This is a genomic window from Streptomyces sp. ISL-87 (assembly GCF_018614095.1).
GTDB lineage: Bacteria > Actinomycetota > Actinomycetes > Streptomycetales > Streptomycetaceae > Streptomyces.
On record NZ_JAGGOY010000068.1, the window covers coordinates 1 to 46,594 of the forward strand.

At 69.0% G+C, this 46,594-nt stretch carries 47 protein-coding genes and 4 pseudogenes; 24 read left to right on the forward strand and 27 right to left on the reverse strand.

The window, feature by feature from the left end:
• Positions 1-628 precede the first annotated feature (628 nt).
• Positions 629-3,286 carry a DEAD/DEAH box helicase gene (locus J7I97_RS24925; protein ID WP_214938621.1) on the forward strand — a complete coding sequence of 886 codons (2,658 nt, stop codon included), beginning with the start codon at positions 629-631 and terminating at the stop codon, positions 3,284-3,286.
• A gap of 132 nt (positions 3,287-3,418) precedes the next feature.
• Here J7I97_RS24925 and J7I97_RS24930 read toward each other — a convergent pair whose 3' ends face one another.
• Positions 3,419-4,372, reverse strand: coding sequence for a hypothetical protein (locus J7I97_RS24930; RefSeq protein WP_214938623.1), 954 nt, complete (start codon positions 4,370-4,372; stop codon positions 3,419-3,421).
• A gap of 457 nt (positions 4,373-4,829) precedes the next feature.
• On the opposite strand from J7I97_RS24930, the gene J7I97_RS24935 reads away from it, so the two are divergent.
• Both J7I97_RS24935 and J7I97_RS24940 read left to right on the forward strand, forming a co-directional pair.
• Complete coding sequence (locus tag J7I97_RS24935; protein WP_251059145.1) at positions 4,830-6,014, forward strand: ISAs1 family transposase; 1,185 nt, start codon at positions 4,830-4,832, stop codon at positions 6,012-6,014.
• Positions 6,015-6,389: 375 nt separating this feature from the next.
• A complete protein-coding gene (locus tag J7I97_RS24940; RefSeq protein WP_214938627.1) occupies positions 6,390-8,723 on the forward strand; it encodes a hypothetical protein in 2,334 nt (777 codons plus the stop codon).
• A gap of 337 nt (positions 8,724-9,060) precedes the next feature.
• Here the strand turns inward: J7I97_RS24940 and J7I97_RS24945 are convergent, their stop codons facing one another.
• The 3 genes and pseudogenes from J7I97_RS24945 to J7I97_RS24955 form a co-directional block, all read right to left on the reverse strand.
• Positions 9,061-9,306, reverse strand: a complete 246-nt coding sequence (locus J7I97_RS24945) for a hypothetical protein (protein ID WP_214938629.1) — start codon at positions 9,304-9,306, stop codon at positions 9,061-9,063.
• An 8-nt stretch (positions 9,307-9,314) separates the two neighbouring features.
• On the reverse strand, positions 9,315-9,473 hold the full coding sequence (locus J7I97_RS24950) for a hypothetical protein (protein ID WP_214938631.1): 159 nt from the start codon (positions 9,471-9,473) through the stop codon (positions 9,315-9,317).
• A 137-nt stretch (positions 9,474-9,610) separates the two neighbouring features.
• Positions 9,611-9,813 (reverse strand): annotated as a pseudogene (locus J7I97_RS24955) (XRE family transcriptional regulator); the annotation flags it as partial.
• A 1,064-nt stretch (positions 9,814-10,877) separates the two neighbouring features.
• On the opposite strand from J7I97_RS24955, the gene J7I97_RS24960 reads away from it, so the two are divergent.
• The 3 genes from J7I97_RS24960 (at position 10,878) to J7I97_RS24970 (ending at position 12,221) form a co-directional block, all read left to right on the forward strand.
• A complete protein-coding gene (locus tag J7I97_RS24960; RefSeq protein WP_214938633.1) occupies positions 10,878-11,327 on the forward strand; it encodes a hypothetical protein in 450 nt (149 codons plus the stop codon).
• Entirely contained in the window at positions 11,327-11,803 is a 477-nt protein-coding gene (locus J7I97_RS24965; RefSeq protein ID WP_214938635.1) for a hypothetical protein, read from the forward strand. The genes J7I97_RS24960 and J7I97_RS24965 overlap by 1 nt, the downstream gene beginning before the upstream one ends.
• A gap of 226 nt (positions 11,804-12,029) precedes the next feature.
• Positions 12,030-12,221 (forward strand): hypothetical protein, encoded by a 192-nt coding sequence (locus J7I97_RS24970; protein WP_251059146.1) that lies wholly within the window; start codon positions 12,030-12,032, stop codon positions 12,219-12,221.
• A 56-nt stretch (positions 12,222-12,277) separates the two neighbouring features.
• Here J7I97_RS24970 and J7I97_RS24975 read toward each other — a convergent pair whose 3' ends face one another.
• The 8 genes from J7I97_RS24975 to J7I97_RS25010 all read right to left on the reverse strand — a co-directional run bounded on the left by J7I97_RS24975 (position 12,278) and on the right by J7I97_RS25010 (position 19,685).
• Complete coding sequence (locus J7I97_RS24975) at positions 12,278-12,616, reverse strand: hypothetical protein (RefSeq protein WP_214938639.1); 339 nt, start codon at positions 12,614-12,616, stop codon at positions 12,278-12,280.
• Positions 12,617-12,631: 15 nt separating this feature from the next.
• Positions 12,632-12,778, reverse strand: coding sequence for a hypothetical protein (locus J7I97_RS24980; RefSeq protein ID WP_214938640.1), 147 nt, complete (start codon positions 12,776-12,778; stop codon positions 12,632-12,634).
• 249 nt (positions 12,779-13,027) lie between these two features.
• Positions 13,028-13,609: a hypothetical protein gene (locus J7I97_RS24985; protein WP_214938642.1), complete on the reverse strand. Its 582-nt coding sequence runs from the start codon at positions 13,607-13,609 to the stop codon at positions 13,028-13,030.
• A 619-nt stretch (positions 13,610-14,228) separates the two neighbouring features.
• Positions 14,229-14,984 carry a hypothetical protein gene (locus J7I97_RS24990; protein ID WP_214938644.1) on the reverse strand — a complete coding sequence of 252 codons (756 nt, stop codon included), beginning with the start codon at positions 14,982-14,984 and terminating at the stop codon, positions 14,229-14,231.
• On the reverse strand, positions 14,981-15,655 hold the full coding sequence (locus J7I97_RS24995; protein WP_214938647.1) for a hypothetical protein: 675 nt from the start codon (positions 15,653-15,655) through the stop codon (positions 14,981-14,983). Before J7I97_RS24995 ends, J7I97_RS24990 begins: the two co-directional genes overlap by 4 nt.
• Before the next feature lie 489 nt (positions 15,656-16,144).
• Positions 16,145-18,133, reverse strand: a complete 1,989-nt coding sequence (locus J7I97_RS25000) for a hypothetical protein (RefSeq protein ID WP_214938649.1) — start codon at positions 18,131-18,133, stop codon at positions 16,145-16,147.
• 341 nt (positions 18,134-18,474) lie between these two features.
• Entirely contained in the window at positions 18,475-18,771 is a 297-nt protein-coding gene (locus J7I97_RS39645; protein ID WP_308378370.1) for a helix-turn-helix transcriptional regulator, read from the reverse strand.
• Between the two features lie 74 nt (positions 18,772-18,845).
• Entirely contained in the window at positions 18,846-19,685 is an 840-nt protein-coding gene (locus J7I97_RS25010; protein WP_214938653.1) for a GntR family transcriptional regulator, read from the reverse strand.
• Positions 19,686-20,267: 582 nt separating this feature from the next.
• On the opposite strand from J7I97_RS25010, the gene J7I97_RS25015 reads away from it, so the two are divergent.
• The 12 genes from J7I97_RS25015 (at position 20,268) to J7I97_RS25065 (ending at position 26,413) form a co-directional block, all read left to right on the forward strand.
• Entirely contained in the window at positions 20,268-20,528 is a 261-nt protein-coding gene (locus J7I97_RS25015) for a WhiB family transcriptional regulator (protein ID WP_308378365.1), read from the forward strand.
• Positions 20,525-21,211 (forward strand): hypothetical protein, encoded by a 687-nt coding sequence (locus tag J7I97_RS25020; RefSeq protein WP_214938655.1) that lies wholly within the window; start codon positions 20,525-20,527, stop codon positions 21,209-21,211. Before J7I97_RS25015 ends, J7I97_RS25020 begins: the two co-directional genes overlap by 4 nt.
• On the forward strand, positions 21,208-21,663 hold the full coding sequence (locus J7I97_RS25025; RefSeq protein WP_214938657.1) for a hypothetical protein: 456 nt from the start codon (positions 21,208-21,210) through the stop codon (positions 21,661-21,663). The genes J7I97_RS25020 and J7I97_RS25025 overlap by 4 nt, the downstream gene beginning before the upstream one ends.
• A 6-nt stretch (positions 21,664-21,669) precedes the next feature.
• Positions 21,670-22,740 (forward strand): hypothetical protein, encoded by a 1,071-nt coding sequence (locus J7I97_RS25030; RefSeq protein WP_214938659.1) that lies wholly within the window; start codon positions 21,670-21,672, stop codon positions 22,738-22,740.
• A 202-nt stretch (positions 22,741-22,942) separates the two neighbouring features.
• Entirely contained in the window at positions 22,943-23,107 is a 165-nt protein-coding gene (locus J7I97_RS25035; RefSeq protein WP_214938661.1) for a hypothetical protein, read from the forward strand.
• Complete coding sequence (locus J7I97_RS39650) at positions 23,107-23,241, forward strand: hypothetical protein (RefSeq protein ID WP_285443901.1); 135 nt, start codon at positions 23,107-23,109, stop codon at positions 23,239-23,241. Before J7I97_RS25035 ends, J7I97_RS39650 begins: the two co-directional genes overlap by 1 nt.
• A 28-nt stretch (positions 23,242-23,269) precedes the next feature.
• Positions 23,270-23,440 carry a hypothetical protein gene (locus J7I97_RS25040; protein ID WP_214938664.1) on the forward strand — a complete coding sequence of 57 codons (171 nt, stop codon included), beginning with the start codon at positions 23,270-23,272 and terminating at the stop codon, positions 23,438-23,440.
• 124 nt (positions 23,441-23,564) lie between these two features.
• On the forward strand, positions 23,565-25,070 hold the full coding sequence (locus J7I97_RS25045; RefSeq protein WP_214938665.1) for a DUF2637 domain-containing protein: 1,506 nt from the start codon (positions 23,565-23,567) through the stop codon (positions 25,068-25,070).
• A 25-nt stretch (positions 25,071-25,095) separates the two neighbouring features.
• The gene (locus tag J7I97_RS25050; RefSeq protein WP_214938667.1) at positions 25,096-25,266 is read left to right on the forward strand and encodes a hypothetical protein; all 171 of its coding nucleotides are present in this window, start codon (positions 25,096-25,098) and stop codon (positions 25,264-25,266) included.
• Between the two features lie 40 nt (positions 25,267-25,306).
• Positions 25,307-25,501, forward strand: a complete 195-nt coding sequence (locus tag J7I97_RS25055) for a hypothetical protein (protein ID WP_214938669.1) — start codon at positions 25,307-25,309, stop codon at positions 25,499-25,501.
• Positions 25,501-25,734 (forward strand): hypothetical protein, encoded by a 234-nt coding sequence (locus J7I97_RS25060; protein ID WP_214938671.1) that lies wholly within the window; start codon positions 25,501-25,503, stop codon positions 25,732-25,734. Before J7I97_RS25055 ends, J7I97_RS25060 begins: the two co-directional genes overlap by 1 nt.
• 121 nt (positions 25,735-25,855) lie before the next feature.
• Positions 25,856-26,413, forward strand: coding sequence for an XRE family transcriptional regulator (locus J7I97_RS25065; protein WP_214938674.1), 558 nt, complete (start codon positions 25,856-25,858; stop codon positions 26,411-26,413).
• A gap of 186 nt (positions 26,414-26,599) precedes the next feature.
• Here J7I97_RS25065 and J7I97_RS39995 read toward each other — a convergent pair.
• Together J7I97_RS39995 and J7I97_RS25070 are read right to left on the reverse strand one after the other, a co-directional pair.
• Positions 26,600-26,701 (reverse strand): annotated as a pseudogene (locus J7I97_RS39995) (transposase); the annotation flags it as partial.
• Between the two features lie 116 nt (positions 26,702-26,817).
• Positions 26,818-27,165 (reverse strand): DUF6300 family protein, encoded by a 348-nt coding sequence (locus tag J7I97_RS25070; protein ID WP_214938676.1) that lies wholly within the window; start codon positions 27,163-27,165, stop codon positions 26,818-26,820.
• 204 nt (positions 27,166-27,369) lie between these two features.
• On the opposite strand from J7I97_RS25070, the pseudogene J7I97_RS25075 reads away from it, so the two are divergent.
• The 5 genes and pseudogenes from J7I97_RS25075 to J7I97_RS25095 all read left to right on the forward strand — a co-directional run.
• Positions 27,370-28,112, forward strand: a pseudogene (locus J7I97_RS25075) (transposase); the annotation flags it as partial.
• Positions 28,113-28,676: 564 nt separating this feature from the next.
• A complete protein-coding gene (locus tag J7I97_RS25080) occupies positions 28,677-29,834 on the forward strand; it encodes a ParA family protein (RefSeq protein ID WP_214938678.1) in 1,158 nt (385 codons plus the stop codon).
• Positions 29,831-30,883, forward strand: a complete 1,053-nt coding sequence (locus tag J7I97_RS25085; protein WP_214938680.1) for a ParB/RepB/Spo0J family partition protein — start codon at positions 29,831-29,833, stop codon at positions 30,881-30,883. Before J7I97_RS25080 ends, J7I97_RS25085 begins: the two co-directional genes overlap by 4 nt.
• A gap of 149 nt (positions 30,884-31,032) precedes the next feature.
• Positions 31,033-32,673: a DUF2637 domain-containing protein gene (locus tag J7I97_RS25090; RefSeq protein WP_214938704.1), complete on the forward strand. Its 1,641-nt coding sequence runs from the start codon at positions 31,033-31,035 to the stop codon at positions 32,671-32,673.
• A gap of 868 nt (positions 32,674-33,541) precedes the next feature.
• A complete protein-coding gene (locus tag J7I97_RS25095) occupies positions 33,542-33,850 on the forward strand; it encodes a hypothetical protein (RefSeq protein WP_214938682.1) in 309 nt (102 codons plus the stop codon).
• Positions 33,851-33,928: 78 nt separating this feature from the next.
• Here J7I97_RS25095 and J7I97_RS25100 read toward each other — a convergent pair whose 3' ends face one another.
• The 11 genes from J7I97_RS25100 to J7I97_RS40000 form a co-directional block, all read right to left on the reverse strand.
• Positions 33,929-37,267, reverse strand: coding sequence for a LysM peptidoglycan-binding domain-containing protein (locus J7I97_RS25100; protein WP_214938684.1), 3,339 nt, complete (start codon positions 37,265-37,267; stop codon positions 33,929-33,931).
• Positions 37,268-37,291: 24 nt separating this feature from the next.
• A complete protein-coding gene (locus J7I97_RS25105; protein ID WP_214938686.1) occupies positions 37,292-37,705 on the reverse strand; it encodes a pilus assembly protein TadG-related protein in 414 nt (137 codons plus the stop codon).
• Positions 37,706-37,791: 86 nt separating this feature from the next.
• Complete coding sequence (locus J7I97_RS25110; RefSeq protein ID WP_214938689.1) at positions 37,792-38,256, reverse strand: TadE/TadG family type IV pilus assembly protein; 465 nt, start codon at positions 38,254-38,256, stop codon at positions 37,792-37,794.
• Positions 38,253-38,606, reverse strand: a complete 354-nt coding sequence (locus J7I97_RS25115; protein ID WP_374195511.1) for a TadE family protein — start codon at positions 38,604-38,606, stop codon at positions 38,253-38,255. Before J7I97_RS25115 ends, J7I97_RS25110 begins: the two co-directional genes overlap by 4 nt.
• Before the next feature lie 268 nt (positions 38,607-38,874).
• Complete coding sequence (locus J7I97_RS25120; RefSeq protein ID WP_214938693.1) at positions 38,875-39,075, reverse strand: hypothetical protein; 201 nt, start codon at positions 39,073-39,075, stop codon at positions 38,875-38,877.
• 22 nt (positions 39,076-39,097) lie between these two features.
• Positions 39,098-39,979, reverse strand: a complete 882-nt coding sequence (locus J7I97_RS25125; RefSeq protein WP_214938695.1) for a type II secretion system F family protein — start codon at positions 39,977-39,979, stop codon at positions 39,098-39,100.
• Positions 39,976-40,908, reverse strand: coding sequence for a type II secretion system F family protein (locus J7I97_RS25130; RefSeq protein ID WP_308378366.1), 933 nt, complete (start codon positions 40,906-40,908; stop codon positions 39,976-39,978). Before J7I97_RS25130 ends, J7I97_RS25125 begins: the two co-directional genes overlap by 4 nt.
• On the reverse strand, positions 40,905-42,302 hold the full coding sequence (locus tag J7I97_RS25135; protein WP_374195510.1) for a CpaF family protein: 1,398 nt from the start codon (positions 42,300-42,302) through the stop codon (positions 40,905-40,907). Before J7I97_RS25135 ends, J7I97_RS25130 begins: the two co-directional genes overlap by 4 nt.
• Before the next feature lie 178 nt (positions 42,303-42,480).
• The gene (locus J7I97_RS25140) at positions 42,481-43,302 is read right to left on the reverse strand and encodes a hypothetical protein (RefSeq protein ID WP_214938697.1); all 822 of its coding nucleotides are present in this window, start codon (positions 43,300-43,302) and stop codon (positions 42,481-42,483) included.
• Positions 43,302-44,027 carry an SAF domain-containing protein gene (locus tag J7I97_RS25145; RefSeq protein WP_308378367.1) on the reverse strand — a complete coding sequence of 242 codons (726 nt, stop codon included), beginning with the start codon at positions 44,025-44,027 and terminating at the stop codon, positions 43,302-43,304. The genes J7I97_RS25140 and J7I97_RS25145 overlap by 1 nt, the downstream gene beginning before the upstream one ends.
• Before the next feature lie 63 nt (positions 44,028-44,090).
• Positions 44,091-44,354, reverse strand: coding sequence for a hypothetical protein (locus J7I97_RS40000; RefSeq protein WP_308378368.1), 264 nt, complete (start codon positions 44,352-44,354; stop codon positions 44,091-44,093).
• 10 nt (positions 44,355-44,364) lie between these two features.
• Here J7I97_RS40000 and J7I97_RS40005 point away from each other — a divergent pair, with 10 nt between their 5' ends.
• A complete protein-coding gene (locus J7I97_RS40005) occupies positions 44,365-44,655 on the forward strand; it encodes a hypothetical protein (protein WP_308378369.1) in 291 nt (96 codons plus the stop codon).
• A gap of 310 nt (positions 44,656-44,965) precedes the next feature.
• On the opposite strand, the gene J7I97_RS25155 is transcribed toward J7I97_RS40005, so the two are convergent.
• Together J7I97_RS25155 and J7I97_RS25160 are read right to left on the reverse strand one after the other, a co-directional pair.
• On the reverse strand, positions 44,966-45,562 hold the full coding sequence (locus tag J7I97_RS25155; protein WP_214938700.1) for a hypothetical protein: 597 nt from the start codon (positions 45,560-45,562) through the stop codon (positions 44,966-44,968).
• 701 nt (positions 45,563-46,263) lie between these two features.
• Positions 46,264-46,594 (reverse strand): annotated as a pseudogene (locus J7I97_RS25160) (hypothetical protein); the annotation flags it as partial.

Here is a 46,594-nt window from a genome sequence, read left to right on the forward strand (position 1 = left end):
AGCGGGTACCAGAGCGCTGCGCGCTCTGGAGCGGAGGCCCGGCGCTGCGCGCCGGGTGGACCGGCCCTTCGGGCCGGCTGTCCTCCGCTTCGCTACGGACTGGGCCCTCGCTTCGCGAGGGAGGTCAACCCTTCCGCTGCGCTCCAGGTTTGACCCTGGGTCATGGGCCGTGCTTTGCACGGCCCATGAAGCCTTCCCGCTGCGCTCCAGGGTTCTGGCCTGCGTAGCAGCCAGAACAGGGCCCGGTCGCTTCGCTCCCCGGCCCGATGCCCGCTGCGCGGGCGGCTGGCAGTAGAGGGGTGCCGGGGCGGTCGGTTCTTCACTGCGGGGCTGACTGCCCCGGGACCTTGTCTCTTCCAGTCCGGTTACCTGTCTCCACGCTCATTCTCCCCACCCCCTGGGAGGGTGAAACGGGGCAGCGACGCGTGTGCTTCATTCTATACTGGATAGGCTAGTTACAGGGGCCGGAGCCCTGCTCCACTGCAGCTACACGACTCTATCCGGGAGATCGTGCTCGGTAGAGCAGTATCGGCGGCCGTGCTCATCGAGTGTGGCCGTAGCGGGATGGCCTCGTGCGGAGTTCTCGTCGGAACCACTCGTGTGGGTGGTTGGAAGGATGGGGTTGGGCATGGTCCGGATGGAGTTGCGGCCGCATCAGCGCGAGGCCGTGGACGCAGTACTCAAGGCCCTGGAAGACCCATCCTCAGGTCTGCTTCCGCAGGCGGGACTACGCACTCAGGTGGTCATGGCTACCGGCTCGGGCAAGACCCTGGTGGCGGCGAGGAGCGCAGCGGAGCTGCGCGCGCGCCGGGTGCTGGTGTTGGTTCCGTCTCTGGATCTGCTGGCCCAGACCGAGGCCGCCTGGCGGGTGGGTGGACGTGCGGGTGCAGTGCTGGGGGTGTCTTCGCTGCGTGAGTCGGAGGCCGGTTTCGCGAACACCACCGTCCCGGAGGAGCTCGTGCGCTGGACCGCGCACTTGGAGCAGGTCACTGTCTTCTCCACGTACGCCTCCCTCGGTCTGGGCACCCTTGAGCGTGCGCACCAGGCTGGCCTGCCCGCCTGGGATCTCATCGTGGTGGACGAGGCGCACCGTACGTCGGGGCGGGTCGGAAAGCCGTGGGCCGTGGTTCACGACAATGCCAGGATCCCGGCTGCGCGGCGGCTGTACATGACCGCCACCCCGCGGTTGTGGCAGGCCGGCGAGGAGCCGGGATGCGGGGATCTGGTGGCCTCCATGGAGGACAACGAGAACGGACTGTTCGGTGCGCGCTGCTACACCTTGACCCTGTCCGAGGCCATCGACCGGCACATCGTCGCCCCGTATCAGGTCGTGTGCCTGGACATCACCGACGCCGCTTTCCAAACCGCGAAGCTCCTCGGCGCCGAGCAGCGCTCGGACAAGGTCCGCGGCACGCGCATGGCGGCCCTGCAGACCGCCGTGGTGAAGGCCGCTGCGTCGGAGGGCTTCACGCGCACCTTGGTCTTCCACCATCAGGTCAAGGAAGCCGAGGCCTTCGCCACGGGGCTGCCCGACATCGCCGAACAACTCCACGTCCTGGACCCCGAGCTCTACCCCCGGGCCGTGTGGGCTGACTGGCTCTGCGGAGAACATTCGCCGGCCTATCGGCGCCGCGTCCTGGACGACTTCGCCGTCGGCACCGCCGCCGACGGCACCAAGGCCGACAAGAGCTTCCTCGGATCTGTACGCGTCCTCGGCGAAGGCGTCGACACCAAAGAGTGCGACAGCGTGTTCTGGGCCGATCTGCGCGGCTCCATGCCCGACCTCGTCCAAGCCGTCGGACGGGCGCTACGCATGAAGCCGGGCGAGGGCAAGGTCGCCTCGCTGGTCGTACCGGTCCTGCTCGGGCCCGGTGAGACCCCGGACGACATGCTCACCTCCCGCGCGTACGGGGGCCTGGCCAAGCTGCTGGAAGCCCTCCGCGCGCACGACACCCGGATCGTGGAGACCCTGGCCGAGCCTCAGGCGCCAAGCCGCTACACCCCGCTCGCCCAGGCGGAGATGCCTGCCGAGTGGCAGCCGGACACCGAGGGCATCAGCGGACCCGCCCACGCGCTCTTGAAGTTCTCCACCCACCGCAACCCCGCCAAGCTCGCCACGTTCATCAAACTCCGTGTACTCGAACCAGAGAAGACGCACTGGCTCCGCGGACTCGAAGCCGCCATGCTCTACCGCCAAGAACACGGTGCCCTCCGCGTCCCCTTCACCTACAAGGCCCCCCAGCCCGGCGAAACCCACGCCCCGGACAACACCCAGCCGAAACCGGCCGCTACCGAGGCGGAACTGCGCGTACTGGAACAAGCCGTCGCCGACGAGGACCAGGCCGCAGTGGACACGGCCCTCCTCGACGCAGCCCAAGGCGCCCACGAACACCCGGTGCACTGGCCGGCGACGCTCGCAGGCTTCCCTCTCGGGCAATGGATCGCCGACGCCCGCCGCAGCAACGCAGGGGGCCGACTGTCCGACGAGCGGGTCAAAATGCTGGACGAGCTCGGCATGGTCTGGTCCGAGCGCGATGTCGCCTGGGAAGAAGGACTCACCGCCGCCCGCGGCTGGTCCGCCCAACACGGTCACCTCCTCGCCCCCGTCAGCGCCGTCTGGCAAGGACATCCCGTCGGGGTCTGGCTCAAGAACGCCCGCGCCTCAGCCCGCCGCACCGCCGAAAGCGAACAACGCCAAGCCGAAGGCCTTGAACCGCTGCCCCTTGCCTGGTCGATGCCCGAAGAACGCCGGGCGCAGCTGGAAGACATCGACCCCGCCTGGTGCCCCGCCTGGCCCGTCGCCTGGCAACGCGCCTTCACCCTCCTGCGGCGTCACATCGAAGCCAGCGGGCAGGTGCCCCAAGCGCCACGCGAGATCCTCATCCAGGGCGAAGACCTCGGACAATGGGTCCGCGCGCAACGCTGGGGCTGGCACGACCTCGAAGCAGGACAGCAATGGCTCCTCAAAGCCGTCCTCGGCCTCGAACCCGCCAGCGCGCGAGAGAAAGCGCAGGCGGCGGGACGGATGAGCCAGGCCGACAAATGGACCCTCAACCTCACCGCAGCCACCCAGTACCACCAGCGCCAAGGACACCTCAACGTGCCACGCAAGCACGTCGAACCAGTGCCGGTCGACGACGGCGGCCTGCCCGCCAGCGATACACCCCAGCGGCAGATCCGTGAAGTGAAACTGGGGGCATTCGTCAGCAACGCCCGCAACAGGAAGGCATCACTCACCACCGAACGGATCGCGCAACTCGACGCCATCGCGATGAGGTGGACCTAGCAGCCGACGTTTTCTCCGCGCCGGTTGCAACCGACACCGACATCGATGGGGAAGCCCTCCGCCCCGCGGACCGCTGTCAGATCCGACGGATTGCCAGGACCCGCCGAGGTCCTCGCAATCCGTCGGGACCCGTCAGTCCAACGGCAGCTGTCCGGTGATTGAAGAGTTCTTCCGGGGCTTGCGGAGCGGGGGGCGGAGCATCAGCAGGTCCATGAAGCGCTTCGGCGGGGGGTACCCACTGGACTTCTCCGTCAGGAACACACTCAGCAGGAGGGACCGTGCGGCGACGGTGGTGGCGTCGGCCACGATTCCCGCGGCGGCGATCTGTTCCGCGAGCCCGTTCAGGTCCCGCTCGTAGCCTGCATAGATCCGGCGGCCAGCCTGCTCAACCGCGTCGATGGCCTGGCTGGTGGCCCAGCGGACGATGCGCTGGTGCTCTTGCAGCTGGTCGTCGTCGGCGTCTGCTGGTGGCGGGTAGGCGGTGGCGGCGATGTCGTGGTGGTGAGACCGCTTGGCAGCGGAGCGGAACTCCGGGTTGCCGGCCAGTTCGGCCGCAATCCGATCGACCTCCGCCGCCGCCCGCGCCTGCGCATCCTCTGCCCGAGCGCCCTGAGAGGCTCGATTGAGGGCCGTGAACTGCGCCCAATCTTCTTCGAGCTCGGTGTGCCAGGGAGCGACCTCGCACCAGTAGTGCGCCACGCCCTCAGCGACGAAGCACAGGAACACGCCGGTGAACTGCCCGTCGCGAGTCAGCGCAGTGCGACGGATCCGCTCCAACTCCCGCCGGGCATCAGCACTCAGCTGCTCCTCCACACCATCGCCATCCGAGTCGTCATCTTCAAGGACGGCGAACTCGGCCGCCTCGAAGGCTTCGCTGAGGAGGTAAAGGATCCGGGCCCCGCACGTTCGGGCGAGGTCACAGAAGGCCGCGGCGTTGACCTCGTCACCCTCAAGACGTACACGCAGACCCGCCGGCTCGGGCAGAGCAGGAAGCAAAGTCAGCCCCGCCTCCCCCGCCCACACCGGAACCTGTTCGATGAGTTTCTCCAGCTCAACGGCCCTCTTTCGCTGCACCGGAACAGACATAGACGACTCCTTCCACCGCCCCGACACCCCGTGTGACGAGAAGCGTGCAGAGAGTAGAGAGAGGGTCTGACAGTCCACCCCGGTTATAAAGCGGCCAGGAGCCCGGCGGGTACCACCACAGGCCTCACCCCGTCCCCCGGCCGCCCCTCGGCCGAGGGCCGAATCCGCGCCACAGACCGGCCCCACACGCCTACCTGACACACAATCAGGCGCGCGCTGGAAATTCAGCACGTCGCTGGATTCACCACTCCTCAGGCAGACCCGCATCCCGGCAGGTCAGGGTCATTGCGTGAAGGCGGTCGGTCCGGTTCGCCGGTCTCGTGTGTGACGTGGCGTCATGTCCCAGCTTGGTGCGAGAAGAGCCCGGGAAGCAGAGCAGGCACGGCGCTGGTGATCATGTGGTTGTCGAGACCCATGAGAACCGAGCGAGACCGTGCCTGCCCGAACATCATCGCCCATGCCCGCAGGGCTGGGACAACTGACCCTTCCGAACGCCCGGACCACCGAGGAGGACGCCGCTGACCTGCGGCGCTTCCTGGATCTGGTGCCCGATCCCCGCGGACGGAAGGGGCGGCGGTATCCGGCGCACGCGCTGCTCTGTGCGGCCGCGGCGGCGGTCTTGACCGGTGCCCGCTCGCTCATCGCGATCAGTGAATGGATCACAGATGCGCCGCAGCACGTCCTGGGACTCCTCGGCTTTCCGGCCGACCCGCTCACCGGCCTCCGGGCGGTGCCGCACGCCGCTACTGTCCGCCGCCTGCTCCAGCACGTCGACGGCGACGCGCTGGACGGGGCCATCGGCGCATACCTGCAGGCCAGAACCCCACCACCGGCGCCAGCTGAACCACCCTCGAAGCGGCCGGCCCTGCGGGCCATCGCCGTCGACGGCAAGACCGTGCGAGGCTCGCGCGCCCAGACCGCGACCGCGATCCAGCTGCTGGCCGCGATGGACCACCACGGCGTAGTCCTGGCCCAGCGGCAGATCGCCTCCAAGAGCAACGAAATACCCGCCTTCCAGCCTCTGTTGGACACGATTGATTTGGAGAGCACCGTGCTGACCGGTGACGCCCTGCACACCCAGCACAGCCACGGCGCCTACCTCATCGAGCGCGGAGCCCACTACCTGGCCGTCATCAAGAAGAACCACCCCGGCCTGTATGCACAGGTCAGGAAGCTGCCTTGGGCCGAGATCCCGCTGGACCACCACACCCGCGACCGGGCTCACCACCGCGATGAGATCCGCCGTCTCAAGGTCGCCGCGTTCCGCCACATCGACTACCCCGGCGCCCGCCAGGCGATCCAAGTCGTGCGATGGCGCCGCGACCTCGCCACCGGGAAGCTGACGATCGAGCGCGTCTACCTGATCACCAGCCTGGATGTCTTCGACGCCACCCCGGCCGAGCTCGCCGCCTGGATCAGGGGCCACTGGGGCATCGAGAATCTCCTGCACCACGTACGTGACCGGACCTTCCGCGAGGACGACTCCAAGGTCCGCACCGGGACCCTGCCCCGCACCATGGCCAGCCTGCGCAACCTCGCCATCAGCCTCTTCCGCCAGAACGGCGAGACCAACATCGCCGCCGCCCTCCGACGCACCAGCCGCGACTACCTCCGACCACTGTCGGCTCTCGGCCTCACGTGATCAACCCGGACAGATCCCGATCATGCAATGACCCTGCCCGGCAGGTACCGGTCGCTTCACCGGCCGTCTTCACATCCGCGAAGGCCCCAGAAGGCGCCTGAGGCTTTCCCACGTCGGGCAGCCCACAGCCCTTCGTCGCGGCGGCCCGCTCGGCTGCACGGGTCACGATTGACGTATGAGTGGATCCGGGTGATCGTGGAATTACGGACGCGGTTGGCTCACTCTAGGAGTCACGCGCGATTTTGCCGCGATCAGCCAGTAGTTGATCAATAGATCACTGAAATACTGGCGTACGTGATCTCCCGCTCACGGTCTTCAATAGACCCCTAAGGCAACTATCGCAATAGAGGTCCCCATCATGGGGGTGCTAAGACTATGCCTGACAGTGCCAAGCATATTGTGGTATCCGGCGACCTGCTCACCGACTGGGTTATTGAGCGCCATGAAGGAAGCGGCCAGCGGCGAGGCACGGGAGTGAAATGGCAGACTCGCGAGCAGTCCCTTAGGGCGACCGAGATAAAGGGCGGAACTTGCCTCCTGGCAGCTCTTATCGAAAAGCTCATTGTTAAGGGGTTTGAAAAACCTGCAACACATAGCGGGATCGAAAGGTTACCTTTCGGTGAAAATGAGCGACTGAGTCACTACTATGTGACTCTAGGAAAATTCCCTCTCGACGAGGAAGAAGCTAAAAAGGAAGGCTCGGCCGTCAAACATACGCGTTGGCGAGTTGACGAGAAGCTTGGCATCACTAAGTGGGGACAGAAATGTCCGGATGGCCATGCAGGCTGCAAAGTAGAGCCTGATCACGCAGATGCTTCCATAGTTGTACTAGTGGACTCAGGGCTAGGATACAACAAGGTCAGTGAACACTGGCCAAGCGCCATAGCAGGAGATGGTAACAAACCCTGGGTTCTCCTCAAGCTTGGTGGTGAGAGGATCCTCTACAATCTGCGTGAAGAATTGTGGGGCAAGCTGGCACCCCATAAGGACAAGCTCATAGTTGTGACGACTGCCGATGACTTGAGACGCAATACCGGAGTCAAGATTAGCCAAGGCGTCTCTTGGGAGCGCATAGCAGGCGACTGTACAACAGTACTTGCAGGCATTCCCGCTCTGACCGCCTGTCGCTATGTGGTTGTCTCCTTTGGCCCGGAAGGCGCACTGCTATTCGACCGGGACGCGGCTGCGCCGGGTAAAGATGACGAAGCCGCATCCAGCCGTATGAGCAAATACACATTGCTCTTCGACCCTGCCAGAACGGAGCGGTCGGCAGACTTCTGGGGCCACGGTCACATGTGGGGCTACACGTCGACTCTTACGGCTTCCATCGCTCACATGTTCATGAGTGAATTCAATGAGATACAAGAGTCGAACGAATCGCGACGCCAGGTTGAGAACGGCATTAAGTCCAGCCTCGTAGCAATGCATAAGCTCTATGAGTGTGGATTCGGCACCGTCCCCGAAGTGTCGGCCGAGAGACGAGGCCAGGTTGCCGTCGCCGCTGAACCAGGCCACGAGGCAGAGGCCGATAGTGCAGCAAATCAATGGATTGATCGGGAAGGGCTAGCCTTTCCCATCAAACCGGTCACTGACATAATAAAGAATCACCTTCAAAAAGAAGGATGGATTCGAGGAAACCCGGCTGAACCCGTCAGGGTAGCCATAGATCCGTCGGAGCCATTCCATCTATGGTCGATACTTTCCGACATGCACAAGAATCACCTCCATCAACTTGCGCGCAATATCGTACTTCAGGGAGTGGATGAAGCTCTGAGTGATGTACCTCGCGCCAAATATGGAAGCCTGACCACTGTTGATCGGCAAGAGATTGAGAGCTTTGAATCCGTCAGGGCGCTGGTAATGGACTACGCAGAAAAAGGAGGCACAAGGGCGCTTCCGCAGCCAAAGGAAAAGGTCCCCGAACCTCTGTCAATAGCGGTATTCGGGGCGCCAGGATCAGGCAAGTCGACCGCCGTGAGAGAGGTCATTCACTCACTCAAGATGCCAGCGACAGAATTCGCTTTCAATGAATTCAACCTATCTCAGTTTCGCGACACGAAAGACATGGAAGACTCGCTCCATCTCGTGCGCGACGATCGCCTTAAGGGCAAGATACCGCTGGTCCTCTGGGATGAATTTGACACCTACTTTGAGAGGGAGCTCGGGTGGCTGCGATACTTCCTGTCGCCGATGCAGGACGGGACATTTCAACAAGGGCAAGCCTTGCATCCGATAGGCCGTTCTATATTTGTCTTCGCCGGAGGGATATCGAAAAGTCTGCATGACTTCCAGAGGCAGGGCCACTTTATTGAGGCCAAAGGGCCCGACTTCGTAAGCAGAGTCCGGGGCACCATGGAGCTCAAGGGCATTGATAAAATTCCGGGGGACGATCTCTATGTCATCAGGCGCGCCGTTCTGCTTCGGTCAATACTAGAGAAAGAGACATCACTATTTGATCATCCTGCCCCGACGTTCGTGACAGATGACGCTAAGGGCGTCGAGGTAATAGACCCTGGAGTCCTGAACGCATTTCTTGAGATCTCAAAATTCAGTCATGGCGTGCGCTCAATGAAGGCAATAGTCACTACCAGTTCACTGTCCGGGGAATATTACTTCGGGAGGTCAAATCTTCCCGCCGAGACTCAGCTGAATCTTCACGTGGAAGCGGAAGACTTCTACGACAAGATGAGATCCGGTCCGGATTCGTGAGTCGATCGGGCAACCGGGCCGAAGCAGATATCCCGACGGCCATAAAGCCAGCTTCGGTGGCTAGCCCGTCGTGCCAGCCAGGCACCACGCCCTTCGACGGTCAGGGTGGGCGCACCGGCCGGGGCCTCAGCGCTATCGACGGCATGGCATGCACCGGCGCTCCTGCCCGGGCGGGTGTGCGTCCGGCCGTGGCGGACGGCCCCGTGCGCGGAGTCGGCCGCGTCGCGTACGTGGGCCGGCCACGACTGCGTCGCTGCAGTCGCGGTCGCCGGTAAGAGGGTGTTGTGTCCGGGACGGCTTCGCCGAGGGCTGGGTCGCAGCAGGTCCGTCGGGTGGGTCACTGCCCGGCGTGGAGCACCTCGCCGTGGTCCTTTGTCCAGGTGCGCAAGCGGCGCCGGATGCCATCCGTCTCGGCGCACAAGGTGATGGTCACGTCGTCCGAGCCGTGCGTCCCGATGAAGCCGCGGAACCGCTTCACCGCAGACGCCTCGGCCTCCCAGGTCCCCTCGACCTTCGGTCCCCCGGGGGTGAAGGTCATCGACACGTGGAAGCGGACCGCCGGCTGCGGGGGTGTGCTGACCATGGTGTGGTCTACCGGCCGTGGGTGGTCTCGAAGATCTCTACGGCCGTGGCTCCGGACTTCACGAGATCCTGCTGCCGCTGCTCGGCGGAGGTCCGGTCGTAGTGCACGGCCGAGGTCTTCTCCTGGCCGTCGAGGACCCATCTCACCTTGAAGCTCACCATGGCCATCGCCGGACCTCCGTCACGCTGCTGAGCGGCCGCCGCGAGAGCGCGGAGCCTGCTGACTGATGCCAGCTTCTCAGCCACCACCGACAATCCCGCGGACGGATCCGGACTGGTGTCAGTCCAGGGTCACGCGCAGGATCGGCCAACTCCGGCCGGGGACTTTTGATCTCGTCCTTCACGTACCGCTCGACGGTGCCCGGCTGATACCCAGGAGCTCCGCGACGGTCTTCGCGCTCTTCTCCTGCTTGACCAGGTACCGCATCTGCGCGCCCGCGCTCTTCGGGATCGGGCGGGTGAAATGAGCCTGACCGGCCCGCTCAAGGCTGTCCCCGACGATGCCCATGCCGCCCCCTCTGGATCAGTCCCACAGGCGCGGGACAGCTTTCATGGTCTCAGTGGCGGCACAAGCCCTTGTGCTGGCGGAAGGTACCGAGCCGCAGACACAGTCCTCGTGGCCCTCGTCGACCCCAGCCACAGAACGGAAGCCCCACCGTCCGGCAGGTACAGGACTGCGTGCGGAGGTGCATGAGCAACGCGGCCGCCAGGCCGTGGTGCGGAATCACCCACCGGTCCCCGCCACTCCCTTGTTGGCTTGTCCGTCACGGTCGGCACCACCCGAGACGCAGCTAACGCTGTTGCTGTCCCCCTCCCGCAGACGAACCAGAGACCCGCACGCGAAGCCAGCTCAGCCAAACGAGGCAGATACCCGCACGTGAAACCAGCCGCGCCACAGAGGGGTTGCGGGGTTCTTAGAGGGGAACAGCCACGATTTGCCTGGTCAGGCGGCTGTGACGCGCGAGATACGTCAGTACAGCACTGACGTATCTACCTGCGATACGTCAGTAGTTGTCGACGTATCTAGGCCTGTTGGTGGCAGTAGTGCAACACAACTGGGCGTCAGATCGCTGTCCTGCCAGCGGGTTTGGTAGCAAAAATGCAACACACGCGGCTTGGAAGGGTCCTGCTGCCTTCGGTGGGTGAGTTTCCGCGGCTCCCGGTGAGCGGATCGTTTGCTTCGTGATCCATTCGTGACGCCAGCGGGGTCGAAGTGGTGAGCAGTTCGGTGATGCAGCCGGGGTTACCTCTGAGCAAGGGATACGCCGGTGCTGCACTGCCGTATCTCCAAGAAGCGTTGCAGTACCGGCACGGTGAGCGTGGCAGTAATGCAACAGTCCACTACCCTGCTCACTGCGAACCAGGACCATGAGGGGCCAGCGAATGCCAGACGCGTACGACTCCGCAGTTCCGATTCCGCCTCCGCGGCCCAAGAAGCGTCGGCGGCCCCTGCCTTCTCCTTCACCCAGCGGTGGCGTTCCGCGCGCAGAGCAGGTGAAACTTCCACCGGGACACGCTGCGCAGATCTACCCTCTGGCAACGTCCAAAGGGTTCATCGGCGGCTCATACAGCATGGACTCCCTCGCCTTCATGCTCTGGGCCGCCCGGCGTTACCAGGACCCCGAGCACCGGTTCATCCTCGTCGTCCTGGTTGCCCTGATCGGCCTTCAGGAGGTGGGCGGGCACATCGAGCGCACCCAGGAACAGATCGGCGACGAGATCGGCGGCTACAGCCGCACACACATTTCGTGGGCCCTCGCCGTCCTCCAGGACGACGGAGTCGTGCGCCGAGTGCGGCGCGGTGTTTACCAGCTCGTGCCCTCGGGAGCTCTGCGCGGAGGCATTAAGCCGCTGCCGGAGGGGCAGCGTAGGCTCCCCGGGAGTACACCCGAGCGGGTCCAGCAACTGGACCTGTTGCAGGAGATCCTGGCGGACCCCAAGGCCCCCGAGGCGTTCAAGGCCATGGCGGAAGTGGACGCAACACTGCCGGCGGGACCCCGGCAGAAGCGAAAGGGGAAGTGATGACTGTCGCAGCCTCGGCGGCCGCCTCGCGGTGGCCCCATCAGGAGTACCAGCTGATCTCCGTCCAGGGCCTCAGCTACATCCCCCGCCTGCCTCCCACGGCGTACGCAATCCTGCTGTACATGCTCACCCAGCAGCAGCCCGGCGGCCTTGTACGGGCTACCCACGGCGAGCTCGCCACCGGCCTGGCCCTCGACCGCGGCGTCATCAGCCGCGCCATGCCCTACCTCGTAGCGGCCCGCCTCGTCTACGTCGCAGGCCGCGGCCGGCTTCAACTCCACCCCATGCTCGCCGCCTACCCCACGGCGCAGGACCGCACCGCCGCCCTGGCAGCGCTGGCACCGGAGGACCGGCTCAACGTCGGCCACTTCGAGGAGGAGTACGAGCGGCGCCTGGCCCGATATCAGGAAGACAAGGCCCGCAGGAAGGCCGAGCAGCGCAAGGCGCCCCCACGCGGCCACCTGCGCAGCGTCTGATCGAGCCTACGCATCCCTGATGTGACGGTGAGATCCTCGGCCGCGCCTCGGCCCGAACGACGTCTGGAGTTCCTGCGCCGGGCCGGGCTCGACCCCGACGACGTCGCCCCCCTACGGCGAAGGCCTCATCGAATGGGGCGGCGGCGGCCCCGCCGTATGGCACCCGGACATGCTGTGAGCGCAGCCGTGCGGGCCGCCACCGGTGACGTGGCACGGAGGCCGGGCGTTGTTCCCGGAAGTCACCGAAAACCGGCTGAAGCTGCTGAGCGAGGGCGAGGCCCGAGCCGTCATGGTCCTGCTCGGCATCCTCGGCGACGAGACCCGCTCCGAGGAGATCCGCCAGGCCGCCGGAGAGCTGCGGTTCCGCCTGGGCTCGCGCCTCGCCGCCCCTGCGGACTCCTACCGGCCCGTGCCGTAGCAGGCCCCGGAGACGGCGAGGTCGGCCGCCATCAGACGGTGGGCGAGCCGGTGTAGTCATGGCGCTGGTAGCCGCGTCCGTCGCCATGCCAGTCCAAGAACAAGCACCCGCGAGGGCGCCCGGGCCCGCCGGTGGCTGATCGTCGGCGTGCGATAGCGCCCGTGGCGCTTGCTGCTCGACGTGCTGTCCTCCAACTGGTCTTCCAACGCGGTGAAATCGCGCTCGATCACCACGGGGTCGGTGCCTTCCCGGGACTGCTTGATCTGCAACCGCAGCTTGGCCCCGTCGAAGATCTCCGTGTCGTCCACGGGGTAGAACGCGGGGCCGTCCCACTGCACCTCGGCGTAGGCGTAGACGGTGCGCCCGGACCGGGCCGCGCACGTGCTCACCTTCACGTCCCAGTTGTCGGGTCACGGCCCGTCATAGCTGTTGTCATCGATGGCCTTCGTGCTGCTGGAGCACTTGTAGGCCGGCGTGGCCGTGGCCGAGGGGGCGGCCACGGCCGCCACCGCGACCAGGGCCAGCACCACCACGGCAGTGTTCTTAATCGTGTTCATGGCCGGTCAATGGCGTCGGGGCCGGCGGCGACACGGCCAGCCCCCGAATCCGCCCCGACGGGGGATGGCTCCGCCACACGTGCGCAAACGTGCGGTGCGACGAGCCCGTGACCTCCGCATCGCCGTCTTCCTCCGCCTTGCAGCTGCACGCACCAGACCCCGCTCACGGTGCCGACCACGGCTGCCGAGCGCACATGGCGCGGTACGGGCGCCCGTTGTGGGGTTACCGGCCACGGGCGCCTCCTTCGGCTACTGTGGCGGGACCGCCCACTCGGCGGGCTCGGGCAGGATGCTGCTGGTGTACAGAACCCGTTCGGGCCGCTGCTTGCCGGGCACGGCGAACACGGTCTTGCCGCGCAGGCAGTCGCCGTTCCGGATGTCGGCCTCGAACGGGTACTCGGGGCGCGGGAAGTCGTCGTAGGTGCTGGAGCTCGGTTCGACGCGGGCGCCGTCGGCGTAGGCCAGGGCCCAGGGAGTACGGGTGACGCCTACGGTGCCCTTCGTGCTGCACACCTTGATCTCGACGGCGGCCCAGACGTAGCCGCTCGTCTTGTACTCCTCATCGGCGCTGGTGTGCGCGCGGACATCGTGCTCGTACCCGAGGACGGTCACGGTCGCCGCGGAGCCAGCCTTGGGGTTGGATGAGCTGATCGTCGTGCCGAACGTGAGCGGCGCCGCGGGCGGCGTCGCCAACGGTGACGGGACGGCGCTGCTGGGAGCCGAGGACGTTACGGCCGGCGCTGGTTGGCCGGTGCTCTGGCTGTCGCAGGCTGTCGCGGTGAGCAGCAAGGCGGCTGTGGCCGCTCCTGCGATGGTGGTGCGGGCGTGCATGTGTCCCCCCAGGAGTGTCTCTGAGGGTGCATCATGCGACGTCCTGGGCCCCTGCGACGGGGTGCGTTACCGGTCCGTGACGCTCACGTGATGGTGAGCGTCACGGACCGGCGGATGACCAGCTCATCGTTGGCGGGTCGATCTCCGCCCAGACATGCCAGGTGCCGCGGGTAAGGGCGGTGGTGCCGTCACTGGCATGCACACGCCCCGGTGAGGCCGTCCACGCGCACGAGGAGGCGCAGGGTGCCGACGCGGCTCACCGGGTGACCGCGCTGATACCTGGGGATCTGCAGGGGGCAGCCCGTATCGGGGTCGGATTACCGACCCGGCCCCCGGTGATGTGGCCGCGGCCGCGCTCCGCCGCGTCCTGGACGAACTCAGCGGGCGTGGGGCGGGAAGGTCACCCGGAGGCCGAACGGCGGCTGCCGCTTCATGAGGTGGGCGGTTGCCTGCCGGTGATGATCAGCAAAGACCGATATATCTGACAGGCTGTCACTGACAACCCCCACTGACACGAAACCGGCACTTCGCACCGAGGCCAACCCTCAACGAGGACCAGGAGCAGGGCGTCTCCGCAGGCTGAACCCGCCGCCTCACGCGCGCCGGCAGTCCGGCCGGGCTACGTCAGCCCGCGCCGTCGTCGCCACCAGCCTAGTTGCGCCCCACTGATGGCGCTGGCGGTGCCGCCGGACCCGGCGTAGGCCACCGGGGCGGTGACGGTCACGTTCGCGTTGTCACCAGCCGTGATTTGGATGCTCTGTACGGCCTGGTGCACTTGCTCGGGCGTGGGCGCATGCGACCCGTTGGGCATGGTGGATCGGAGTTCCGCAACAAACTGGGTCAGGCGGGTCCGAACCTGGTCGAGGATGCCCTGCACCGAGGAGGGCGGGACCCCCCAGTACAGCTCGTCGATGACAACTCTGTGCTTGCGATACTGCTCTGACCTGGTCATGAACGTCCGGAGCTCAGCGGCACCTGGAAGGCTGATCTTCACCACGTCACCAGGACGGGCACGGGCAACCAGGTCTTCGAGCTCGCCCACCCCATTGGTGATGGTCAGCTCCTCGGTGATCGCGCCTCGGGCGAACTCCGGAAGGTGCAGCGCGCTGATGGTCTCACCGCCACGCGCCCAGAACGGGGATCGGGAATCGACCCGGATCGGCGCAAACGTCCGACGGTAGTCCGGCAGAGCGTCGGGAGCCCGCACGTAGCCCCGCAACTCGTGCCCCGCCCACTCCTTCAGCGGCTCGGAGGAAGCGTGCCCGCCGATGATGAGGGCGTGGCGCAGTAGCCCGGCGAGCGGCGCCGAGTCGTCGAGGACGCCTCGCTCCAGCCGGTCCAGCGGCTGGAGTTCCCGGCGGGCCGACCAGATCACTTGAAGATGGCGTAGATGGCGGCGGCGGCTCCGATGAAGCCTGCGATGGTTCCCCAGCTCGTCCAACTGCGGTACCAGGGTCGGGGCGCCGGGGCGGCCTGGGCAGACTGCGGCGGCTGAGGTATGCCAGCAGTAGCGGTCCCGCCCGCGGCGGCGTACGCGTGCGGAGCGGTCACTTGGACCGGCGAGTTGTTCCCGGTGGTCACTTTGAAGGACTGCCCGGCTGGCGGGTCCTGTGGTGCGGGCAGGTGGCCGCTCTGGCTCATGACGTTCATCAGCTCCTCGTATCGTTCGAGCACAGCATCGCGCGCCCGGGACAGGTCACTCAACGCCTCGTAGTAGCGGGTGGGGTCGGCGCGCTTCCACTCCGGCGGAACCTCGGTGTACCGAGGAGGCCCGTTGATATCCGGGGCGAAGGTGCCGGCGAACTCCTCAAGAAGCCTGTCGAGCGCTTCCAGCAGGCCCTCGTGGGCCTCGGCGAGCTCCGGGGCGGTGAAACGCACACGGTCCCGCCTCAAGGTGGCCAGGGCGTTATCGACACCGTGCGGGAGCACAACGGACACCCGGTGCAGAGGAAGCCGTTGGGACAGCGTGGTAAGCCAGGAGGCATCCGCCGGAATCGCTTCGAGTATCCGACCGGCCTTGGCCCGGTCGGACTCGGCTGCCGTCATCGCGCTCCCCTCCCCGCGGGCCACACCGACGAAGGCCTTGAACGCCCGCCTGCGGCCCTGCCGTAATGCCCGAACGCTACGGGGTCAGGCAAGGGCCTCTGCGGCTGCACCAGGAGATGTGGGGCGGCCCGGTGGTACTGCCCCCGGAATCCTGGGCACCGGGCCTCACCCACGCACGCCATATCGGGCCGGGCTGCACCGACCCTAGCCGCAGCCCTACCGTGCTCCGCCTGTCGGCCGCCTGCTCATCGGGGCCGCACCAGCGGACCGGAACCGGCGGCCCCGCTCCCAGCTGAATCGACGTCACCCCCGCACCTGCCGCACCCAAGGCCACAGACAGCCGCCTGAGCCTCTGTCAGCGGCATCTGCAACCAAGGGGGGCCGGGGTGCTACGCACGGCCCCGTACGGGGCGCCTGTGGCCCGTACGGGGGGTGGTCCGGGCATGGTTCCGCCAGGCACCCCGCGAGGATGCCAGGCGGGCGGCGGGGCTACTGGCCGAGCGCGGCCAGCTTCGCCTGCGCCTGCTGCTCGCGCCAGGCTCGGAACTCCGCGCTCGGCATCGACGCCAGTTGCTCCCACGGGATCCCCTCGGGAGCCTCGTCCTCGTCGGGCCCGTCGAAGTCGGGTTCCTCGTGAACCAGCTGCTGCTCGGAGTCCGACGCAGGCTCACCAGCCGGGGCCGGGTTCCGCTCCCGCCACGCGGTCATGTGCTGCTGCACCTGGTGGTCGAGCATCGCGCCGAATACCCCGCTGCGGCCTAGCAGCATCCGGAACCGGAACTCCTCGGCCGCCTCCGCGTCCGCCCAACTCGTCACCGACGCCTCGGCGGCCTCGCGCCCGGCCTCATCCGCCCGGAGCCGCTCCTCCGCCTCCGCAGCAGCGCGAGCAGCCTCCCGCCGATCCCTGGCCCGCATCTGACAGGCCGTGCAGTCCCCACCACCGATGATCACGCCGTCCTCGCACCCCGGGTCCGGGCAGTCCTGCTGAAGGATCGCCGCGGCGAGCCACGAACTCCTGTTGATGATCCGGTCGCAGCCCTCCAAGTTCTCCGGGCTGCGACGAGCGGCCTTGCACCCGGACGCAGTGCACCGGTCACAACCCCGGTAGTCGGCCGCGGAACGAACATCGGCATGCTCGCCATGCCACCGGCGATTGATCCGGGCAATCACCTGCTCCGGCGACCGGCGAGGGATGCCGGCCCCCTCGGTCCCGACCAACAGGTCGTTGATAGCGCGGTGCAGACCCGAGTAGAGCGCCGTCCCCGGCCGAGCAACCGCCACCGGCACTGCCGCCCTCACCATGTCGAACCCGGGCGGAGTCTGACGGGGCTTCGTCTTGCGGATAGCCGGCCGGGGAGACGTCTTGCGCTGGGGAGGGAGATGCGGTTCGGACGCGGCGGAGCCGCCACCGGCCTCACCGCTTTCACCAGCCGCGCCTGCGCTGACGCCCGCACGCGCGAAACCACCCGCACCTTGGCCTACGGCGTCAGCCACCCCCTTCTCTTGCTCACTTCTAATGACCTTCTTGTAATGGCGTCCACCTGGTGCGGCTACCCCCATCCGGCTCCCGCGGCCACCCCCGTCCACCTGGTGCGGCCACCCCCATCCAGCTGGTGCGGCCACCCCCTCCTCCAGGCCGTTTTCCCGGGCGTGCTCCTCCTCGGCTGCCCGCATCCGGGACAGCGCTCGCTGCGCCCACCACTTCGCATCCATGAGCGTGTACGCCGAGGCCGCCCGCCCACCGTTCTCTGAGTCGTAGCGTTCCGTGATGAGCAGCAGCCCGTCATCGACCATGGCCGACAGGTTCGACGCGACAGTGCTGCGGCCGAGTCCCGTGCAGGAGCACAGCTCCTTGTACGTCGGCGGACGGTTGTTGCTGGTCCGCGTCTTGCCATGTACGAACGTGGCGACAGCCGCGTACACCGACTTGTAGTTCGGAGAAAGGTCACCACGGGCCACGGTCGGAGCATCCAGCTTGATGAAATCGAACCCGGGATCGCGGTAGACACGGGGGACATGCGGGCCGGAGGAGCGCGGCGGCCAGGGCTGGCCGGCGGCAAGAGCTTCAGTGCGCGCCGCCGCCCGTTCCAGAGTCCGGCGGGCCCACTGCTCTCGGTCGGTCAGGTGGTAGACGGACGCGTCCGGGGCCCCGTCGGCGGAGGACTGCGGGGCGATCAGCAGCAACTCGCGCGTCACCAGCTCCTTAGTGCCCCTGTCCACCGTGTCCACGGAACGTCCGATCCGCGCGGCGATGGACGTCCGGTACGGCAGCAGCGCCCGGCGGGCCTCCTCAGAGAAACCGGCCGCGGCCTCGGGGGCAAGGGTGGTGTGGTCATCGACGTTGGCGAACGTGGCGAGGGCCATGTACACCGCCTTCACGGCGGGGGCACACGTGCCGTCGCGGGCGGTGCGGACGTCGAACTCGATGTAATCCAGCCCGATCGACACATCGGCTGGACGGAACACGGAAGACGTCATCGCGCGCCCCCAGCGTGGACCAGGCCGAGGTGCAGGGCAGAGACGTGCCAGCGGTCTTGAGCGCAGTAGAAGCGGAAAACGTGCAGGTTAAGCACGGAAGAAATCCCCTTTATCGGGGAGTCGAGGACGGCGATGTGACCAGACAGGGCCCCGCGGATGGTGGCCGATGGATGGCAGGCCGCATATCCTGGGTATCGGTGACCACGCGGGCCTATGGCCCACGGGCATCACCCCCGGCGAGGTCACCTCACCGGACACACGACTCGGAACTGTGAGAGGTACGCGAGTCGATTGCTGTATGGAGGCCGTTCCTGTTGGCGCAGGGGCGGCCTCAAGCGCTCTTACGGCTCCCTAGAGGTCGGTGTCGTGACTTCGGGGTACCGCTGGGCCAGGCCATGAAGGAGCCGGCTATACGCCGTGCGACGCGGCCCGTTGCGAGGCTCTACAGCACCGGACTCCCACCGGAGGACGGCCAGGGGTTGCACGCCGATCGCCTCTGCCACCTGCTCTTGGGTCAGGCCCGCCGCGCGACGGAGTGGAGCACGGACCGGCACAGGCATCAGTGGCGCATGCCCATGTAGCAACACATCGACTGATGCCACCGGGTCATGAGTAGTCGTCATCCTCTTCACCTCCATCAAACTGATAGCTGAAACATACCTTGTGGAACTGGATCGCAGGCGTTGTGCCCTCGTGTCGGGCTAGCTGCCATTCAGCTTTCAGTTGGGGCTTGGTAGTAGTCGCCCGTCGCCGGCTGCACCGGCCACTGGGCAGACGCGCCCCGGGGCAAGGGGTAGCCGACAGCGAAGAGCGCAGCAGACATCCGGATGTCCTGGACTTCCGCAACTCGGGCTTGCTGGTCCCCCACTGCGGCGAGGCCCGTGATGCGGAGGGCCCGCAGCAGTGGAACCCCCGTCAGGGGCATGCGTAGGGCGTCGGCCTCCTCGGGGGACGGCATGCGGGCAGAAATCTCCTCTCGCCATTCAAGGGGCTCCCCCGCCCACTCCTCCAACCGGTCGTACATGCCGCCGAGGCCAGTCCCTCCAGAGAGTTGGGGCAGCTCTTGAGTCACCCATGGGCTCAGCCAGCTATCGGCTAGCTGCCGGTGTGTCTCCACGTCGGGGTCACCGATGATCCGTCGGCGGACTGTCAGACGGGTACTCGACGGAACCTCCAGGATGTCGGCGACATCGGCAGGCACCAGCAGCGTAATGACCTTGGTCGTCTCGCCGTCAGGGTGAGGCAAGGGGCGCCAGTGCTGCGCTTCGGGGCCGCTGTAGTAACCGAGTTCGTCCCGTTCGATCTGACGCGTCCGCACGGTCAAGCGCAGCCGGTCCGGGTGTTCACGCACATAGGTGCCAGCACGTCGGCGGGACTCGATAAGGCCTTCCCGTACCAGCATTCCGTACGCCTTGCGGACGGTGATGTCGCTGCACGCGTACTGCTCCGCGACGTCGCGCATCAAAGGCAGAGCCGAACCCGGCGGGAACTCCACCCCTGCCGTGATGCGTTCGCGCAGGTCGCGGGCGATTTCCTCATACCTAGCCACCATCGTCCGTTCCCTCCGCTGACCACCCCGACGAGGTTTAGCGTATACGCCAACCTTGAAAGTCTCACCACTAGCGTATACGTTATCTCATGTCAGCCAGAACGGCCCCTGGTTGGAGCCAGGGGCCGTTGTGTGCCTCCCGCATTGGAGTGCGAGGAGCACGGATGTCCGGCGTTGGAGCGTCGGACGGCTGTCGGACCTGCCCATATGTGTGTGGATGAGGGGACCGACTCTCGTGATGGTTGCAGAAATGGGGCGCTGGTGGCGCCCCCGCCGGGGCACGTGCCCCGCGGCGGCGGTACGGACGCGGACGGTCTTTCCGTCCCGGCACTGCACCGCCGGATTTGCTGAGATCCCCCAGGCGGCGCCGGAGGCGCTGGGCCTGGGCGGGGATGAACTGCGGGTTAGGGCGTGGCTGGTGGCCCGGCTGGACGGTGTGGCGTGAGCGCGCCGGGCGGGGTGCCCCCGCTGCCGGCGGGTTGGGTCGCGGCGCGTCCGGCGGACTGGCTGGACCGCCTTTGGGAGTACGAGGACCTGGCTCCCGCTCCGGCGGTGCGTCGGGATCGGTCGGGGGATGCGGCCTGCGTGGGTGTGGACCCCCAGCTGTTCTACCCGGCGCCGTGGGAGATGACGACCGGGGCGGCTGTGCCCTCGGAGGCGGAGCGGGAGGCGCTGGCGTACTGCGGCCGGTGCCCGGTCCGTGACTGGTGCCTGGAGCGGGACCTGATCGACTCCTCCACCCCCTCGAAGGTGCTCGGGGTGCGCGGGGGGCTGCGTCAGGGTGACCGGCGGGCGCTGCACGTGAAGGTATTCGGCAAGCGTGCGAAGAACGGGGCGCAGCGGTGAGCGCCAGCTCCGCCGGCACCCCGGCCACGAAGGCGGCCCGCCGGGCGCGCCGTCGCCGCACCGCTGCTGCTCCCGCTGCTCCGGCGGCGGCCCCGGTCGCCAAAGGCACGGCCCGCGCCACGATTCAGGCGGTGACCGGTCGTCTCGGCCGTGCGCAGATCACTGCCGGGATCACCTCGGCCGCCACCGCTCTCGTGCCCCAGGACAGCAAGGGGCGCCGCTGGCTCGCCTACAACGGGTCGGCCGCCGCAGCCGGCCACGGTGCGCTCTGGCTCGCCACCGGCAACCCCATGGGCGCTGAGCCGCTCATGGCGGCGGCCGTCCACTCCGTCCCGAACTGCGGTGCGTTCGCCGTCACCTGCGCCGTGGCGTACGGCGGCTGGAAGGTCGGCGGCATCCTTCGCGGCCTGCTCGGCCCTGCCGCGCGCCCCGCCGCCGCCCTCGGCGCCGCCTGGTGGGGCCAGGGCACCGCGCCGCTGATCACGGACGTGATGGCGGCGACCGAGCCGTGGTCCTCGATGCTCCTCCCGCTCATCGCGGCCGGGGCCCTGGCCGGCATCTGCTGGTGGGCCCTCGACTCCCGCTCCGCCGCATGGCGCGCCCCGGTCCGCTGGGCCGCCCGAATCCCCCTCGCCACGCTCGCCCTGGGCGTCGGCCTCTACGCCCCCGGAGGCACCCTGTGACCGCCCACCAGATCGCCGCAGACGTCACCCTCGCCGCCGAGACCGGCTTCGCCGGGCCGATGACGTTGTCCGGCCTGACCCTGGTTGCCGGGTCGGTCCTGCTGTTCGGGCTGCGCGGCTCCGACACGGTCAAGATCGACAACAAGAGGAAGGCCACCGGCTGGGGGATCGGGTTCTCGACCCTCGCCGTGGCGGCCGGGGGCACGCTCGCTGACGCAGTCCAGGGCGTGGCCGAGGTGCCGGTGGCGTTCTCCGACGCGGTGGGGAACGGCAACCCCGGCCTCGGCTGCACGGCCATCTTCGTGACGCTGTGCGCCATCGGCCCCAAGTGGACAAACCTGTGGTGGCCCGCCCTGATCGGCATCTCCGCCGGGGTCATCTACACGCAGGCGGGCGGCCTCTGGGCAGTCGGCCAGACCATCGGCCTCGCCATCGCCCAGAAGATCGGCTGACCCGCCGTGAGCACCGCCGACGAGATCAAGACGATCACGAGGGGGAGCGGCGCGGTGCTGGTCTCCCTGCTCCGCGGCTCCGTCGTCCTGTCCGGCCGCATCTGCCGGTGCCTCCCCCGGCTGGTCGCCCTCGGCCCGCGCGTCTGGGAGATGGCGCGCCGCGACGCGAAGGCGACCGACGAGCGGCAGCAGCGCGCGTACGAAGCCGCGGTGGCTCGGGCGCAGAAGGCGGAGAAACCGGAGCCGACCCCGGACGAGGTCCCCCGGGTCTCCCCCTCCCTGCGCCCGCCGGGCGAGGCTCTCGGGTTCCTCGCCGCCGCCTCGGTCGTGGGGGTCGGCGTGCTGGGCACGGTGGTCTCCGTCACGGTCCCCCGGCTGCTCGCCGTGATCCCGGAGGCCATCGGCCCGTACGTCGCCGCGGCTGTCGCGGTGGGCTGGACGGCCGCCGCACTCGCGGTCGCCCCTCCCCCCGGCCCTCAAGATGATCATGAAAATGAGTGTGAGGGGGAGGAGCGCGAGGACGACGACCAGGAGGACGCCGAGGACCAGGAGCAGGCCCCCGCGCTGGACCCCGGTACGGCGCTGCTGCTGCACGTGGTGGGCGCGCTGGCCGAGGCGGAGGCCGCGGGGCGGACGGGTGTCCACTTGGACGTGGTGATCGACTCGGCGGAGGATGCCGGGCTCATCCCCGACGACACCGACCAGAGTGTGTTCCGGGACTGGTTGACGGCCGCCGGGATCCCGACCGTGGACAAGCTCGGCATGCGGATCGGGGGCAAGCCAACGACCCGGGTGGGGCTGCGGATCGACGCCGCGACGGCGACCCTGGGGATGTCCCCGGCGGCCCTGTTGCGGGCCCGTTCCCAGGCCCCCGCCACGGCCCCGGGGGAGACCCCCGTCGCGGTCGCCGCGGCCCCCGCCCGGGTGCCCGCTCAGGCGGTCGGGGAGAGGCCCGCCGAGGCCCCCGTTCCGGCCCCCGTCAGTTGCCCCGCACCGGCCGCCCTGCGGCTGATTCCCGGGGGGCTGCTGGACCCCGAGCAGACCCCTTCCCCGGCCCTCTCCAAGGGGCAGGTCTAGGAAGCCCGTTAGACCGGCCTATCGGTCGTCTGACCTGCGGTTCTATCGGGCGCCTTACGGGCCCTAACAGGGCCACTGACGCCCTTCCCTGACACCCAAAGACGCCGGACCCGAAAGGGGTCCGGACATGCGCGGAGCGACCGCCCAACTGCCAAGAAGACCGGTCGCTCCGCTCCCATCTCGCAGAGACAGGAGCTCCATCGTGGCACTCAACGACAAGAAGATCAGCACCGCCCCCGGAACCCGCCCCAACCCGCAGCAAGAAACGGTCTACAGCCCCTCGCGCGGCGGGCACTACCCGGCGGAGCCGAAGCCGACTCCGGGCGCGGGGAATGGCACGAACGGCCGCCTCAAGGGCAACAGCTGATGGCCCGCCACACGGCGCCGGTGTGCCACGGCCGGGCGATGAAGCGGGACGACAAGGCGCGGCAGTACGTGTGCCGCTCGTGCGGCGGCTGGACCACGCGGCTGCTGGCCCTCGTGGCCGGGGGCCTGCGGTGAGGCGGCTGCTGGGCGTGGTCGCCCACCTGTGGCAGTGCTCGGCCTGCGGGACCTGGTCCACGGAGAAGACCGTGAACGGCCACTGCAAGAGCTGCCGGTGAACCGGCCGTCGCTGCCGGTGCGGCCCACCCCGCACGAGCGGGACGGGCGGACCGAGACGCAGCCGCCGGCCCGCCCGCACCCCAAGCCCGGTTCCTGACTCCGCCCGTCCGATGCCGCGGAAGTGCACCCCGGGCGCGATGGGGCATCGCCACCGCGGCATCAGCAGCACCACCCGGGCGGGACTCCGGTCCCGCCCGGCCCCCCTCAGCAGAAGGAGAGACATGACGATCACCATCGAGCCGGGGACCATCCCGGCTCCGGTGACGGGACCGGCCGCGCCGGTGCCCGCTCCGCGCGCCTCCGCCGAACCGGCTGCCGTTCCGGTGAGTGCGGCCGCGGCTCCGGTGAATGCGCCTGGGGCTCCGGCCGCGGCGAAGGACCGCTCCGCCGCCGCGATGCGCACGGTCGTGATCGGCTCCGCGCTCGGCGGTCTCGTGATCGCATCCATCGGGTTCGCCGGCTCGTACACCGCCGTGCGTGCCCTGGCCGAGGCCAAGCATTTCGGCGCGGTGGCGCCGTGGTTCCCGATCGGCGTGGACGCGGGGATCGTGGTGATGTACGGCCTGGACCTGGTCCTCGCCTGGCGGCGCGCGCCCAAGCCCGCGCTGCGGTTCATCGCGCATCTGCTCACGTTCGCGACCATCGCCTTCAACGCCGTCTCGGGCGAGAAGGGGATCCTGGAAGACCCGGTCGCGGCCGGGATGCACGCGGTGATGCCGGTCCTGTTCGTGGCCACGGTCGAGGCGGCCCGCCACCTGGTCATCAAGACCGCCCGGGTCCGCCTGGGCATCGAGTCCGACCAGGTGCCCCTGCACCGGTGGCTCCTCGCCCCCTTGGCCACCCTGGCCCTGTACCGGCGCATGAAGCTCTGGGGGATCACCTCATACGCGCAGATGGTGGCCATGGAGAAGGACCGCACCGTCTACCGCGCGTGGCTCCAGCACAAGCACGGCCGGAGCTGGAAGAAGAAGGCCGGCGCGGAGGCGCTGCTCCCCTTCACGATGGCGCCGTTCGGTCTGAGCGTGGACGCGTCCCTGGCCCTGCCCCAGGAGCAGAAGGACGCCGAGGCGGCCCGGAAGGCGTCGGAGGCGGCCGCCCAGGCCGCGGCCGCCGAGCAGGAGGAGCAGCGCACGCTCGACGCGGACGAGCGGGCCGCCGCCGCCCGGGTGCGGCGTATGGAGATCGCCGCCACGGTGACCACGGCGGAGCACCGGATCGGGGCGGAGACGACCACGGCCGGGGCGGAGGCCCGCGCGGCGGAGGCGGAAGCCAAGGCGCGCGCTCAGGCGGCCGAGGCCACCGCAGCGGCGGAGGCGGAGGCGGCCGCGCACGCCGCCAAGCTCGCGGCGGAGGTCACCCGCCGCTCGGCGGAGCGGTCGGCAGACGCGGCGGAGCGCGCCGCCGAGCGGGAGGAAGCGGCCGAGCAGAGCGCCGCCGAGGCCGAGTCCCTGGCCCGCGCGGAGGCGGACCGGCGGAGCGCGGCGGAGGACCGCAAGCGGACCGCGGCCGCGTCGGCGGAGGCCGAGGCGAAGGAGCGGAGCGCGGCGGAGAACCGCCGGAAGGCTGCCGAGGCCGACCGGATCGTGAAGGCGGCGCGCGCCGATGCGGCCGCCATGGCCGAGAGGGAGGCGAACGCCAAGCGCCTCACCGCCGAGCACCTGGGCCGCCAACCGCGCCGAGCTGGCCGCTCAGGAAGCCGAAGACCTCGCCCGCCTGAGCACCCGTGAGCGCGCAGAGCGGAAGGCGGCGCGGATGATCCTCGCCGCCCACGCGGCGCTGCCCGCCGCCCAGCGGCCCGAGCGGCCCGACATGTACGCCGTCACCCTCGAAGTGGTCGGCGAGGCCCTCGGGGTGAGCCGCACCGTGGCCGGTGAGCGCCGGCAGGCGGCCGCCGACCTGATCGCCGGTGGCTACACCGGCTGACCAACCCCCAGACCCAACCCCACCCAGAGGAGAAAAGATCATGAAGCCTGTTCCCGATGTGGAGATCACCGGCACCGTCACGAGGTTCAACCTGGAGTCCAACCCGGATGGATCCGCCGTCCTCACGGTGTACGCCGACAACGAGGACGGCACGATCAGCCGGGCCTGGCTTGAGTTCGCGCCGGATTCCGCCCGTGCGCTCCGCACCGCCGCCGAGCGTCTGCGGGAGGCGTGATGGCCACGTTCGGCAAGGTCTCGAACTGCGCGGCCGCCGCGGCCTGGCTGGTGGAGGGCTACAGCGGGAGCGGGGAAGACATGAGCCTGGACCGCATCGTCTACGCCTGCGAGGACCACGTGCCGACCGCCGAGGCCCGGTGGCTGCGGGGCCTGGCCCCCGGGGACACCCGGCCGGCCCGGGGCCTGCACTGGTGCGGAGTGTTCACCGACTACGAGGGCGGCGCCGGGTGAGCGACCGCCACAGCAGCAGCGAGGCCCGGGGCGCTGATATCGCCCCGGGCCTCGCCCGTTTCTACCCCCTGTCAGGGGCGAACGCGAAACTGTCCCTGGTGGGACAAGGGAGGGAAGTCTGATGGGCGTTGTCGGAGACAGTCTGGAGCGGGCCGCGCAGGCGGTCGGGACGCGGCCGATCCCGCGCAGCGCGGGCGCGCAGATGCGGTACCTGGTCAAACAGCACAAGGGCTCTACCAAGGCGGTGGCCGGGCTGCTGGGGGTCTCGCAGCGCACCGTTGAGCGGTACGTGAAGGACCAGATCAAGCGCCCCAAGCCTGAGCTTGCCGCCCGGATGGAGGCGGAGGTCAAGCGCCGGTGGCAGCCCCTGGTGCGCAAGCGCGCCCGGGAGAAGGCCGCGAAGTCCACGGGCCTGGTGATCGAGACCCGGGCGCGGTTCGGGTTCACCGCGGCGCCCGGCACGTCGGACGACGGGCGGATGCGGCGGATCACGCAGCACCTGCCGCCGGAGGTCGCCGGTCGGCTGCTGGCCGCCCAGGACGCCGGGGCCTCGGAGGCCGAGTTGCAGCAGATCGCCGCCGATGGCCTGGGGGAGGTCTACTTCCGCGACAGCGGGAGCCGCGCGGACGGGTTGCAGGTGGAGTTCACGGACATCGACTACATCGACGTGAGCCTGTGACCCCGCCGGGGGTGAGCACCCCCCGGCACCCTGTGAGCCTCACAGACCGCTTCACGCGATCGAACAGCGTCAGGTCAGCCAGTGCCGCAATAGGAAGCTCGCGGCGGAGTACCGCCTGGTCATCTGGGAGCCGCAGTCCCGGGAGCCTGTCGGCCGCGGGTGTGAACCACCGGGTGCTGCGCTGGCTCAGGCCACGTTCGCGCGGGTGACGACCGCGCGGAGGCGTTCGTCGGCAGCGTGCTTGTTCCGCCAGATGATGTAGCGGCGGATCATGCTGCCCTGCTCCTCGTCGATGCTTGCCTACAGCGCAGACCGGCGAAGTCCCGGATGATGACCGGGCACCGACGCGGCCCTCGCCGACGGAGCGGCGTGCGGACCCGGGAGGGCGCAGACCCAGGTGCGGATTAGCCGCGCCCGAGGGGCGATCCGCCCGAGTACCGCGGATAGGCGGGTTTCGCCGTCGGCTTCTCGACGAGCACGTAGCCGTGCGCCGCCATCACTTCTTTTTGGAACTCGACCATTAGCCAGGCGCCCTCCGGAGCGCGGGCGGTTTCATTTCCCCCGCCGGAGGTGAAGAAGCGCAGCAACGCGCCGGCAGCAGTGTTCCCGGTGTCGCATACCTCGCACAGCTCCAGGGTGATCGGACGGCCGAACGCGTCGCGCTGAGGCATCTGGCAGGCGGAGATCAACGGTCCGCTGCACCGGGAGCACAACGGCAGGTTGTCGCTGAGCTGAAAGGACATGTGGGTCATGGAGTCCCCTTGCTTTGCCGGGAGCGCCATCCAACAGGCCACTGACCAGGGCAGTCAATACCTTCGCGTGAGCGGCACATGAGAGGGGACTACGCGACGTGTTGACTGAGGTGTCAGCTCTGGCGCCGTCACCGAGCATGCAACGAACAGCGTCCTCATCCTCCGATGAGGGAACGACGGTCTTGGACGAGCTGGCGCCAACGGGCGCGTACGGCGGCGGGCCGTCGATCCAGTGCGTGGTGGTGGGACCGGGCAGGGGCAGGCCGGCCACCTGCACCCCTCTTGCTGACCGGCTACCAGACTCCAGCCGCCCTTCGCCGGCTCGGCGTCAAGCGCCTGGCCACCTGGCTCCGCAACCGCAGCGTCCGCGGCGCCGACCAGCTCGCCGAGACAGCCATCGAAGCCGCCGATCGCCAGCACACCAGCCTGCCCGGGGAGAAGCTGACCGCGCAGATGGTGCACACGCTGGCGAAGGAGGTGATGGCCCTCAACCAGCAGGTCGCCGAGCTCGACAAGCTCATAGAGGCCCACTTCGCGACCATCAGCACTTCGAAGTGATCACCAGCATGCCCGGCCTGGGCGTCATCCTCGGCGCCGAGTTCCTGGCGGCCCCCGGCGGCGACATGGCCGTCTTCGGCACACCGGACCGCCTCGCCGGCTTCGGCGGCGTCGCACCCGTTCCCCGCGACTCCGGCAAGATCAGCGGCAACCTCCGGCGCCCGCAGCGATACAACCGCCGCCTCCAGCGGGTTCTCTACACCTCCGCGCTGTTCAGCATCCGAAGGTGCGAGGAATCCCGCCGGTTCTACGACCGCAAACGTGCCGAGGGCAAACGACACACTCAGGCCGTCCTCGCCCTCGCCCGCCGCCGCGTCAACGTGCTCTGGGCCCTCCTGAGGGACGGACGGTGCTACGAGCTCACGCCCCCAGCGGCCCTCGCCGCTTGACAAACGGCATTAGGAATCGGTGAGACGAAACTGTCAGTCATCAATCTTCGGTGACATCGATCAGCCTTCGATGACACAGCACAGCAGCCGTCAGGGTTCAGTTTCCAGAAGAAACGTACATCTAACTCAAATCCGGCTCACAGAACGGCGGCTTGGGTCGCCGTTCTCAGACGTCCCGGTATGGATCGACCTCGGAGCCGCTGGCAGGCCGCCAGGCGGCCGCACAGTCGATCTCGGGCAGTTCGAGTGGGGTTTGATTGCTCCGTTCGGGTTGGACTCAGCGAGATCAGAGGTCGGGGCAACAAGTAGGGCCTCGGCCGAAGCCGTTACCCCTGACTGCTCGACGGCCGGCGACCCATATCGGCAACGGACACGTGGCCCAAGGGGCTACTCCCCCGTCATCGACTCGGCCGGACGGAGGGTGTCGACGGCCCACCGGAGCGGCGTGGGCGCCTACAGCAGACCGAAACTGCCCAGGCTCGGGGGCAGGACGCTTCACTCACGAGACGCGCCGGAGTTCGCCCCTCAGTGACTTCCTACTCGCAACGTTAGTAAGCTTGCGCTATGACCACTCAGATTCCTGCGGGAGATAGAGAGAAGGTTGTCTCCAAGCTGCCAGCGCTGATGCGGCAGGACCTGAAGGTCCGAGCCGCAGAGCGCAGCTGTGACATCCAAGACGCCGTCCTTCAGGGGCTGCAGTCGTGGATGGCCAAGGCAGAAGAGACTCCACTGGTAGCAACGACCGGGGCCATCCCCTTCGCCACCCACCTTCCGGTCGGCGTCTGGTCCGCCGTACGGGAGGTATGCGCACAGCGCGGGATCCCCCTCGTCCAGGGGCTGTCCCAGGCCGTTCAACTCTGGCTGACTGACAACCCGTCCCCCAAGGTGCGCCCCTTCACCGGCATCCCCCAGCGTCTGGTGGTCTGCAACCAGAAGGGCGGCGTCGGCAAGACGGCAGTCGCGGCAGGTCTGGCACAAGCCATGGCCGAGGACGGCAAGCGCGTCTTGCTGATCGACTTCGACCCGCAGGGGCATCTCACCGACCAGCTTGGGCTTGAAGAGATCCCGAACGACAAGGGTCACGACAGCCTGGCGAAGCACATGGTGGGGGACAACGACGGACCTCTGGAACGGCTCCTCGTCCCGCTGGAGCACGAGAAGTTCGGTGGCCGGCTCTTCGTGCTACCCACCTGCATGGACGCCTTCCTGCTCGACACCATGCTCGCCCTGGCCACCAAGGTGCGCACGAAGGAATCAGCCCTGGAGAAGGCTCTCCGCCCCGTCGAGAGCCTCGTTGATGTAGTCATCATCGACTGCCCTCCAACTCTGGGCACCACCATGGACACCGCCCTCTACTACGCGCGGCGTCGTGACGGCGAGGCCGTAGAGGTCTCCGGCGTTGTCATCCCCGTGCAGGCCGAGGACAGCTCAGCCAAGGCATTCCGCATGCTGGATGAACAGATCTCCTCGCTTGAGGAGGACTTCGCCCTGGCAATCGAGTACCTCGGCTTCGTGGTCAACCTGTACGAGAGCCGCCGCGGGTTCGTGGCAACCTCTTCGCTGGAGCGCTGGGAGAAGATGGAAAGCCCCCGACTCCTCGCCGTCATCGGTGACCTGAAGGAGCAGCGGGAGGCCGTCCGAATGCGACAGCCGCTCCTCGTCTACTCAGAGCACTGCGAGCAGTCCGAGATGATGCGGACCATCGCACGGAGGCTTTCATGAGTGGCAAGAAAGACCTGCTTGGCCAGGCTGACACCTTCGACCGGATGGCTCACAGCCGCAGTGCCCGGCGCGGCATGATCGACCGCGTGACAGGGAAGGACGGCATCCCCTCCCAGCTGCCCCTGAACGAGATCAGCGCAAACCCCGAGAACCCTCGGGACGAGCTCGGCGACCTGGAGGGCCTGGCGGCAAGCCTGCAAACCGTGGGACAGGTGCAGGCCATCACCATTGCCAGCGTCGACGCCTATCTGCGGGACCGGCCGCAGATGGAGGGCACACTCGACCCTGACGCCGCCTACGTAGTGGTTGACGGACACCGGCGCCTTGAGGCAGCCCGTCTGGCCGGCCTGAGGACGATGAAGGTCTTCGTAGACGATGCGCTTGCCACGACAGATCGGCGCCTGCTCGAAGCGGCATTCGTCGCCAATGCGCAGCGGAAGGACTTCACCGACCTGGAGGCCGCGCAAGCCCTGCAACTGCTGGTTGACCTCCACGGGTCCCAGCACGAGGCAGCGCGCCGGATCGGCAAGTCCCAGGCCTATGTGTCGCAGAAACTGTCGCTGCTGAGCCTGACGCCCAAGCTCCAGGCCGACCTCGCTGCTGGCCTCCGGCAGGTGAATGAGGTCCGTGGGCTGGCAAACGTTCCGGCCTCGCAGCAGCAGGAGGTTGCCGACCGCCGTGCCCAGGAAACGGCCCAACGCAAGGCGGAGAAGCGCTCGGTCCAAAAGACAGGCGATAACTCAGTTATCACCCGTGCCGTTCCGGTGCCGCGGGATCCCACAGGCGATGTCCCGGCGACTGATAACTCAGTTATCACCGCTGAGCTCCCGAAGACGTCCGCGAGCGCGGCTGCTGATAACTCAGTTATCGCCCCCGAGTCGCAGCAGACGTCCGCGAGCGGCACCGCTGACGGCCAGCGCACAGTCCATCCGGCCCTCACTCCGGAGTTGTGGTCGCCCGTTCCCGACCTTGACCAGCTGGCCGCGCTGCTCCGCGAGCAGCTGAGCGAGGATCAGCGACTCACGCTGGCAACCCTCCTCGTGGACTGACGATGGGGTCCACCCGCCCTGTGGTGCCCCGGGCTGAGCCCGGGGCACCACCCGGTTCTCTGCACCATTCACCCCACAGGGATCCAAACCATGGGACAGGCAGCCAGCCGAGGCCACATGATCAGACGACGAAGGAGGCGCCGCCCATGATGCAACTGACCCGTACGCACCGGATTCTCATCGGTGTGGTGGTGGCCGGAGCCGTCGTCATCGCGGGCATCGGATTCGCCGGTTCGTACGCGGCCGTGCGCGCGCTCGCTCTCCAGAAAGGCTTCGGCAGCTTCTCGTTGGTGTTCCCGATCGGCATCGATGCGGGCATCTGCGTCCTGCTGGCGCTGGATCTCCTCCTGACCTGGATCAGGATTCCCTTCCCGCTCCTGCGCCAGACGGCGTGGCTGCTGACGGCGGCGACGATCGCGTTCAATGGTGCGGCGGCCTGGCCGGACCCGTTGGGCGTGGGCATGCACGCCGTGATCCCGATCCTGTTCGTGGTCACGGTGGAGGCAGCCCGGCACGCGGTGGGCCGGATAGCGGACATCACCGCGGACCGTCACATGGAGGGCGTCCGCATCACGCGCTGGCTCCTCTCGCCGGTCCCCACGTTCAAGCTGTGGCGCCGGATGAAGCTGTGGGAGCTGCGCTCCTACGAGCAGGCGGTCGTCATGGAGCAGGACCGGCTGATCTATCAGGCCCGGCTCCAGGCCCGGTACGGGCGGGCCTGGCGGCGCAAGGCCCCGGTGGAGGCGCTGATGCCGCTCCGCCTGGCCCGGATCGGCGTTCCGCTGGCCCAGACGGCCCCGGAGGGCTTGGCGGCGGGCATCGAACCGGTCCTGCTGGCCCCGGGGCTGGAGACTGCCGAGCACCTGACGGTAGGGCGGGCCGACGCACCGCAGGGCGTTCCGGTCACGGCACCGGCCATGGTGGGGGAGAGGGCGGCGGGTTCCGCAGATACGGACGAGAGCCTGGCCTACGCGCTGGAGCCGGCTGCCGACCCCAGCCACGACGGGTACGGTCACGGCCACCCGTACAGTCCCGAATTCCAGGGAGCGCGGACGCCGACACAGTCTGTCGCTCCCGTGGCCGCCGAGCCGGCTCGTTGGACGGAGGCGGAGCTGTGGGAGGCCTGCCGCTCGTACGTGGCGCGCACCGGCGGGGCTCCTGATGCCGCCGCTTTCGTCGCGCACCTGGCCGAGGCGTACGGGGTGGTGGACCCGGTGACCGGTGGGCCGCTGCCCGTGACCGAGGTGGAGGAGCTGCTGGCCCGGTTCCCCAGCCGGATGGCTGTGACCGGTGAGGGCGCGGTGACCGGTCACGGTGGCGAACCCCACCCCTTCTTTGAACCCGCCTTGGTCCGAGGTGACGTTCATGCACTCTCCGGGCAGGCCCCGGTGTCCGGTCAGGTGCCGGCGCCATCGGCTTCGGCCGGTGTCGGGGTGCCGGGCGCAGGACGTCAGCAGACGTCCCCCGACGTGCTGACTGATCCGGTCCCAGGGTCGGCGGGGGAGATCGAGCGTTGGGAGGCGACGGTCACTGACACCGGTGCGGCCGCTGCTCGGCTTCCCCGGCAGCAGACCGAGGAGCCTGTCCTGGATCCGGTCCAGCAGCAGATACTCACCGTCGCTGCCTGGCTCGCCGAGGCTGAGGAGACCGGCGTGAAACTGTCTGGGGCAGAGGTGGCCCGCCGCCTGGGGGTATCACCTAAGACGGGCCAGCGCCGCGTGATCGACGCAGGCAAGCACCTTACCGAGCAGCGCCGACAGCAGGGGCGCGCTCACCTCCGCTCGGTCTGATACTGACCAGCCCCGTGTGACCGATGCCCAGCGACCGAAGCTTCTGTGACCGGTGACCGATGCCTTGGTGACCGATGACTGGTGACGTGACCGGTGCCCCGGTGACCGGTCACGGCCTAACCGGCCTTGGTGACGGCGCGGCGGTGACTGATTCGGTGACCGATCCGGTGACTGAATCGGTGAGTGACCGACCATCACCGCACCGGTGCCAGTCACCGACACGCCGGGTCTGAAGCCCACCCGACGCGAGTGGCTGGCGTCAGGGCGAGGCCTGACCCGCCGTCGTGCTCGGCCGTTCCGCCGTGACCGGTCCAGCAGCCGCACCCCCTGTGACGTGCGGTTTGACCGATGACCGATGGTCAGGATGACCAGTGACCGATGACCGGTCTGACCTCCATCGGTCATCGGTCATGACCGATCCCCGCGCTCTGGGGTGGCCGGGTTGTGACCGATCGGGCCGGTGACTGGTGACCGCTTGGGCCGGTGAGTGATCCTGCTGTGGCCGATCCGGGTCCCGGTGACTGGTGACCGATCGACGGCTCGTCGGTCACCGGCCATGACCGATTCCCGGGCCGCCGGTCACCAGAACCTCGGCCACTGAACCGCCCTCCCCGGCGTTCCGGATGTGGCCGGTGAGTGGTGACCGATCGGGGCGGTGACTGGTCCGGGGCGGCCGGTGAGTGGAGGCCGCTACGCTGATCCGTTCTTCAATGACTGGGGAGGCTGTGCAATGAGTTCGGTGCTGCGCGTTGATGCCGACGGCGGGACGGCTCTGATGCCGTGGCCGGCTGACGAGTTGGAAAGGGGCCTGTTGATCCGGGCCGGGGTCGGAGGCTCTGCGGATACGGCGGTCTACCACCGTCGGGCCTTGCTTCATGTCCACGGCAACGGGCAGGCCGAGCGTCTTCCGCTGAACTTGGCGGTGTGGGTGCTGGCTTCGGTGTGGCGGGGGATCGAGCTGCCGTACGGGCTTCACGGCACGGTGATGGTGACCGGCCCTCAGTCCGAGGCGCTGGATGCCGATCTTGTGGCGGAGGTCCGGGCTGTGTGTGCGGCGGTGGCCGAGGTACGGGCTGAGTGGCAGGACCAGCCGCCGGTCGGCGAGGGCCCCGCCCGCGCCGAACTCCTCGCCGCGGGCCGGCATGCCAGGGATGCGCTGCGCGCTCCGACGGCCTGAGCCCTCACACATCAAGTGCACTGGACGGCTGCGGGGTGCAGTGCTCCCCCGCAGCCGTGCAGTGCGTGCGATGTCGTGTCAGACCCGCACGGCGTGCGCCTCGGAGGGGGCGGGCTTCCCGGACAGGACCAGGGTCATGGTGTCCTCGGTGGCGTCGTCGAGGGTGATGTCGTACGTCCGTGCCATCTGCTGGATGCGGGCGGCGGTCCGGCGGATCGCGGCGTCGTTCCCGGCGGCCCATTCGATGGTCAGCAGGTCGCGGTAGAGGACTTCGGAGGTCTCTTCGACGTCCAGGGCCTGGAGGACGGTACGGCGGGCGGCGTCCAGGTCGGGGGTGTCACCGTCGGTGTGCCAACAGGCCAGGGTGTGCGCGGTGTCGGTGATCCTCGCGAGCATTTCCTGGATGACCGGGTCGGCCCAGGGAAGGGTCCGCCCGTCGAACGGCTTGCCCCGTACCAGCGCCATCGCCGCTTCCAGGTCGGCGGTGCCGGTCTTCGGGCCCGAGGCCAACCCGCGGGAGGCCAGCGCCTTGAACTGCTCCCAGTCGGAGGTGACCGACGGATGGAAGGTGTACCCGGCCCCCGTCTTGGGGCGGGGGAGGAGCGGGTGTCCGTCGTCGGTCAACCCGATCACGTTCCGCAGCTCGGACAGCCGTGAGTGCAGGGTCCGGGTCGTCCATGGGTTGACCGGGTCCATCGCCTGGCACAGGTACTCCATGCTGCGCCCGGGGCGCAGGTGGAGGAGAGCGGCGACGGCAGTGATCCGGGGGGCGTGTGCGGAGCGGACACCGCCGCTGATCCGCAGGGGCCCGAGCATCTCGATACGAACCTGAGCGCCCTCGTCGGCCGGGCCGGCCGGGCCGACGGCGGCCGGTGCGGGCTGTGCGGGTGTGGGGCCGTTGTTCTGGTCGGGGACGCGGGGCGGTGTCCCGGTGGGCATAGCCCCGGCCTGGGCGGCGTCGGCCTCCTGAGAGTCCGACGGTTGAGGTGCGGCCGGGGCGAGTCCGGCGAGGAGCGCGGGGAACGGGTTCCCTGGGTCCTGGGCGTCCTCGCTGGTGACTCTGACGGTCAGAGGCTGCCCGGTGGCAGCGGCCTGCTCGTGGCTCTCGGCGAACTCCCACGCCCCGGCCGCGGGCGCGGGTTCCTGCGCCGACACCTGCAAGGCGTGGACGTATTGCCGGTACTGCTCATCGGTGACGCGTTGCAGTGTCACCGGAAGGTCGAGCGGGTCGAGCCGGGTGGCCTGGTCGCGGGTGGTGTCGAGGATCTCCGCGTGTGGGAAAGCACGCCGGGTGGCGGGGGTGGCGGGCAGGACCACGGCGGTCTGTAGATCACGGGCCGCCGCGAGGGCGTCGGCCAACTGCGCCACGTGCTCCTCGTCGTGGTCCCCGGCGCCGATCGTCAGCCATGGCAGGACCTGTTCACCGCTCTGATGTGCTTCGAGGAGGAGCTCGCCGAGGTCGGCGGCAACGGCCGGGAGGTGGGGCATCGTGCGGATCCGGCCCTGCGGCAGCAGCCCGGACAGGCGGGCGCCGAGTCCCGCGGTGAGGATCTCGCTGTAATCGGTCCATCCGCAGGTCCCCAACTCCAGGGCGAGGGCGCGGGCGACTTCGAGGACCTCGTCCGGGGTTCCGTCCAGAAGCAGGACACCGCAGGTCGTCAGATCCGCCAGCAGCAGACCGTCGTCGTCCGCGCCGAGCGTGACCAGTCCGGGGTACGGGGCCTGGACGTCGCCGAGCTCCTCGACGGATGGGAGGACCGCCGCGGAATCCAGCGTCCAGGTCCGGGTGTCGGGGCCGGCGGTGAACGGGGCGACGGGGTCGGCCGGCTCGTCCAGCAGCAGAGTGATCGCGTCGGCCGCGAGGCGCGCACCGCGCACCGCGGGCAGGTCGGTGCCTGCCTCACCGGCGTGGTGGGCCAGGGTCCGCAGGACGCGGTCGAGTAGCTCGATGCCCTCCGGCTCGGCCGTGGCGCCGAGGACCTGTTCCAGCTCGGTGGGGTCGCTGTCCTGCGCGATGGTCTGCCCCGCGCGCCTTTGGCGCTGTTGCAGGATCCGCCGCACGCCGAGCGCGCCGGCGAGGGATGCCGCGAGCAGCGTTCCGATACCGGCGACCAGCGCCCAATTGACGCTGCTGCTGGCGATCTGCGCCCGGGAAGCGGGTGCGGCGGGCGAGGTGGGGGAGGGGGACGCGCTCGGGGCGGCCTGCTGGGGGAGTTGGGCGGCTGGAGCGGAAGCGGACGGCGCGGGGGACGCGGACGACGGGGGAGTCGTCGCGGTCGTCGCGGACGGGGCGGGCTTCGGGGCGCTCGTGCCGGTGCTCGCGGTGGGGCTGGCCTTCGGCGTGGGGGTGGCCTGAGCGGTGGGCGCCGTGGACGGTGTGCCGGTGGGCGGGGTGGTGGGGGTGGCGGTGGGGCGGGAGACATTCGGCGCGGGCGTGCCGGACGCCGGCGCTGCCGTGGGGAGGGTGAGCTTCTGCCCGGGGTAGATGAGATCGGGATCGGTGAAGCTGCCCCCGTCGGGGAGCGGTCCGCCCTCGTTGAGATCGAAGATCTCCACGTACCGGTCGGGCGCCCCGAGTTGCTCCCCGGCGATGGTGGTGAGGTTGTCGCCGTCCCGGACGCTGTACTCGGCGGCCTGGGTGGGGGTGGCGGTGTGGCCGCCCTGGGCCTTCAGTCCCTGCGTCTCGGCCTGGGTGGCGTCGGCGGGAAGGGCCAGGATCCATCCAGGCTGGATCGGCTGATCCGCGTGGAACGTGCTCCCGTCGGCCATGGCCCGCCCCTCGTTGAGGGCCGCGATGTCCGTCCACCGCTCGCCGTCCCCGAGGGCCTGTTCGGCGATCGACCACAGGCTCTCGGCCGGCTTCACGTCCCGCACCGTGTACGTCACCGCCGCGCTCCCGTCTTCGTCGGCCGCCACCGTCGCGGCACCGGCGGTGCTGCCGGTGATGGTGCCTGGGACGGCGGCCGCGCCGACGCTCACCGGTGCGGCGACGGGGGCCGCTGTCGCGGGCGCGGCCAGGGCCGTTCCGGCGGGCAGGGCCAGGAGCACGGCGCCGACCAAGGCGGCGGCGGCCCGTTGCCCGACCAGCCCTCTGATCTGGGGGGCGGCGCGGCCGCGGAGCTGGGCGGGGATTTCCAGCAGGACCGCGCACGCGAACAGGGCCCATCCCACCCATCCGGCGACGGCCAGGGCCAGTAGGAAGACCTGGCCCGAGTCGTCGGTGGAGAACAGGTGGGAAAGGGCGGCGAGTCCGGGTGGCCCGACCATCGTGGTGGCCCACCACAACAGGATCGGCAGGCCTGCCAGCAGTACGGCAAGGACGGTGAGGCTGATCAGGCCGCGCACCATCGCGGCCGCGGTCTGGGCGCCGCCGCGCGCGGGACGCGCCGGCTTGCGGGCGGTGGTGGGCTTCGGCATGAGACCGGTCCTATCTGGGCGGGGCTATTGGGGCTGGGTGACGCCGTGCAGCAGTCGGGCGTTTCCGTGGCCGGTGACGCTCATCGACCCGATGCCAACGATCGCGAGGAACTTGGTCGCGTACGCGTCCTGGACGGTGACGGTGAGCTGGGTGCGGTCATCGGAGAGGGTGGCGGTGCCCTGGGTGCCGGCTCGGGCCAGGTAGGCCTGGGCGGCGGCCTGCGCTGCCTCGGGATCCACGCGGACCCCGCTGCCGGTGACGGCGTCCGCCGGGTCGATGGCCTGCCCCGCCGCGCGGGCCGCCTCCATCGCCACGGCGTCAGCCCGCTCGGTGGCCCGCAGCTTCCCGCCTCCGTCGATCGCCAGACCGATGATCCCCAGAAGGGCGACGGTGACGATCGCGGTGTAGATAGCGATCCCGCCCTCATCGCCGCGCAACCGGCCTCGAACCGATCCCGATCCCGATTCCGATTCCGGTCCGGGGCTTTCCGGTTGTGCCGGTGTGGGTGCCGGTGTGGTCATGGCTATCCCTCCCGGGATCGGTAGGCGTCAACGACGGACGTGAATCGGCTGGTCAGCGTCTTGGAACCCGGAACCCCGGGCAGCAATAGATCGGACATGGTCACGGTGCAGGAGATCGTCACGGTGACGGTGCCGACCTCTCCGAGAGGCACGGCCAGCCCGGCCGTGTCCACGCTGGTGCTGCTCGACGCGCAACGGATGCCCTGATCGTCAAGGGAGCGGGCCGCCGCGGCACTCGCCTCGGCCTGCGCCCCCGACTGGGTGCGCGAGATGGAGGCGGCGCGGGCGGCGTCCTCGGCGGCGGCGTCGATCTTCGCGCCGGAGGTGACGATTCGCCCGCCGGCGATCGCCATGCACAACAGCATCAGCAGCAGCGGGGTCACGATCGCGGCGGCGATCGTCTCGCTGCCCCGGTCGTCCCGCAGCCTGCTCGTCCAACGGCCGGGCCCGGTCGGGTTGTCGGTCACGGTGCCGCTACCCACCTCTCGCGCGGGGCGCCCGCCGACTGGGACACACTCAATCCGGCGATGCCGGGAATCAGGGAGGGCGCATTGCCGGTGACGGTCACCCGTACCTCGGTGGCACTGCTGCCGGAAGTGCTGACCGTGCTACTGGTGAGACTGTCGCCCGCGATACGGCCCAACGTCTCGCGGGCCCGTGCCGCGCCCGCGCCCTCGGGGGACTGGTAGGTACGGGCCGCTGCCACCCCTTCACGGGCGGCGGTCAACGCGATGTTGCGGGCGAAGAACCACATGGCGGCCTGCACCACGGCGACCGTCACCAGGATCACGAACGGGAAGACGATCGCCATCTGAATGGACGACTCCCCCCGGTCTCCCCGACCCCGGCCCGATGTCGTGGACTCCTCGGCCTCCGACGCGGGCCCAGACTGCGCAGTGTCCGACACCGCGCCCTCCCCTCTGTCTCTCGGTGTGCTGTCGTACTCGGGCAGGTCAGAACTCGAACCGCTCGCCGCCGTACTTGGCGAGAAGGACCACCATCGCCACCGCGAGCGCGAGCGACCCGACGAGAATCAACAGCCAGATTCTGGCGATCGAGCGCATGAGGAACCTCCCCTTGTTCGGTCAGATCCCGGAGAGCAAGCCGTTGTACTTGGTGACGACGATCCCGATTGTCCCGGCGATCGTGAGCGCGCCGGCGACGGCGGCCACCCAGATGATGATGGTCGTGATCGAGATGTCGCCCCGGTCCTGGGCACTGTGCTTCTGGACCTCCTCCCAACGGGACTTGAGAGCAACGGCCAGGCGGATCGCGTACTTGGTCATCAGGGAATCTCCTTTGCGTGGGTCAGGTGTTGATCATGCGAATGACGCCGGGGAAAGCGATGAGGAGCATCACCAGCACCGCCATGAGCGCCCCGGGGGCGGTCATCTTCTCCGAGTTCGCGTTGGCGTCGGCCGCCTGGGCGGCGAGGAGCTCGGTGCGCAGGTTCCGCGCACGGGAACGGAGGGTGGCGTAGACGGACGCGCCGTCATCGGCGGACTGCCGCATGATCGCGGCGAGATCGTCCAACACAGGCAGATCGAGTTCGGCGGTGAGGCGGGCCAGGGATTCCCAGTGCGGCACCTTGTCCACCCGGGAGCGGGCCAACGCCCCCCGGATCCGCTGGAACGCCCACCCTTCTCCGACCTGGGCGGCCTGTTCCATGGCCTGCTCGGCCGAGACGTTCCCGGCCCGGCGCAACGCGACCAGGTCGAGGTAGGCGGCCATGGCGTGCGCGAACTCCGCGCGCGCCCGCTTGGCCTTGTCCCGCAGGGCCAGATCCGGGGCGAACCACAGCACGACACCCGCAAGCAGCCCGACGATCGCCGGCAGGTACAGCGGCAGGCCGAGGAGCAGCAGCGGGATCGTGGACAGGGGCGGCAGCAGCAGACCCGTGCCCGCCAACGCGACCTTGGTCAGCAGGAATCGGGCGGGGGTGGCGCCGGTGAGAGCCAGATCCTTGTACGGGATCCGTACGGCCGGCACGTCCGCGAGGCGTTCGAGGAGCCATTGTCCCCACCGCTCGTCCCGATCGGTCTCCTCGCCGAGCACGGGGGCGGGCGCGGGCTGGTTGAGCCGGCGCAGCGCGGGACCGAGCGCGGGTGCGGGGCGCAGGACCTCGCGGACCAACAGGGCTCCGCCGGCGCCGATGGCGGCGCCGGCCAGGATCGCGGCGACGGGCGTCATGCCGGCACCTCCTGATTCTCTTGCCCGGTCTCTTCGATCACGGGGGTGGAGGCGACGGCGCTGCGGGGGTCGGCGATCAGGAAGCGAGGGACGGGCTTGGTGTCGGCGATCTGCCGCATCAGCGAGAGGACCCCCACGAACGCGGCCGACAGGATCGCCAGCACCAACTGTCCGAGCGCGGTGCCGTACGGGGCGGTGTAGGACGGGACCAGGAAGCCAGCGCCGATGATGCCCAGGGTGATGATCGTCATCCAACGCATCGTGGTGCGGGGCTTGGCCCGGTCCGCCTCGATCACCCGACGTCGGGCGACCTCCTCGTGGACCGACTCGGCGAGATCGTCCAAAGCCTGCGCAAGGCCGGGGCCGCGGTCGGCGGCCGACAGGACCAGAGCAGCCACCACCTTGTCGGCAGTCACGTCGTTCAGCGCGTCCCCGAACAGGCGCAGGGCGTCCGTGGGCCGCCATCCGACCTGGAGCCGGTCGACCAGGTCACCGACTTCGACGGTGATGTCCTCGGGACACCCCTTGCGGGAGATCTGCAACGCCTCATCGAGACCGCGCCCGAGCCGGAGCACGTTCGCCAGACGCTGCGTCCAGTCGCCCAGTGCCTCCAGCTTCCCGATCCGGGCGGTCGCCGACTTGGTGGGCGACAGAAGCCAGGGCACGCCGATCACGGCGAGGAACACCATCGCCCCGGCCACGAACACGCCCGTCACCAGCCACAACAGCACCCCGGAAACGGCCCCGAGGACCAGCCGCGTACGACGAACCATCCTCTCGTCCCGCGACGTGAGGCTGCGCCCAGCCTGAAGTCGCGCCGCAACTCCGAGGCCCTTGGGGGCGGTGGTGCCCACGATTCCGGCGACCAGTCCAACCAGTCCACCCGTGAAGGCGAGGCCGGCCAACACCCACATCAGCAGTACCGTCACAACGCGTCCTCCGTGACCAGCAGCGGCAGCGCGGAGCCCCACGCGCCGCTCGGAGCGTTCAGCAGCGACGCGTCGAAGCCGGCTCGACGCAAGTCGTTGATGCACCGCGGGTGCATGAGCGGGACCGCGCGGTGTTCGCCCCACTCCCGCCGCGGCCCGAAGATCGCGTTCGTTTCCGGGCGGCCGCCCTCGCCGATCCCGGTCACCTCCAGCACATGGGAGAGGAACCGGTGCCGGTGCCCGCCGATCTTCGTCTCATCGATGGACGACACGAACACGATGAAATCCAACCCGTTCGCGGCCTGCCGATATGCCAACTGCTCGGACATGTTGGCCTGCGCCAACAAGTACAGCTCGGCGATCCGGTCGAACACCACCGATGGGTGGATGGCGTGCAGGGTGCACAGGTTGCCGCCCGCACCGTTCGTCATGGCCTGGAGCATCGCCACGATCTCCGGCCCACGGACCTCACCGACCACGATCCGGGTCAGCGTCATCCGCAGCGCCCGGTACATCAGATCCATGAGCGTGATCTCACCGGCCGCCGTCCCGGCGACCATCTCGCCGTTGGACTCGCGGGCCTCCATCGGCACGACCTGCCGGTGATAGCCGTTCTCATGGGCGAAAAGCTCGTACTCGGTCTCCAGCGTCGCGAACCGCTCGTCGGGGTCGACCTCCCTGAGCAGGGCGCGCAGCAGCGTGGTTTTGCCGGCGGCCTGCCCCCCGACCACCATCACGTTCTTTTCCGCGCGCACACACGCCCGCAGGAACGCCTCCAGCGTGGAATCGAGCATGCCGCGGCCGACCAGCTCGGGCAGGTCCGCGTGCCGCATGCTGTGCCGACGGATCGTGACATAGGTGCCAGGAGTCACGTCGATGACCGCCTGCAAACGGGACCCGTCGGACAGCCGCAGGGCCAGGAACGGATCCGCAGTGGACAAGCTCCGTTCGTTCTGCCCGGTGGTACGCCGGGCCAGATCCCGCAGGAGCTCGCGCAGCTCCTCGTCCGAGTCAGCGACCGGCGCCACCCGCACACGACGCCCGTCCGTGAAGTCGAGCCACACATCCGCGTACCCGTTGATGAAAATGTTCTCCACCAGGACGTTGTCCAGGTGTGCTTGCAGGCGACCGGCCCGGAACTGGAGATCGAACACGCCCTGCGCGATAAACGCGTCCTCAGCCTGACTCGTGGCCACACCGCGTCTCACCGCCTCGGCATCCGACCACAAGGCCACTTGCTCGTTGATCAGGTGCCGGCCCTGCTGCTCCTGCGCGGCCGTGGACAGACCCGGCCGGGCCCGCAACAGATCCGTGAGCCGCTCGCCAACCTCCTTCTTGATCAGGCGCACGGCGGCGTAGTCCACCACCATGCCCCCGGCCTGGGCGGCCACCACCAGCGCCGACGCAGTCGGGACCGGCGCACCCGGGCCCACGGCCCGCAGCTCGCCCGGCCCGACGCCCGACGGCGCGACCGGTGCCGACGGCACCTGGTGCACGGGCTGGGCGGCGCGAGGTCCGGACAGACGGGCCTGCAATGTGCCGGCCGTGACTTCGGGGTTGCTGTGTACAGGGTTAGCGCGCACCGCTGACCACCCGTCCCGAGCCGGAACCGGGCGGCGGCGGGGCGAGACGCGAGCGGCGGATCGCCACCAGCTCCTGCACCCGCACCGCCGCGGACCGCGCGGAGCGCATCAACTCGCCGGACTCGAACCGGCGGGGCTGCTCCGCCCCATCAGACAAGACCTTGGCCTCCTTGGGCCGCCACGGGATCACGGCCGTCACCGTGACCCCCAGGTTCTTGCGGATCTCCTCCTTGGAGAACGGGCCCTCGTCCACCAGGAGCAACCCGATTTCGGCGCTCCCGCCGAGCTGCTCGCGAAGTGCGTTCAGCCGTACCTGGGCGCTCTGCAACCCCCGCAGGGTGTTGCGGGCGACCATCAGCACGACGTCGGCTCGCTGCGCCAGCACCGCGGACGCGCCGAACGCCCCTCGTCGGCCAAGGTCCACCAGGACGTCGTGCCCGTGCGCCTCGATCCCGGCGAACAGTCCGGCAAGGGGCTGCCACACCGGTTCCATCGCGGAGGTGTGGGCGGGGTCGTAGAGGCCAGGCAGAACCAACCGGTCGCGGGTCTCCGCATCGGTGATGTCCACCAGCTGACGCCAGAACGCTTCCGCCAACTGGCCTTGGCGGGCGGCGACGGCCAGATTCCGCAGACCGTGGGAGTTGTCCAGGGTGCCCTGCAAAGCACCGGGGAGGATGGCCCCGCCGTCCGGGTCCGCCTCGGCGAGCACCACCCGGTGCCCCTCCGGGAGCGGCCACGTCATCAGGAGCGCCATCGCGGCCGTGGTCGCCCCCGGGGCGCCGAGACCACCCGCCAACGCGATGACCGCCATCAGCCGGCCTCCTGCGGAGCGATGATCAGCGCGACGGCGCCGGTCGCGACCCGGGCGGCGAGCGTCGGCCCGTCGCTCGCGGGTACCGCGACGTCGACCACGGCAACCCCCGTTGCGGGAGCGGCCAACCCAACTGCAACGACCGTGGCGGGCAGGGTCTTCGGCGCGGCCGGCTCACCGGCCTTGCCTCCACTCGTCGCCCCCGCGGCGGCCTGGGCCGGGTCGGGGGTCGATACGATCAGCACCTTCTGACCGGGCGCCAGACGGCTCGCGGGAAGCTGCGACGGCTTGAGCGCCACGCCGACCAGCTGTTCACCGGCCTTGACCAGCGACACCGAGGTCACCTGGCCCGGCGACAGGAGCGAACCGGCCTTCAGCGCGACGGCGGCCCGCTGCCCGACAATGCCGGCTTTCCTTGTGACGGGGACCGCCTTGACGGCCGGGTCCAGCGCGAGGGACGCGGGCGCGAGATCGGCATCGGTGATCGCCGCCCCCACCTGCACATCACGGGCCACCACCAGCACACTCGACCGCTCACCGGACGCGGTGAACAGCAGCGCCCCCGAGAGTCCTCCGGCCGCGATCAACGCGACGGACAGGGCGATCAGCCCGGGGCGGCGCCGCCGCTGGCGGACGACCCGGGGAGCGGGCGCCGGCTTGTCTGCGGGCCCGCCGGGCCCGGGTACTGGGACGCGGCCCGCCGCGGGCGTGGTGGTCGTGCTCACGTGCTGTGCCTCCAGAAGAGAGGAGAAGGGGAAGGGGGGAGGGGGCTGTGGCCGCCCGGGGTGCTACTGGCCCACGACCTGGACTTCACCGACCGCGACCGTGAACGTCGACTGCCGGACCTCGGTCAGCTGGCCGGCCTGGCCGCCCCCGGTCACGGCCCAGTCGATGCTCCACGTGGCTGTCGCGGTGCCCTGGTACTTGGCACCCGGCCGACCGGCCGACGTCGACCGGTAGAGGTGGCCGCAGTCCGGGGAGGGCGTCATGCCCCGGGCCGGGGTGTAGGGGGTGCCGGGGCCCGTACAGGTCACGGTCGACCCGTCGCCCATGCTCCAGGCGATGGACGACACCTTGGCCGTCGCCGTCACCGTGACCCCGCCCGCCGACGCGGACGCGGTGTTTGGCCCCCACGTCGTCGGGCTCTGGCCTACCCAAAGCCACATCGGCACCCCGACCGTGTACCGCCCCTCTGCCCTCGGGCTCACGATCGCCGGACCCGCCAGCAACATGCTGTCGACGGCCCGCTGGGCGAGGACAGCAGGGTCCACGGCTGGAGCCGGCACATTCTGCGACCAGAACGCCGCTCCCTGGATGTCGGGTGTGACGGCCCCGTTCTGGCCCGGCTGGTGACAGGGGTTGACGTACACAGCCCCGTTGCCGGGCTCGTGCCCCTCCCACAGGGCGCTATCTGCCGGGGGCTGTGGCTCCAAAAGCCGGATAGCGCAGTTCTCCGACGGAACCGATTCGCCGCCCCCGCCCCCGCCGCCGCCCGAAGGGGCAGGCTTCGTACCGCCGCCGCCCGGCTTTGCGGGGATGTCGACGTGTACACAGAAGTACTGGTCGGTACAGCCGCCTGCGCCGACTCCACCGTCCGCCCGAGCAGCGGGTGTTACGGCGGCGACCAGGACGAGACTGCCGAATACTGCGGCGGCGCTGCCTCTCAGCATGCCTGGTCCTGGATCTTCTCTTCGAGGATCACCCACCCGTCTGGCCACTTCTCGGCGGTCAGCGTGGTGATGTAACGAAGGCGCCGCTCCGCGGGCAGGGCGATCTCCTCGCCGGTCTTCTTGTCGACGGGCTTCCACTTCGAGACGTCGGTGCAGCCGGTGATGACGGCCGTCTTCAGCTTCGCGCGCTCCTTGAAGCTGATGGAGGTCCCCGAATACTGCGGGCTGCCCACGGTGACCTGGCCTGCGTTGCGGAGATTGATAAGGCCACCCTCGATTCGCGCGTAGGCGGATCCGGTGGCCACCTTCTTGAGGTCGGTGCCCTTCGAGTCCGCCTTCGAGTACGCCGCGGCGATCACGCTCCAGTACCGGTCAGATGCCGCCTGGACCTCTGCCTTGTCAGCTGCCAGCGGATCCGCAGAGGGACTGGGCGACACGGTGGGAGCGGCCGGCGCGGAGAGGCTGGGAGGCGGGAGTGTGGCCTTCTCCTCCTTCGTGCAGCCGGAGAGCACGACGGTGAGGACGGCGGCGCTGGCGGTGGCTGCCAGGATCCGGCGGTGTACGGAGGATCGGGTACGGCGTGTGGTCACGTTGGTCTCCCCGGTTGTCGCCTGGCCGCGGTGGTCTCGGGCTGCCCCTGCCCGGCACGCGGCATCGCTGCTGCAACGTCTCTGAGCTGCTGCGGTGCGTTGTATTGGGCACCCTACGACGTCACTGAGCCAGGGCCCATGGGGTTCTAGGGACACAGGCAGGCAGTCGGCATGGTTTAGGAGCAAATGTCGTCCAGGCATATGCGGTTGGCTCCCTGTCAGTTTGCGTGTCGCCTCAGCACATGGGACGTTTCCAGTGCTGGCGGAGTCTCTGGAGACCAGTGTCTGAAAGTAGACGTTGTGGCTGATTCTTTGCGCATGTGACGGTCTGAGGCCCCACCGGTGGACCGGGTGAAGATGCCTTCGATCCTTGACGCCGCACATCACCGGTTCACTCACCGGTGACGGCTGCGCAGATCACGATCACGTCGGGGAACACACTCACCGGCCCCCGCCGAGGGCCGGGCCGCCGCTTCCGGGCGGGGTCAGAACGGGGGCGGCTCGCCGCTCGGTGTCGGCTCGGGCGGGCCGTTCCGGATCCGGCGCGGGGATGCCGGGGACCGAGTGGTGCCGTGGCAGCTCCCGCGGACAGGCCCAGGTGAAGGCGTAGACGTCGTAGTCGACGATCAGCCGGGATCCACCAGCGTTCTCAGGATGCGGGAAGTCGCGGCACCCTGCGGGCGTCGCTGCGCTGACCGGGACTAGCTCGTCATCCGGAGCAGGATGGGCGCCACAATGTTGTCGGCGTCACGCGAACTCATCCAAGCGGCGCGGGCGGCGTTAAGATCTCCAGCGCGCCACTCAAGGACTCCCAGGAAGTTGAGCGCGTCGGTGTCCCCGTTTTCGGCTCTCTTGCTGAGGGCAGCGCGCGCGCCGGTTTGGGTCCGCCGCGGATCGTCGTCCAGCAAGGCCGCGTATTCACTCGCCCCAGGGTGTCCTGCCTGGGCCGCCTGCTGCAAGAAGGAGCGGGCTTGGGTCATGTCTCCTTCGACAGCGAGCACAGACCCGAGGGTGACCATGGCGTCCGTGTCG

Coding starts and splice junctions, on each gene's coding strand:
- J7I97_RS24925 (WP_214938621.1), top strand. CDS start 629: ATGGTCCGGATGGAGTTGCGGCCGCATCAGCGCGAGGCCGTGGACGCA.
- J7I97_RS24930 (WP_214938623.1), bottom strand. CDS start 4,372: ATGTCTGTTCCGGTGCAGCGAAAGAGGGCCGTTGAGCTGGAGAAACTC.
- J7I97_RS24935 (WP_251059145.1), top strand. CDS start 4,830: ATGCCCGCAGGGCTGGGACAACTGACCCTTCCGAACGCCCGGACCACC.
- J7I97_RS24940 (WP_214938627.1), top strand. CDS start 6,390: ATGCCTGACAGTGCCAAGCATATTGTGGTATCCGGCGACCTGCTCACC.
- J7I97_RS24945 (WP_214938629.1), bottom strand. CDS start 9,306: ATGGTCAGCACACCCCCGCAGCCGGCGGTCCGCTTCCACGTGTCGATG.
- J7I97_RS24950 (WP_214938631.1), bottom strand. CDS start 9,473: ATGGCCATGGTGAGCTTCAAGGTGAGATGGGTCCTCGACGGCCAGGAG.
- J7I97_RS24960 (WP_214938633.1), top strand. CDS start 10,878: ATGGACTCCCTCGCCTTCATGCTCTGGGCCGCCCGGCGTTACCAGGAC.
- J7I97_RS24965 (WP_214938635.1), top strand. CDS start 11,327: ATGACTGTCGCAGCCTCGGCGGCCGCCTCGCGGTGGCCCCATCAGGAG.
- J7I97_RS24980 (WP_214938640.1), bottom strand. CDS start 12,778: ATGAACACGATTAAGAACACTGCCGTGGTGGTGCTGGCCCTGGTCGCG.
- J7I97_RS24985 (WP_214938642.1), bottom strand. CDS start 13,609: ATGCACGCCCGCACCACCATCGCAGGAGCGGCCACAGCCGCCTTGCTG.
- J7I97_RS24995 (WP_214938647.1), bottom strand. CDS start 15,655: ATGACGGCAGCCGAGTCCGACCGGGCCAAGGCCGGTCGGATACTCGAA.
- J7I97_RS25000 (WP_214938649.1), bottom strand. CDS start 18,133: ATGACGTCTTCCGTGTTCCGTCCAGCCGATGTGTCGATCGGGCTGGAT.
- J7I97_RS39645 (WP_308378370.1), bottom strand. CDS start 18,771: ATGGAGGTGAAGAGGATGACGACTACTCATGACCCGGTGGCATCAGTC.
- J7I97_RS25010 (WP_214938653.1), bottom strand. CDS start 19,685: ATGGTGGCTAGGTATGAGGAAATCGCCCGCGACCTGCGCGAACGCATC.
- J7I97_RS39650 (WP_285443901.1), top strand. CDS start 23,107: ATGGCCCGCCACACGGCGCCGGTGTGCCACGGCCGGGCGATGAAGCGG.
- J7I97_RS25045 (WP_214938665.1), top strand. CDS start 23,565: ATGACGATCACCATCGAGCCGGGGACCATCCCGGCTCCGGTGACGGGA.
- J7I97_RS25050 (WP_214938667.1), top strand. CDS start 25,096: ATGATCCTCGCCGCCCACGCGGCGCTGCCCGCCGCCCAGCGGCCCGAG.
- J7I97_RS25055 (WP_214938669.1), top strand. CDS start 25,307: ATGAAGCCTGTTCCCGATGTGGAGATCACCGGCACCGTCACGAGGTTC.
- J7I97_RS25060 (WP_214938671.1), top strand. CDS start 25,501: ATGGCCACGTTCGGCAAGGTCTCGAACTGCGCGGCCGCCGCGGCCTGG.
- J7I97_RS25065 (WP_214938674.1), top strand. CDS start 25,856: ATGGGCGTTGTCGGAGACAGTCTGGAGCGGGCCGCGCAGGCGGTCGGG.
- J7I97_RS25070 (WP_214938676.1), bottom strand. CDS start 27,165: ATGACCCACATGTCCTTTCAGCTCAGCGACAACCTGCCGTTGTGCTCC.
- J7I97_RS25080 (WP_214938678.1), top strand. CDS start 28,677: ATGACCACTCAGATTCCTGCGGGAGATAGAGAGAAGGTTGTCTCCAAG.
- J7I97_RS25085 (WP_214938680.1), top strand. CDS start 29,831: ATGAGTGGCAAGAAAGACCTGCTTGGCCAGGCTGACACCTTCGACCGG.
- J7I97_RS25090 (WP_214938704.1), top strand. CDS start 31,033: ATGCAACTGACCCGTACGCACCGGATTCTCATCGGTGTGGTGGTGGCC.
- J7I97_RS25100 (WP_214938684.1), bottom strand. CDS start 37,267: ATGCCGAAGCCCACCACCGCCCGCAAGCCGGCGCGTCCCGCGCGCGGC.
- J7I97_RS25120 (WP_214938693.1), bottom strand. CDS start 39,075: ATGACCAAGTACGCGATCCGCCTGGCCGTTGCTCTCAAGTCCCGTTGG.
- J7I97_RS25125 (WP_214938695.1), bottom strand. CDS start 39,979: ATGACGCCCGTCGCCGCGATCCTGGCCGGCGCCGCCATCGGCGCCGGC.
- J7I97_RS25140 (WP_214938697.1), bottom strand. CDS start 43,302: ATGGCGGTCATCGCGTTGGCGGGTGGTCTCGGCGCCCCGGGGGCGACC.
- J7I97_RS40000 (WP_308378368.1), bottom strand. CDS start 44,354: ATGGGCGACGGGTCGACCGTGACCTGTACGGGCCCCGGCACCCCCTAC.
- J7I97_RS40005 (WP_308378369.1), top strand. CDS start 44,365: ATGGACGACACCTTGGCCGTCGCCGTCACCGTGACCCCGCCCGCCGAC.